Source organism: Neosynechococcus sphagnicola sy1, assembly GCF_000775285.1.
GTDB lineage: Bacteria > Cyanobacteriota > Cyanobacteriia > Neosynechococcales > Neosynechococcaceae > Neosynechococcus > Neosynechococcus sphagnicola.
In genome coordinates this window covers 1-57,671 of sequence record NZ_JJML01000033.1, presented here as the reverse complement: position 1 = coordinate 57,671, position 57,671 = coordinate 1, and the positions used below count along the sequence as shown (strand labels likewise).

The 57,671-nt window shown below is 50.8% G+C and carries 39 protein-coding genes, 1 tRNA gene and 12 pseudogenes (1 of these 52 running past the window's edge); 31 read left to right on the top strand and 21 right to left on the bottom strand.

The genetic code is table 11. The features are described 5' to 3' along the window. The 5 genes and pseudogenes from DO97_RS14015 to hypE all read left to right on the top strand — a co-directional run. Nucleotides 1-3,299 carry the 3' portion of a non-ribosomal peptide synthetase gene (locus DO97_RS14015; protein ID WP_204368638.1) on the top strand. 208 nt of this gene lie to the left of the window's left edge, so 3,299 of the gene's 3,507 nt are visible here — the last part of the coding sequence; the start codon falls outside the window, past its left edge; its stop codon occupies nucleotides 3,297-3,299. After that, nucleotides 3,283-3,537: pseudogene (locus DO97_RS29515) on the top strand (oligosaccharide flippase family protein); the annotation flags it as partial. The gene DO97_RS14015 and the pseudogene DO97_RS29515, both read left to right, overlap by 17 nt. A gap of 31 nt (nucleotides 3,538-3,568) precedes the next feature. After that, a complete protein-coding gene (locus DO97_RS14010) occupies nucleotides 3,569-4,564 on the top strand; it encodes an oligosaccharide flippase family protein (protein ID WP_338038709.1) in 996 nt (331 codons plus the stop codon). 48 nt (nucleotides 4,565-4,612) lie between these two features. Further along, nucleotides 4,613-5,011: a DUF4253 domain-containing protein gene (locus DO97_RS14005; protein WP_036534478.1), complete on the top strand. Its 399-nt coding sequence runs from the start codon at nucleotides 4,613-4,615 to the stop codon at nucleotides 5,009-5,011. 308 nt (nucleotides 5,012-5,319) lie between these two features. Beyond that, nucleotides 5,320-6,366, top strand: coding sequence for a hydrogenase expression/formation protein HypE (gene hypE, locus DO97_RS14000; protein ID WP_036534475.1), 1,047 nt, complete (start codon nucleotides 5,320-5,322; stop codon nucleotides 6,364-6,366). A gap of 10 nt (nucleotides 6,367-6,376) precedes the next feature. On the opposite strand, the gene DO97_RS13995 is transcribed toward hypE, so the two are convergent. Beyond that, nucleotides 6,377-6,450 (bottom strand) — tRNA-Val (locus tag DO97_RS13995). Between the two features lie 195 nt (nucleotides 6,451-6,645). Between DO97_RS13995 and rplU the strand changes: the two genes are divergently transcribed. The 4 genes from rplU (at nucleotide 6,646) to mgtE (ending at nucleotide 9,942) form a co-directional block, all read left to right on the top strand. Then, nucleotides 6,646-7,020, top strand: a complete 375-nt coding sequence (rplU, locus tag DO97_RS13990) for a 50S ribosomal protein L21 (protein ID WP_036534473.1) — start codon at nucleotides 6,646-6,648, stop codon at nucleotides 7,018-7,020. 54 nt (nucleotides 7,021-7,074) lie between these two features. Then, nucleotides 7,075-7,371 (top strand): 50S ribosomal protein L27, encoded by a 297-nt coding sequence (gene rpmA, locus DO97_RS13985; RefSeq protein ID WP_036534470.1) that lies wholly within the window; start codon nucleotides 7,075-7,077, stop codon nucleotides 7,369-7,371. Nucleotides 7,372-7,769: 398 nt separating this feature from the next. Further along, entirely contained in the window at nucleotides 7,770-8,384 is a 615-nt protein-coding gene (locus DO97_RS13975; RefSeq protein WP_036534467.1) for a DNA-3-methyladenine glycosylase, read from the top strand. A 202-nt stretch (nucleotides 8,385-8,586) separates the two neighbouring features. Further along, on the top strand, nucleotides 8,587-9,942 hold the full coding sequence (gene mgtE / locus DO97_RS13970) for a magnesium transporter (protein WP_036534463.1): 1,356 nt from the start codon (nucleotides 8,587-8,589) through the stop codon (nucleotides 9,940-9,942). A gap of 76 nt (nucleotides 9,943-10,018) precedes the next feature. Here the strand turns inward: mgtE and DO97_RS13965 are convergent, their stop codons facing one another. The 3 genes and pseudogenes from DO97_RS13965 to DO97_RS13955 form a co-directional block, all read right to left on the bottom strand. Beyond that, complete coding sequence (locus DO97_RS13965; RefSeq protein ID WP_162183003.1) at nucleotides 10,019-10,612, bottom strand: hypothetical protein; 594 nt, start codon at nucleotides 10,610-10,612, stop codon at nucleotides 10,019-10,021. Between the two features lie 200 nt (nucleotides 10,613-10,812). Beyond that, nucleotides 10,813-11,889 (bottom strand): annotated as a pseudogene (locus DO97_RS31305) (glucokinase). A 681-nt stretch (nucleotides 11,890-12,570) separates the two neighbouring features. After that, on the bottom strand, nucleotides 12,571-13,326 hold the full coding sequence (locus tag DO97_RS13955; protein WP_081980758.1) for a class I SAM-dependent methyltransferase: 756 nt from the start codon (nucleotides 13,324-13,326) through the stop codon (nucleotides 12,571-12,573). A gap of 152 nt (nucleotides 13,327-13,478) precedes the next feature. Between DO97_RS13955 and DO97_RS13950 the strand changes: the two genes are divergently transcribed. The 7 genes and pseudogenes from DO97_RS13950 (at nucleotide 13,479) to DO97_RS13920 (ending at nucleotide 21,603) form a co-directional block, all read left to right on the top strand. Next, nucleotides 13,479-14,720: an FAD-dependent oxidoreductase gene (locus tag DO97_RS13950; protein ID WP_036534454.1), complete on the top strand. Its 1,242-nt coding sequence runs from the start codon at nucleotides 13,479-13,481 to the stop codon at nucleotides 14,718-14,720. Between the two features lie 2 nt (nucleotides 14,721-14,722). Beyond that, a complete protein-coding gene (locus DO97_RS13945) occupies nucleotides 14,723-15,037 on the top strand; it encodes a sarcosine oxidase subunit delta (protein ID WP_072016455.1) in 315 nt (104 codons plus the stop codon). Continuing rightward, nucleotides 14,991-17,991, top strand: a pseudogene (locus DO97_RS13940) (2Fe-2S iron-sulfur cluster-binding protein). Before DO97_RS13945 ends, DO97_RS13940 begins: the two are co-directional and overlap by 47 nt. Then, on the top strand, nucleotides 17,991-18,437 hold the full coding sequence (locus DO97_RS13935; protein WP_052128745.1) for a hypothetical protein: 447 nt from the start codon (nucleotides 17,991-17,993) through the stop codon (nucleotides 18,435-18,437). Before DO97_RS13940 ends, DO97_RS13935 begins: the two are co-directional and overlap by 1 nt. Before the next feature lie 260 nt (nucleotides 18,438-18,697). Next, nucleotides 18,698-20,027, top strand: a pseudogene (gene glnT / locus DO97_RS13930) (type III glutamate--ammonia ligase). A gap of 2 nt (nucleotides 20,028-20,029) precedes the next feature. Beyond that, nucleotides 20,030-20,926 (top strand): class II glutamine amidotransferase, encoded by an 897-nt coding sequence (locus tag DO97_RS13925; protein WP_036534451.1) that lies wholly within the window; start codon nucleotides 20,030-20,032, stop codon nucleotides 20,924-20,926. Continuing rightward, nucleotides 20,914-21,603 carry a GltB/FmdC/FwdC-like GXGXG domain-containing protein gene (locus tag DO97_RS13920; RefSeq protein WP_036534449.1) on the top strand — a complete coding sequence of 230 codons (690 nt, stop codon included), beginning with the start codon at nucleotides 20,914-20,916 and terminating at the stop codon, nucleotides 21,601-21,603. Before DO97_RS13925 ends, DO97_RS13920 begins: the two co-directional genes overlap by 13 nt. A 47-nt stretch (nucleotides 21,604-21,650) precedes the next feature. On the opposite strand, the pseudogene DO97_RS13915 reads toward DO97_RS13920, so the two are convergent. From DO97_RS13915 to aat, 3 genes and pseudogenes are all read right to left on the bottom strand, one after another. Continuing rightward, nucleotides 21,651-22,216, bottom strand: a pseudogene (locus tag DO97_RS13915) (DUF2854 domain-containing protein). Nucleotides 22,217-22,284: 68 nt separating this feature from the next. Beyond that, nucleotides 22,285-24,099 carry a P-type ATPase actuator domain-containing protein gene (locus DO97_RS13910; protein ID WP_052128743.1) on the bottom strand — a complete coding sequence of 605 codons (1,815 nt, stop codon included), beginning with the start codon at nucleotides 24,097-24,099 and terminating at the stop codon, nucleotides 22,285-22,287. Nucleotides 24,100-24,127: 28 nt separating this feature from the next. After that, complete coding sequence (aat, locus tag DO97_RS13905) at nucleotides 24,128-24,718, bottom strand: leucyl/phenylalanyl-tRNA--protein transferase (RefSeq protein WP_036534446.1); 591 nt, start codon at nucleotides 24,716-24,718, stop codon at nucleotides 24,128-24,130. A 799-nt stretch (nucleotides 24,719-25,517) separates the two neighbouring features. Here aat and DO97_RS13895 point away from each other — a divergent pair. Beyond that, nucleotides 25,518-25,877 carry an ArsR/SmtB family transcription factor gene (locus tag DO97_RS13895; RefSeq protein WP_036534521.1) on the top strand — a complete coding sequence of 120 codons (360 nt, stop codon included), beginning with the start codon at nucleotides 25,518-25,520 and terminating at the stop codon, nucleotides 25,875-25,877. 160 nt (nucleotides 25,878-26,037) lie between these two features. Continuing rightward, the gene (hetL, locus tag DO97_RS13890; RefSeq protein ID WP_036534442.1) at nucleotides 26,038-26,751 is read left to right on the top strand and encodes a heterocyst differentiation pentapeptide repeat protein HetL; all 714 of its coding nucleotides are present in this window, start codon (nucleotides 26,038-26,040) and stop codon (nucleotides 26,749-26,751) included. Nucleotides 26,752-26,764: 13 nt separating this feature from the next. On the opposite strand, the gene DO97_RS13885 is transcribed toward hetL, so the two are convergent. Then, nucleotides 26,765-27,901 (bottom strand): NAD(P)H-dependent flavin oxidoreductase, encoded by a 1,137-nt coding sequence (locus DO97_RS13885; protein WP_036534439.1) that lies wholly within the window; start codon nucleotides 27,899-27,901, stop codon nucleotides 26,765-26,767. A 7-nt stretch (nucleotides 27,902-27,908) separates the two neighbouring features. Continuing rightward, a complete protein-coding gene (acsF, locus tag DO97_RS13880) occupies nucleotides 27,909-28,985 on the bottom strand; it encodes a magnesium-protoporphyrin IX monomethyl ester (oxidative) cyclase (protein WP_036534436.1) in 1,077 nt (358 codons plus the stop codon). 239 nt (nucleotides 28,986-29,224) lie between these two features. On the opposite strand from acsF, the pseudogene DO97_RS31300 reads away from it, so the two are divergent. The 11 genes and pseudogenes from DO97_RS31300 to DO97_RS13835 all read left to right on the top strand — a co-directional run bounded on the left by DO97_RS31300 (nucleotide 29,225) and on the right by DO97_RS13835 (nucleotide 42,143). After that, nucleotides 29,225-29,618, top strand: a pseudogene (locus DO97_RS31300) (winged helix-turn-helix transcriptional regulator). Next, nucleotides 29,615-29,866, top strand: coding sequence for a hypothetical protein (locus tag DO97_RS31295; RefSeq protein ID WP_162183002.1), 252 nt, complete (start codon nucleotides 29,615-29,617; stop codon nucleotides 29,864-29,866). Before DO97_RS31300 ends, DO97_RS31295 begins: the two are co-directional and overlap by 4 nt. A gap of 118 nt (nucleotides 29,867-29,984) precedes the next feature. Further along, nucleotides 29,985-33,513 (top strand): annotated as a pseudogene (locus DO97_RS13870) (DNA polymerase III subunit alpha). Between the two features lie 205 nt (nucleotides 33,514-33,718). Next, nucleotides 33,719-35,644, top strand: a complete 1,926-nt coding sequence (locus DO97_RS13865) for a response regulator (RefSeq protein WP_036534518.1) — start codon at nucleotides 33,719-33,721, stop codon at nucleotides 35,642-35,644. Nucleotides 35,645-35,658: 14 nt separating this feature from the next. Then, nucleotides 35,659-39,270, top strand: a complete 3,612-nt coding sequence (locus DO97_RS21200; RefSeq protein ID WP_052128741.1) for a GAF domain-containing protein — start codon at nucleotides 35,659-35,661, stop codon at nucleotides 39,268-39,270. Between the two features lie 28 nt (nucleotides 39,271-39,298). Then, nucleotides 39,299-39,676, top strand: a complete 378-nt coding sequence (locus tag DO97_RS13855) for a response regulator (protein ID WP_036534434.1) — start codon at nucleotides 39,299-39,301, stop codon at nucleotides 39,674-39,676. Between the two features lie 228 nt (nucleotides 39,677-39,904). Then, nucleotides 39,905-40,261: a hypothetical protein gene (locus DO97_RS13850; RefSeq protein WP_156120578.1), complete on the top strand. Its 357-nt coding sequence runs from the start codon at nucleotides 39,905-39,907 to the stop codon at nucleotides 40,259-40,261. 223 nt (nucleotides 40,262-40,484) lie between these two features. Further along, the gene (locus DO97_RS13845) at nucleotides 40,485-40,910 is read left to right on the top strand and encodes a response regulator (RefSeq protein WP_239651745.1); all 426 of its coding nucleotides are present in this window, start codon (nucleotides 40,485-40,487) and stop codon (nucleotides 40,908-40,910) included. Nucleotides 40,911-41,048: 138 nt separating this feature from the next. Continuing rightward, nucleotides 41,049-41,351 (top strand): hypothetical protein, encoded by a 303-nt coding sequence (locus DO97_RS13840; protein ID WP_036534429.1) that lies wholly within the window; start codon nucleotides 41,049-41,051, stop codon nucleotides 41,349-41,351. A gap of 130 nt (nucleotides 41,352-41,481) precedes the next feature. Further along, complete coding sequence (locus DO97_RS31290; RefSeq protein WP_072016454.1) at nucleotides 41,482-41,676, top strand: hypothetical protein; 195 nt, start codon at nucleotides 41,482-41,484, stop codon at nucleotides 41,674-41,676. A gap of 59 nt (nucleotides 41,677-41,735) precedes the next feature. After that, nucleotides 41,736-42,143 carry a hypothetical protein gene (locus tag DO97_RS13835; protein ID WP_156120577.1) on the top strand — a complete coding sequence of 136 codons (408 nt, stop codon included), beginning with the start codon at nucleotides 41,736-41,738 and terminating at the stop codon, nucleotides 42,141-42,143. Nucleotides 42,144-42,191: 48 nt separating this feature from the next. Here the strand turns inward: DO97_RS13835 and DO97_RS13830 are convergent. Together DO97_RS13830 and DO97_RS13825 are read right to left on the bottom strand one after the other, a co-directional pair. Beyond that, nucleotides 42,192-43,428 (bottom strand): annotated as a pseudogene (locus tag DO97_RS13830) (LL-diaminopimelate aminotransferase). Nucleotides 43,429-43,559: 131 nt separating this feature from the next. Further along, nucleotides 43,560-45,281 (bottom strand): alpha/beta hydrolase, encoded by a 1,722-nt coding sequence (locus tag DO97_RS13825; protein WP_072016453.1) that lies wholly within the window; start codon nucleotides 45,279-45,281, stop codon nucleotides 43,560-43,562. Between the two features lie 265 nt (nucleotides 45,282-45,546). Here DO97_RS13825 and DO97_RS13820 point away from each other — a divergent pair, with 265 nt between their 5' ends. Together DO97_RS13820 and DO97_RS13815 are read left to right on the top strand one after the other, a co-directional pair. Then, on the top strand, nucleotides 45,547-45,771 hold the full coding sequence (locus DO97_RS13820) for a hypothetical protein (protein WP_036534425.1): 225 nt from the start codon (nucleotides 45,547-45,549) through the stop codon (nucleotides 45,769-45,771). Nucleotides 45,772-45,812: 41 nt separating this feature from the next. Then, nucleotides 45,813-46,890, top strand: a pseudogene (locus DO97_RS13815) (amino acid ABC transporter substrate-binding protein). A gap of 164 nt (nucleotides 46,891-47,054) precedes the next feature. On the opposite strand, the gene DO97_RS13810 reads toward DO97_RS13815, so the two are convergent. The 10 genes and pseudogenes from DO97_RS13810 to DO97_RS23235 all read right to left on the bottom strand — a co-directional run bounded on the left by DO97_RS13810 (nucleotide 47,055) and on the right by DO97_RS23235 (nucleotide 57,666). Continuing rightward, on the bottom strand, nucleotides 47,055-47,915 hold the full coding sequence (locus DO97_RS13810; RefSeq protein WP_036534422.1) for an acyl-CoA desaturase: 861 nt from the start codon (nucleotides 47,913-47,915) through the stop codon (nucleotides 47,055-47,057). Between the two features lie 88 nt (nucleotides 47,916-48,003). Next, nucleotides 48,004-49,669, bottom strand: a pseudogene (bchE, locus tag DO97_RS13805) (magnesium-protoporphyrin IX monomethyl ester anaerobic oxidative cyclase). Nucleotides 49,670-49,702: 33 nt separating this feature from the next. Then, nucleotides 49,703-51,102: pseudogene (gene hemN, locus DO97_RS13800) on the bottom strand (oxygen-independent coproporphyrinogen III oxidase). Nucleotides 51,103-51,140: 38 nt separating this feature from the next. Further along, entirely contained in the window at nucleotides 51,141-51,893 is a 753-nt protein-coding gene (locus DO97_RS13795) for a biliverdin-producing heme oxygenase (RefSeq protein ID WP_036534421.1), read from the bottom strand. 897 nt (nucleotides 51,894-52,790) lie between these two features. After that, a complete protein-coding gene (locus tag DO97_RS13790) occupies nucleotides 52,791-54,266 on the bottom strand; it encodes an alpha-amylase (RefSeq protein ID WP_036534418.1) in 1,476 nt (491 codons plus the stop codon). 258 nt (nucleotides 54,267-54,524) lie between these two features. Next, nucleotides 54,525-54,680 (bottom strand): lmo0937 family membrane protein, encoded by a 156-nt coding sequence (locus tag DO97_RS23985; RefSeq protein WP_193365080.1) that lies wholly within the window; start codon nucleotides 54,678-54,680, stop codon nucleotides 54,525-54,527. Between the two features lie 85 nt (nucleotides 54,681-54,765). Further along, complete coding sequence (locus DO97_RS26745) at nucleotides 54,766-55,218, bottom strand: CsbD family protein (RefSeq protein WP_239651742.1); 453 nt, start codon at nucleotides 55,216-55,218, stop codon at nucleotides 54,766-54,768. Between the two features lie 373 nt (nucleotides 55,219-55,591). Further along, a complete protein-coding gene (locus DO97_RS13780; protein WP_052128740.1) occupies nucleotides 55,592-56,002 on the bottom strand; it encodes a hypothetical protein in 411 nt (136 codons plus the stop codon). Between the two features lie 316 nt (nucleotides 56,003-56,318). Further along, nucleotides 56,319-56,501, bottom strand: coding sequence for a CsbD family protein (locus DO97_RS13775; RefSeq protein ID WP_036534414.1), 183 nt, complete (start codon nucleotides 56,499-56,501; stop codon nucleotides 56,319-56,321). A 371-nt stretch (nucleotides 56,502-56,872) separates the two neighbouring features. Beyond that, a pseudogene (locus tag DO97_RS23235) lies at nucleotides 56,873-57,666 on the bottom strand (IS5 family transposase). Between the last annotated feature and the right edge of the window lie 5 nt (nucleotides 57,667-57,671).

Genomic DNA, 57,671 nt, shown 5'->3' with positions numbered 1-57,671 from the left:
GGCAAGAAGCACAATCTGCAGGAGTTAACCTCAATGTGATCCTACTGGCAGCCTTCAAGATCCTCCTGCACCGCTATACAGGCAGGGAGGAGATTCCCATTGGGGTCACCATAGCTAGAGAACTCGGTGATCAGCAAACCACAGTCCTGCAAACTCACCTCCAGGAGAACCCCAGCTTTCGAGAGTTGGTTGCACAGATAGGCAAAGCTGTTAGTCTAGCCAATGCTGATCATGAGCTGACAGTTGAGAAAAAACTGGAAGATCCGCATCCTGATTCTAATCAAAACTATAAACTGCTATTTCACGTTGGGTTCAATCTGCCCAACTTTTCTAGCATCGAAATTCCATCGTCAGCTATCTCAATTGGGAATTGTGATCTGACCCTGGAGGTAGCAGTAAAAAATCGGGCAGTTAGGCTGACATTCGTTTATAACGCCGAGTTATTTGGCGCGGAGCGGATGATCGAGATGCTCTTGACACTGCAATACTTACTAGAGCAAATTTCGCAGCATCCTCTCGGCAACCTCTCAGACTTCTCTTTAGTGACGCCTGAGGCTCAATTTCGCTTGCCCCATCCCACTGCATCTCTATCCAGTGAGTGGTTTGGCTCCCTCCAGAGTCGATTTTCCCATCAGGCTCAACGGGTTCCCCAACGGATCGCGGTTGCAGACCCATTGCAAGCCTGGAGTTACGCCGAACTTGAGGCAGCGAGTAACCAACTGGCCAATTACCTCCACACCTGTGGGATTCAATCCCAGGATGTTGTTGCCATCTACGCCCACCGAAGCGCCGAGCTAGTGTGGGCACTGCTGGGGATTCTCAAGGCGGGTGCCGCTTTTGTGATTCTGGATGCCAAGTATCCAGCCTCGCGCCTCAGCGATTGTAGCCAACTAGCCAAGCCCAAAGGCTGGCTGATGATGGCAGCAGCAGGAAAACTCCCACCGGAATTGGAAACGGCTGTGCGTAGTCAGAGATCTCTCTGTCGCCTGGAATTGCCTCAAGGGGTTGCTGCCGCTCGTAGTCTTTTGCAGGACTACTCCCCCGAACCCTTGGGGATGGCTAGCCATCCGGATCACCTAGCCTACATTGCCTTTACCTCCGGCTCCACTGGCAAGCCCAAGGGAATTTTAGGCACCCAGAAACCCCTCTCCCATTTTTTGGCATGGCATATCCATACATTTGATTTGAACGAATCAGACCGCTTTAGTATGTTGTCGGGTCTGTCCCATGATCCCCTGCTGCGGGACATCTTTACACCACTGAGCTTGGGTGCAACCGTTTACATTCCAGACCCAGACAAGATATTTGCCCCTGGATGGCTTGCAACCTGGATGCAGCGGCACAAGATTAGTGTCGCCCACCTAACCCCTGCCATGGGCCAGCTTTTGCATCCAGCAGCTGACACCGAACCATCGGTAACAATGGCTGTGAGCGACACCAATGTCCATCTTCGTTATGCCTTCTTTGGGGGAGATATTTTAAGAAGACAGGAGGTGGCGTGGATACAATCCCTGGCTCCCAACCTCACCTGTGTTAATTTCTACGGAGCTACGGAAACACCCCAGGCGATGGGATATTATGTTGTCTCCAACCCAGCAGCCCAAGAGCAGAGAAGAGAGCACCTACCGACCCAGAGCCGCATCCCCATCGGTAGAGGCATTCAAGACGTTCAACTGTTGATTTTAAATCCTGCCCATCGCCAAGCTGGGATTGGGGAACTGGGAGAGATTTATATTCGCACTCCCTACCTGACAAAAGGATATTTAGGGGATGACACCCTGACCCAGGAACGGTTTATTACCAATCCGTTTACCAAGATAACGGGCGATTGGCTTTACAAGACAGGTGATCTGGGTCGATACAACCCAGATGGCACCATTTCATTAGTCGGTCGTGCTGACAATCAGGTCAAAATCCGAGGTTTCCGAGTCGAGCTGGGAGAAATTGAGGCCGTGCTCAATGGGCACCCGACAGTACGACAAACAGTCGTCATTGTTCGAGAGGACATAGCAGATGATAAACATCTGGTAGCCTATATCGTTCCCACCAAGTCTGAGGTTGTGGTTGCTGAGCTGCGGCGTTTTCTCAGGGAAAAACTTCCCGACTATATGGTGCCCTCTGCATTTTTGATCCTCAACCAACTGCCCCTGACACCGAATGGGAAGATTGATCGTCGGGCTCTACCTGTGCCAGATTATGGACAACCGGAGTCAGGCAGTTTCAAGGCACCCCGCAATGCTGTGGAACGTCGGTTGGTGAAGATTTGGGAGCGGTTATTAGGTGTCAAGCCCATTGGCATCCAGGACAACTACTTTGATCTGGGAGGGCATTCACTGCTGGCGGTGAGATTATTTGCGGAGGTCGAGAGGGTATTCGGCAAAAAATTGCCCATCAACGTGCTGCTAGAGATTTCAACCGTTGAACAACTGGCCAGAGTTTTGGATCAACACATCCCATCAGCACACTTGTCGTGCTTGGTGCAAATTCAACCGGGGGAGGGTTCCCCACCCTTGTTCTGTGTTCACGAAGCAGATGGTCATGTCCTTTGCTACCGTGAGTTGGCGGGGTATCTGGGACAGGGACAGCCTGTATACGGCTTACAACCCCACGGCATGGATGGTCAGCATCCCCTCTATCGCCAGTTCGAGGCCATGGCAGCTCACTTTATTCGCGAAATCCGGTCTCTGCAACCGGACGGGCCTTATTTGTTATGTGGATTGTGCGTGGGAGGTGTTCTAGCCTATGAAATCGCTGTGCAGCTTCAGGCAGAAGGCCAGGAGGTGGCCTTACTGGCACTGTTTGATGCTGCCTTGGATCAGAGTCCGACTCTGCCAGTCGGAGATCGCTTCAGTCGCCACCTCCGTAAGTTTCTCTATATGAGTCTCAAGGAGAAGTTGGATTATATTTTCGCTAAAGTTAAAGGCAAAATTCAGCGAACAGCGAGACCATGCTTTGAGAAGCTTGTGCTGATGAATTATCGTTTCTATCTCAAGAGTGGAGGCTATTTACCCTTCTTGCCTGCGAAAATTCCCGTTCGAGAAATTCTCAACACCGTAGACTACCAACCTCAAGTTTACCCAGGCCGAATAACCTTGTTCCGAGCGACTGAGGGAACGTTAGAGTGGCACAATGATCCGACCTTGGGCTGGGGTGCTCTGGCAACTGGAGGAGTGGAAATCTATGATATTCCCGGTCGGCATAATGAAGTAACGGATATGTTAACAGAACCCTATGTAAGGGTTTTGGCGGAACATTTACTGGCTTGTATTCATCGGGCGGTAGGTGAGGGAGTGGATTAAGCTTTTGAACGCATTGCTCAATTTCTTCAAACAGAAGCTTGCCAACCGATTCCTGCGCAATCTGGGCTGGCTCAGTGCTGGTGAACTAGTGATCCGTGTTTTTCGCCTTGTGACCACGATTATCCTGGCTCACGCTTTGACACCCTACGATTACGGTTTAGCAGCCATTGTTTTAACAGTCTATGAATTCACCCAAGTCTTTACAATATCTGGGATTGGTGCCAAGTTAATCCAGGTTGAACCCGAAAAGGTAGCTGATTTAGCCAACACTGCTTACTGGCTCAATTGGATCGTTTGTCGGGGGTTTATTCTGCATTCAATGCCTCGTATCATTTCCGGTCGCTTGGTTCTACAAAGACCAGCAATTGATTATGCCCATTTGCATTATTGCCTTGGTTTACCTGATGATTCCGATTGGTCAGGTGCAAGCAATGTTGATCCGTCGAGAAAACCGCCTCAATATTTCGGCTCTGGCGAATACAGTACAAGTGTCAGTTGGTAACCTGATGACGGCGGTCTTTGCCCTCTTGGGGTTGGGAATGTGGGCGGTGATCTTGCCGAAGGTTTTGACTGGCCCGATTTGGGTACTGATTCAATACTATAACCATCCTTGGCGACCTCCGAAACAATTTCAACTCAAGCACTGGCAGGAGACAGTGGTATTTGGGAAAAATTTGCTGGGCGTTGAATTGCTAGAAACCCTGAGGAATAATTTAGATTACCTGATTGTGGCTCGGTTTATTAGTGTTGAATCCTTGGGGATGTACTATTTTGCATTTAATGCAGGGCTGGGAATCAGTCTGAGCTTTACCAACGCCATTAGTTCAGCGCTGTTTCCCTATCTTTGTGACATCCGCATGAATTGGGCAGAATTGCAACAGCGTTACTATAACAGCTTTAAGACAATTGCCTGGATCATTATTCCAGTTGTGTTATTGCAGGTGACGCTGGCTCCTCTTTATGTTCCCATTGTCTTTGGTCAGAAATGGGTGGGGGCGATTCCCATTCTAATGTTGATTTGTTTGTCAGCTATCCCTCGACCCTTTGCTGAAGCAGCGGGGAAGCTATTACTTGCCGTTGATCGTCCCCAATTAAATCTGATCTGGAGTATGGTATTTACGGCCATTTTCACTATCGGATTACTCATTGGCGTCCAAGGTGGAGTGATTGGGGTTGCCTGTGCAGTTCTACTAACCCATTGGTTGGTACAACCGCTATTTACGCTCTGGGTGGGTCGCTTTGTCTTCCAAGAACAGAAGGCGTAATCTGGGGGTTGAATCAGTATTGTTATTCACGTAGGCAGCGATAATTCTATGGATAAGTATCAATCTTTGCGAGAAGCGGGTACGGATGCCGCGAACTATGACCTTGAAACAGACGACATTATTGCACGACTCAAACTTTGGGACACCAGCTATGGCATCGAACTCAGTGATGTCACATTTGACGCTGTCGTCGTGACGTTCAAAAGCCTCCCAGCCGACTTGACAGCCCTCTCTGCGGAGATCTATGAATTTTGCCCCGACACCATCGATCAGCATTTTGGCTGTATAGCCGACATGATTGAGATGGCTGAGGAAGTCGGACAGGAGATTCCCGCAGATCTGCGGCAGCTGTTGGAGGGCGTTGATCTCACCGACGAGAACTATGGCTTGGAGCTGCTCCAGCGATCGCTCTGCAACAGTAAAACCGTAGCGCTATGGTGGGATTGATTATTGCTCTACTAGGCACTGGTTCGTTAAGAGGAAATGCATTGAAACCCTCTCATACAGAGGATTTCGTGGGTTGATAGGGGGCGAGAGCGGATACGATAGCCGCTGGGACACTGGCGGCGGGCCAGATAAACACCGGACGGATTAGCAACCTCTGGCTCCGTTTCAACGTTGTCTGCCGCCGGTGACACGCCCCATTAGTTGCTGGCTGCTACTGTCTGTATGTATCACTATCCATTGTGGACAGGCAATCGCAAGCACTATCCGATGGATAACATTGAGCTGTTTTCAATGGAGTGACCAGCCCCATGACCTTTGCCTGCCCCATTTCTCTGCAGCAATATCCCACCATTCTGATGGCCCATGGTGGCGGTGGACGATTAATGCACCAATTGATCGAGACGATGTTTCTCTCGGTCTTTGGCTCCCCCGATCGCGAAATCCATGATGCAGCAGTCCTTGCTATAGCAGGCGATCGCATTGCCTTTACCACGGACTCCTATGTGGTGAATCCGCTGTTTTTCCCCGGTGGGGATATTGGCTCTCTGGCTGTGAATGGCACCGTAAATGATCTGACCATGGCTGGAGCCCGTCCGCTTTACCTCAGTCTGGGCTTGATTTTAGAAGAGGGCTTGCCGATGGAAACTCTCTGGCGGCTAGTGAGATCGATCAAAGCCGCTGCCGATCACGCCCAAGTGCAAATCGTTACAGGTGACACCAAGGTGGTCGATCGCGGCAAAGGAGATGGCATCTTTATCAATACGTCTGGGGTCGGCATCCTCGAACATTCCCTGAAGATTGCCCCTAGTTCTATTCAACCTGGAGATCTAATCCTCCTTAATGGCGATTTGGGGCGGCATGGCATTGCCGTGATGGCAGCTCGGGAAGGTCTGGATTTTCAAACCACTATCATCAGTGATTCTGCGCCTTTGACTCACCTTGTGGGGGCACTCCTCCAAGCTGGGGTTAAACTTCACTGTCTGCGGGATCTCACCCGAGGTGGTTTAGCCAGTACATTGAATGAGATTATGGCGGCAACACGCCTGACCCTGGCGATAGAAGAGGCTGCCATTCCCGTATTAGAAGAAGTGCAAGGTGCCTGTGAGTTACTCGGTCTTGACCCGCTGTACATTGCCAATGAGGGACGTTTTGTGGCCTTTGTTGCCCCTCAGGACGCAGATCGTGCCTTAGATATTTTGCGATCGACTCAGGAAGCAGAGGGGGAAGCGGCGATCGCGAGCGTAATTGGTGAAGTGGTTTTATCCTCTCCTCCCGCTGTAATTCTCAACAGTAAGTTGGGTGCAGCCCGCTTTCTCGATCTGTTAAGTGGCGAGCAATTACCGAGAATTTGTTGAGTCTAATGAATGGACACAACTGGACTCGAACCAGTGACCTCATCGATGTCAACGATGCGCTCTAACCAACTGAGCTATGCGTCCAAATTCAGTTTTTTATCTTATCACAAACTTTTGAGCGGTGACAACCTGGATCTGCCAGTTTGTCCCGGATCTACCACCTTGACATCCTGCTTTGATATTGAGGATAATGATAAGCTGCTGTAAAATTTGCTCGGATCAGGTTTAAGCGTCAGCTACTCAGGCAACCACCTGTACGGCAATCCTCTAGGGAGATCTATGACTTACGCAATTATTGAAATGGGTGGCAAGCAACTGCGGGTAGAGCCGGGTCGCTTTTATGATGTCAATCGGCTGGCAGTTGAACCTGACGCTCAGCTAACCCTGGAGAATGTGCTTCTGGCTCATTTTGATGGCGCTGTATCCATTGGCCAGCCCTTTGTTTCTGGGGCAACGGTGCAGGCAACGGTGATCCAGCACCTGCGGGGGCGTAAGGTGGTTGTCTACAAGATGCAACCCAAGAAGAAAACTCGTAAGAAACAGGGGCATCGCCAAGAACTAACAAGGATTATGGTGGATGCCATTCAACTCAACGGTTCATCTGCCACGGCTACCGGGGTTGAACCTTCTCCAGTGGCTGATGCAGAGGCCTAGTTAAGGATCCCTCCCAACTTTTAGGATGATTTTCAGAACTATTTTGGGGAAATTATGGCTCACAAGAAAGGAACAGGTAGTACACGCAACGGTCGTGACTCAAACGCCCAACGCCTTGGTGTCAAGCGCTATGGTGGTCAAGCGGTGCTTGCAGGCAATATCTTAATTCGTCAGCGGGGCACCAAGGTGCATCCCGGCAATAATGTCGGGCGGGGCAGTGACGATACCCTTTTTGCCCTGATCAACGGCATTGTGAAATTCGAGCGGTTAGGTAAAAGTCGGAAAAAAATCAGCGTTTACCCAGTCAAGACGACAACTGAAACCGTTGAACCAGTGCTGGCTCTCAGCTAGTTTCCGTTTTTAGCTGCATACCTTTAAGCCCCCTGCAACTGCTAAGGATTGCAAGGGGCTTTTCGCTGCCAATGGACACCCAGATCAGGGTAGTTAATGGGCAGAGCCATTTCCGTGATAGTTATGAGAGTCGTAGAAACCGTTCTTGGTTCCGAAAAAGAGAGCAGAGATCGTAAAAACTCCTGTCAGCACAACCAAAATCAGTTTGACATCCATAGGGTTACAGCAGGGATTGAACAACTTAACAGACGAGTAGCAAACTAGAGGACTAGGTAATAATCTCCGCTATTCTAAGCTGAGATCGTCGCCACTCGCTGAAACTTCCATTTTTTTCAACGTCTAGGGGATCATCCCTTTCCCTCTCTGCTTTCGGTGGGGAGCCATTCCTCGAACCAGATATGAATTGCCCCGCCGCATCGCCCGTGATTGAGCCAGAATGGCTGAGCCGCCCCGCCCCTGAGGTGGCCCCCGATTTGGTAGGTTGCACCCTGGTACGGCAGTTTGCCGATGGTAACGTGCTCCGTGGGGTGATTGTGGAGACAGAAGCTTACGCACCAGGGGATCCGGCCTTTCATGCCTATCGGGGGCGATCGCCGCGCAACTGGATCGTTTTCGAGCAGGCAGGCCATGCCTATGTATATCTGATTTATGGGATGTACCACTGCTTCAATGTGGTGACAGATCGCACCGGCATTCCCAGTGCGGTACTGATTCGAGCCTTGCAGCTGGAAACCCCACCCCCTGGAATAGACTTACCCCCCGCTCAGCTACACCGTGTAGCCGCAGGACCTGGAAAACTCTGTCGGGTGCTTCAGATTGATTTGACCGATAATGCTCAAGTATTGCAGCCAGGTGGACGATTCTGGTTAGAGCATCGTCTTCCTGCCATGCAAGAGCTTTTGGAACAGCAACCCCTTCACCTAGTGCAAACCACGCGCATTGGTCTGACGAAAGGCGTTGATACGCCCTGGCGCTGGTATCTCAAGCAGAGTCCAGCGGTATCTAAGCCCTAAGGGTAAAATTTATGGCAACCCCTTTCCCCGTGGTCAGTTGAGCGCTAGCATAGATCTAGCGATACCCCCGAGGGGGTATCGATGCTGAATTTTATCGACTCCATGGACCGAAGTCCATTCCATCCCAACGTTGAAATGAATCTGTAGTCTCCCCTAGCCTGGTGAGTCCTTTCCCCGGCGCGAGGGGAATTGAGGAGAAAAAATGCTCACCCAAGAAGTTTGCGGGTCGCTAGGGAATTTTGCTGGCTTAAATCAGTTGAAGTTGGAGCTGAATTCCTTACCTGCTATTGATGTTGGCGACTACATCGCGGAACTTCCGCCAGAAGATCAAGCGATCACATTTCGTTTGCTCAGCAAGGATCAGGCCACCAGCGTTTTTGAATATCTCCCCCCGGAAGTGCGGGAACAGCTCCTCGGTTCCTTACACCGAGCTGAAGTCTGCCACATTATTGAGGCCATGCGCCCCGACGATCGGGCGGTGCTCTTTGAGGAATTGCCCGCTGGGGTGGTGAAACGGCTGCTCCAACAACTCAGCCCTCCCGAGCGCCAAGCCACAGCCACCATTCTTGGCTATGCCGAAGGCACCACGGGCCGTGTCATGACCACCGAGTATGTGCGGCTCCGCCAGGGGTTGTCGGTTGAGGCGGCTCTGAGCAAGATTCGACTCAGCGATCGCGACAAGGAAACGATTTACTACGCCTACGTCACCGACGACAACCGCAAGCTATTACAGGTCGTTTCCCTTCGGCAATTGTTATTTTCCATTCCAGAAGTATTGATTCGAGATATTGCCAGCGATCGGGTGATTAAAACTAGTACCGATACCCCCCAGGAAGAGACGGCGCGACTGATGAAGCGCTATGACCTCTTGGCCTTGCCAGTGGTCGATCGCGAAGATCGCCTAGTGGGAATCGTCACCATTGATGACATGGTGGACATTCTGGAAGAAGAAGCCACGGAGGATATCCAAAAGTTAGCAGGGGTTAGTGGTGGGGATGAAGCCGCTCTATCGCCCCCCTACATCACTCTGCGGAAACGTCTCCCCTGGCTCTTGGCAAATATTGTGCTTTATATCGGGGCAGCCAGTGCGATCGCCCCCTTCCAACACGTGATTTCCGTGCTCCCTGTGATCTCAGTGATCATGCCAATTATGGCTAACAGCAGTGGCAACGTAGCCTTTCAAGTCCTCTCAGTAACGGTACGGGGCTTGGGGGTCGGGGAAGTCACCCCTAAAGATACCTGGCAAGTTCTCCGCAAGGAAGTTCTGGCTGGCATGGGAACGGCGATCGCCCTCGGCATTTCCCTTTCCCTATTGTCCTTGCTATGGGCGCATCCGACGGAGCGCTGGGTAGCTCCGGTGGCGGGGTTGGTGATGGTGAGTAATGTGTTGATTGCAGCCGTAGCCGGAACCTTTCTGCCAATGGCACTCACACGACTCAAACTAGACCCCGCTCTGATTAGCGGCCCACTGATGACCACTATGTTGGATGGAGTAGGGTTTATGTTGTTCTTATCGATGATTTCCCTGGGGGTGCGGATCTCCCATTTCCATGTCTGAAACCTGAATTTGGCGATGGCCGAGGTGGCGGAGTTCCAGAGGAGCAACTTCACCCATGACCATCACCGATCCCGGATTAACGGGGCTTAATCCGAATCGGGGGTTCACCGATCGCGTCACAAATCTGACCGACGCGATCCTGAGGAAAATTGGTTTCCAGCTTGTACTGATCAGCATAATCGTACAGGCGTGTCCGGCGACGGGCGACTCCCTCATAGGTCAAGGTTAAATCTGAACAATTCACGAGTATGGCAACCTTGGTCGGATTATTCCCCAGGGTGGATGTCCCCATAATCTGGAGCATGGTGACCCCGTTGGTGTAGAACCGGGAAGTCGTCTTTGTATCGTAGAAGACCTTCTCAAAGCCGGGAAGCGGTCGCCAGAGTTCATCGAAGATCAGCTTTTGATCCCGCACCCGCCGCCCATAGATATCCACCAAATGCTTGTCATTGATGGGGGTCTCAGCAGGGGTTGGCCCCACAGAGGTTGGGTCTCGCTGCACGGCATAGAGGTAGCAAACCATGGCCATAGGTCTACCATCGGCCACAAATTGCTCCTGATAGTATTTAGCTGACTGGGGACAGTTAGCAGGTGCAGCTGTAGCCACTATCGATATCGAGGGAGAAAGCAGCAGACTGCTCGACAATAAGACCGCAGACATGACTTTCAAGGTAGCTGATCTCCTGACCAAAACGAATAGGATGCAAGCCCCGCACTTCCAGGGGGACTTTGATTCTTAATGTAATCCTTCAATATATCAAGCGGTGCTCTACCGACACACACAGCAAAATATAGCGCTAGTCAGCCAGATGAGGACAAAATCAAACTGTTAAACGCCGATTCTAAGAGACTGCCTGACCAGCACTATCCTTACAATCTCGAAGCACAGAGGGCAGCACCCAGCAACCCCACCTGGGGGTTGAGGACAACATGAACGGGAATTCTTTCCAGGAGGGGTGTCATGCGACCTTTGGCCGTGAAGGCTGGCAGAAAGCCATCCGCCTGCATCAAGGGCAAGTTTTTAGCAGCAATGCCACCGGCGATATATAGACCGCCATAGGGAAGCAGTTTTAATGCCAGATTCCCAGCTTCCGCACCATAGGCAGCCATAAAGAGCTGCATGGGTTTTTTCGGATAGGTAATCTTGCTTTTCTAAGGCTGCCATGGCGATCGCGGCGGCGGGATCGACCGGTTTTTTCGCTTTTCCCGACCTGCTTTTCCCAAGTCCGGACAATTTGACCCACAGTAGACTCATCGGCAGGTTGCTGGGCATGGGAGGTACCAAAGCAGTCGCGGAAAAACTGGTAGATGGCAACAATACCCTGACCGGAGACTACTCGCTCAACAGATACACGATGTACCCCATACTTATCCATTAGATACTTTAAAAGTTGGAATTCCAGGTCACAGCGAGGTGCAAAGTCAGCATGACCCCCCCTCGGAACTAAAGACCTGATGCCCTTCGGGGTGGGGGATTAAAAACCCTTCTCCCAATCCCGTGCCAGCTCCAATGACGGCGATTGGCGCATCGCTTCGAGGTGTGCCGGCCTGCAAGGTACATAAATCTGTCGGGGTAAGACCCAACACACCATAGCCGACGGCAGCAAAATCATTAATCAGGGATATGTGGCGGATGCCCAGTTCCCGTTCTAAACGATCTGCCTCCAAGGACCATCCGAGATTGGTCACCTTGGAAGTATTATTGACCACAGGCCCCGCGATCGCAAAACAGGCGGTTTCTGGTAGGGGTTGAGTGCCAAGGGAGGGGATGGCTGCATCTAGGAACTGTCGGACCATCGGCACTAAATCAAAAAATTCCGGGCTGGAAAACCGCTGCTCATAACGAGTCTGGATGTGAATTTGGGTAGATGCCGCTGGGAGTTGGGCCTCAACCAGACTGAGAATTGTTTTGGTGCCACCAATATCACCGGCCAGCAATAAGGTCATTGCAATTACCCACTGGAGTTCTCTGCTGTTCTCAGTTTAGTAAATAGTGGCAGAGATCAAAAAATCAAACTGCTGAGTATTTAGGTATGGTTGCACCCAACCCTTACCCATCACGGGCACAATAACGGTTTATCATGAATGATGTGAGGCCTCCCGGAGTCGCCATGGTCAGCAGCCCCACTCAACCTCTTAGCATTTCCAATTCAATCGGTGAAAAGCGCGTCACTTTCACCACCTGAACTGGCAGTCTTAGCAACAAATTCTCCAAGACCTGCCCCAGAGCCGTGCTACCCGACTAACTTACGATCGTGGAATTCTGAAATTACCATGCCCCTGGAAGACCATGAATCAACAGTAGCCCCACCTTTCCTACGGTGCCAAAGGAAATGCTTTACGGATTTCTAACCCACGCGCAACTAGATGAGGTAGAAGCAGAACAATCCTTCCGGCTCTGGGATAGAGCTACGCAGAAGACATCTTAAGATTGCTCTTATCTAGCGATTATCAGTCGTATGCAGTACATTCTGACTTCAGAATCTAGGTATCAGAATCTAGAAGGATTCTCTGGTTCTAACTACTAACTCCAGAATTCTAACCCAGGAGATGCACCTCATTCATTAGGGAATTACGATCAATGAGTTCTCAGAGAGCAACCGTAAGAATCTTGATTGCAATTTTCTGTTATCCCCTAGGTCGAGCCTTCACTATCAACCCACCCAGATTGCCTCCCCGGATGGCTTCCAATAAACCACCATACAACTCACAAACCAGATTTATCCCATCCTCACCCGCGATTTCTATAATTTCTTGGCGCTTCAAATACACTTTATTCATAAACTGAGAATACCATTCCTCATATTGCGTTGTAATATCAGTTGTACTTGTTAAAGACCAATCAGTTGACAGCAGTCTACTCTCCAAATTTTCCAAGCTGAGCGGATGGGGCAAAAATGGAGACTCCTCCTCCACCTGGGGAGATTGACCATAACCGCCCCGATCTAAATAATCAAATATCAGCAACGTTGCTGATTCCTTGGCTACTTTCCGTAAGGACTTTAAAGCGACAAGTTGATCCTCAAAAGCATAAAAGGAATTAAATAAATAAATTACATCAAACTGATGATTGATCAATTGGGGGGCATCAATAACATTGCCAATCAGAAAATCAAGCATAGGATATTGATGCTGAGCATACTTAATAGATACTTCATCAATATCTATCCCGATTACATGACCCCAGCCATGGGAATGTAAATATTTGGCAGTTCCCCCACGGCCACACCCCACATCCAACAGTAATCTTTTCCTGTCTTTGGGAATCTCCTGAAATGTTAATTCAATTGCCTCTTCTTCCCCAGGATGGGCATAATCACCATCTCGAATGATTGAGAGAATTTGCTTACCTATAAATGAATTCATCTTCATAGAAACTACCATGCTTTTCTCAGCTTACAAAAATATTTATTAATCGATTATATGGATGGGTAACCTTAGCAGTTTACACCCGCTCTTGAAGCATAACAGGAAACTTTGTTGACATACATGAATCAAGATTGCATCATATTCTCTAGTTCCCCCTGGGAAATTAGATGCCCCTTCGACTGCTGAAATTTGCCCTATCCCCAAAATACCCAGAGCCTCGGATGTTTCGCCGACCCGATCGCCTCAAGGCTTTCTACGACGTGGTGATCATTGGGGGGGGTGGGCATGGTCTGGCTGCAGCTTACTACCTAGCAAGGGATCATGGCATCACCAACGTCGCAGTTTTGGAAAAAGGCTATCTTGGCGGCGGCAATACGGGACGGAATACCACCATTATCCGCTCGAATTATCTGACACCCGAAGGGGTGAAGTTTTACGATCAATCGGTGCGGCTCTGGCAAGATTTGTCCCAGGATTTTGACCTGAATCTGTTTTATGCCAACCGCGGGCACTTTACCCTGGCCCATTCAGATTCAGCCCTGCGCACCATGCGTTGGCGAGCGGAGGTCAACAAACACTTCGGCATTGACAGTGAGTTGGTCACCCCGGAGGTGGTCCAAAAAGCCTGCCCTCAGATCGATCTGAACTGTGGGGGACATGCCCCGATCTTAGGAGCGCTTTATCATGCCCCAGGAAGTATTGCCCGTCATGATGCCGTGGCTTGGGGATATGCTCGGGGGGCTGATCAACGGGGGGTCGAAATCCATCAGCAAACAGAGGTATTAGGGATTACGGTTGAGGCGGGGCAGGTGACGGGGGTGCAAACTACTCGAGGCAATATTGCCACATCCCGTGTATTGTGCGCGGTTGCGGGATCTAGCCCTCGAATTTTACAGATGGTGGGGGTACGATCGCCCCTTTACATTCACCCCTTGCAGGCCATGGTCAGCGAGCCGATGAAGCCCTGGCTCGATCCGATTATTGTTTCCGGTAGCTTACATGTTTATGTGAGTCAGTCCGCCCGTGGGGAACTAGTCATGGGATCGGCCCTTGATCCCTATGAATTGCATTCCACCCGATCGACCTTGGAGTTTGCCGAAGGGCTGGCAGCCCACCTGCTGGATCTATTCCCCTGTTTAGCCCCCGTCAAGGTGGTACGGCAGTGGGCTGGCATGGCAGATATGACGCCAGATTTTGCCCCGATCATGGGCAAGACGGCGATCGCGGGTTTCTATCTGGATGCCGGGTGGGGAACTTGGGGCTTCAAAGCCACCCCTGTTTCTGGGAAGACCATGGCCTATACCGTGGCCTGCGATCGCAACCACTCGCTGATTCAAGATTTCTTACTGGAACGATTTACCAACTATGCGCTGGTCGGGGAAAAAGGCGCAGCTTCTGTAGGGCATTAGCAATGAAACTCATTACCTGTCCAATTCATGGTGCCAGACCGATTGCAGAATTTATCTATGGTGGGGCAATCCAGCCGATGCCAGATCCCCACACCACGGATAATGCCGCTTGGGCAGACTATGTATTTAATCGCCAGGGTGCCCCCGGCGTTCAAAGCGAGTGGTGGTGTCATACCCCCAGCAACACCTGGTTTATTGCCGATCGGGACACCCAGTCCGATATTATTCTCCGCACCTATCTGTTCACGGGGGGGATGGGACTTGAGTCAGTTGCCAAGGACACCGCGAAGTCAGCGCCTACCTCCGATCAGTGGTGAGTGGATTGATCGGAGCCAGAGCGTCAGCTTTACCTTTGAGGGACAACGGTTTAGGGGTTACATCGGTGATACCATCACCAGCGCTCTCTGGGCCGCCGGACAGCGGGTGTTAGGCCGGAGTTTTAAGTACCATCGGCCGCGTGGCATTCTCAGCCTTGCTAATCATGACATCAACGCCCTGATGCAGAATGGAGCCCAACTGAATGTTCGGGCTGATGTGACCCCGGTCGCAGATGGGATGAACCTCATCGCAGTCAATACTCTGGGAGGGGTCATGGGCGATCGCGCCAGCGTGATCAATTTGTTAGCCCCCTTGCTCCCGGTGGGTTTCTACTACAAAGCCTTTCATCACCAGCGGCTGTTTCCCGTATGGGAGCGGTTGATCCGGACTATGACCGGGCTGGGCAAGTTAGAGAGTGCTCCTCCCCATTCCCCCACCCCCAAACGCTATGACTTCTGTGATGTGCTGGTGATTGGTGGGGGTGTCTCAGGACTGGCCGCCGCGATCGCTGCCGCCGAGGCGGGTGCCGATGTGGTGATTGTAGAAGAGAATGCCAATGCTGGGGGGGCGGGTCGCTATCAACTCAGGGGGGACAGATCCCAGGCAAACAAAACCCTCGAACTCCTAGAGGCTGTAACCGAGCATCCCCGGATTCGCCTGCAAACCACCACCCAAGCCGCTGGATATTACGCGGATCATTGGGTGCCCTTAATCGATGCCCAGCGCCTGACAAAAATGCGAGCCAAAGCAGTGATTGTCGCCAGTGGAGCCTCCGAACAACCCGCCGTCTTTCGTCAGAATGATCTACCGGGGGTGATGTTAGCCTCCGCTGCCCAACGGCTGATCTATCGCTATGCCGTCAAGCCCATGGATCGTGCCGTTGTTCTCGTGGCAAATCGGGATGGCTATGGCGCTGCCTTAGACTTAGTGCACCATGGCATCAAGATCATGGCGATCGTTGATCTGCGGGAACAGCCGCCCCAAAACCCATGGATAGCCGAACTGCGATCGCAGGGGATTCCCATGTTTGTCGGTCATTGTCTCTATGAGGCCAGACCCAATCCAGCGGGGGATGGAGTGGCCAGTGCAGTGATTTGCCCCCTGGCTACCAACGGCAAGCCCCAAATTGGTTTCCAGCAGGTGATTGCCTGCGACGGGATTGTCATGAGCGTGGGTTGGGCACCAACTGCCAATCTGCTGTATCAAGCGGGTGCCAAAATGCGGTTTGATGACGCTTTACAGCAGTTTGTTCCTGAACACCTCCCCACCGGGGTGTTTGCCTGTGGCCGCGTCAATGGGGTGTTTGAGTGGGAGCAGAAATTGCTAGATGGACACCGTGCTGGCTGGGCTGCCGCTTGGGGATTGCTAGGTTCCTCGACGCATGCCAAGGCTGATTCGATCCCGTTGCCGCCGTTACCAATGGGGGCAAGTGATCCTCCCCCCGAGTCACCCTCCCATCCCTATCCCTTTGTTGAGCATCCCGCTGGCAAGAACTTTGTGGACTTCGACGAAGACCTCCAGTTGAAAGATTTCCGCCATGCCGCCCAGGAGGGATTTGACAACATTGAATTGCTTAAGCGCTACACCACAGTGGGGATGGGATCCAGTCAGGGCAAACATGCCAATATGAATGCCCTGCGAATTCTGGCTCGGATCACGGGTGAATCTCCCGGAGCCGTGGGAACCACAACAGCTCGTCCTTTTTTCCATCCCGTGCCCCTGTCCCATTTGGCGGGGCGGGGATTTACCCCCGAGCGGCGGACGCCATTGCAGGATCACCATGGTGCTTTAGGGGCTGAATTCATGCCAGCCGGAATCTGGCTGCGACCCGCTTACTACGCCCAACCGGGTCTGGGGCGAGAGGAGTGTCTTCGTAAGGAAGCAGTGGCAGTCCGTACCCAGGTGGGGATGGTGGATGTGGGCACATTAGGAAAATTGGAGGTGTATGGCCCGGATGGGGTGGAGTTACTGGAGCGTGTCTACACCGGACGTTATGCTAATTTGCCCATCGGCATGTCTCGCTATGCATTGATGCTGGATGAGACTGGCGTCGTAATGGACGATGGGGTGGTTGCTCGACGGGGCAGTCAGCATTTTTACTTCACCACCACAACGGCTGGATCTGCGAATATTTATCGAGAACTCACCCGTCTACAGACCCTGTGGCGATTGGATTGCGGCATCGTCAATCTCACGGGTGCCCACGCGGCGATCAACCTCGCAGGGCCTGCTGCCCGTGATCTCCTGGCTCAACTGACAGACCTGGATCTATCTGGCACGGCCTTTCCCTATTTGGCGGTGCGGGATGCTGTGGTGGCGGGGATTCCGGCTCTGCTGATGCGAGTGGGGTTTGTGGGGGAATGGGGATATGAGATTCACGTCGCTGCCGAGTGGGCGATCGCCCTTTGGGAGGTGCTCCTCGAAGCTGGCAAACCCTATGATCTAGCGGTATTTGGGGTGGAAGCGCAACGGTTGCTGCGCTTGGAAAAAGCTCACCTGATTATCGGTCAGGACACCGATGGTTTAACGACCCCCAGGGAAGCGGGGTTGGCCTGGGCGGTGAAGATGGATAAGCCAGTTTTTTATTGGTCAACGCAGTTTGCAGATTCTAGCCCAGCGATCGCCGAAACAACAGTTGGTTGGATTCACCCTGGAGGCAGATTTTCGGGATATGCCCCCCCAAGAGTGCCACTTAGTGATTGCAGAGGGGGCGATGGTCAAAGACCGCTCTCCGAGCATCGCCGGTCGCGTTACCAGCATTGCCTTTAGCCCCACCCTGCAACGTTACATTGGTCTCGCCTATGTCCTACCCGGAATGGCGGTGATCGGCAGCAACTTCTCCATCCGTGGCTCCGATGGCTCCTTGGTAACAGCCAGGGTCAGCCCCACCCCCTTCTATGACCCCAACAACCTGCGTCAAAAGCAGGGGAGTCGTTCGATGGAGTTAAGTTAATGAACTCTCCCCGCCGTTTCAGTCCAGTCCATGAAGCCCTGCGGCAACTTGGGGGTTCCTGGCAGGAAATCAATGGGATGCCAGCCTTGATCAGAGGTTCCCAGGATCAACAAACCGCATCCCATCTGGGGATTGCCGATCTGTCATTTCTCTGTCGCTATGGGGTCAAAGGTACCAATGCCGCCCCCTGGTTAGCCAGCCACGGCATCTCCGTTCCTGAGACTCCCAATACTTGGGGGGTTCTTCCAGGATCAGGGTTGATTGCCCGCCTCGGGATGACGGAATTTCTCCTGGAAGATGGACTGGATAGCTCCCTGACGCTCCAGATCCGTCAGGTCTGTCAGCCCCCCCCGTGCCCAGGTCTACCCGGTGCTGCGGCAGGATTTATCCCTGGCCCTTTATGGCACAGGTGTGCCGGAATTGCTGCTGCAAACCTGCAATCTTAACTTTCGGGCGTTATCGTTATCGGCCCATTCTGTTCTGCTCACCAACCTCATCGGTGTGGCGGTGACGGTGATTCCTGGTGAGCGCAACGGCCAGCCCTTTTATCGCCTCTGGTGCGATGGCACCTTTGGAGCCTATCTGTGGCGTACCCTGGTGGCGATCGCCACCGGAACTGGGGGGCGGTGCCGTCGGTGCCGCCATGGTTTTACCGGAGCTGATCCCCCCCCGAGGCTCCAGCAATTTTCTAAGAGAGAACCCACCCATGACCCCCATCGAAGCCAAGCAGTTTTTAGCCGATCACCAGGTAAAATTTATCCTGGCACAATTTGTCGATATTCATGGTACTGCCAAAACAAAGGCCGTTCCGGCCTGCCATTTTGAGGACATTCTCAATCCAGGGGCAGGGTTTGCTGGGTTTGCCGTGTGGGGGCTGGGGCAACAGCCCCATAGTCATGACTTCATGGCTGTCGGAGATCCCGCGACCCTCTCCCTGGTGCCCTGGATGCCGGGATTTGCCCGCATAGTCTGTGTCGGCCATGTGGATGGCCAGCCCTATCCCTATGATGCCCGCTTTGTGTTGATGCAGCAGTTGGCACAGCTCAAACAACGGGGCTGGACATTGAACACCGGACTTGAACCCGAATTTGTCCTGTTGCAACGAGATGCCCAAGGGCGTAGTTTTTCCTGCCGACACTACGGACACCTTAGAAAAGCCTTGTTACGACTATAAAGGACTCTCCCGCAGCCGTACCTTTATTGAAAAGCTCGTCAGCAGCTTACAAACCGTTGGGTTTGATGTCTACCAGATTGACCATGAAGATGCCAATGGTCAGTTCGAGATCAACTACACCTATACCGATGCTTTAACCTCTGCCGATCGCTATATCTTTTTCAAAATGGCAGCCTCAGAAATTGCCAAGGAGCTAGGACTGATTGCCTCCTTTATGCCCAAACCCTTTGCCAATCGCACCGGCACCGGGATGCACATGCATCTGTCAATTTCGGATGACCAGGGGAATCTGTTTGCCGATGATAGGGATCCTCGGCAGCTGGGACTTTCCCTCCTGGGGTATCACTTTCTCGGAGGCCTATTAGCCCATGCCCCAGCGTTAACGGCCATCTGTGCCCCGACGATCAACTCCTACAAGCGCTTGGTCGTGGGGCGATCGCTGAGTGGAGCCACCTGGGCACCGGCCTATATTAGCTATGGCGATAACAATCGCTCTAGCTTGGTGCGCGTCCCCGGTGGGCGGCTAGAATTACGGCTGCCCGATAGTTCCTGCAATCCCTACTTGGCGGCAGCAGCGGTGATTGCGGCTGGATTGGACGGGATTGAAAAAGCCATAGACCCCGGTGAACCGCAGAATTTTAATCTCTACGATTCCACCCCCGAAGCCCTAGCAGCCCTGGGCATCCACACCCTGCCTCAAAATTTAGAGGCGGCGATCGCGGCTTTAGCTGCTGATCCGGTGATCACCGACGCCTTGGGGGTATTAGCCGATGAATTTATCAGCCTCAAACGTATGGAGTGGGTGGAGTATATGCGCCATGTTTCGGAATGGGAAGTCCACCGCTATTTGGAATTTTTCTAATCATGTGCGGAATTGTCGGTCTCCTCATTAAACAACCGGAATTGCGCCCCTCCCTAGGGAAACTAATGGTGCCGATGCTGATCGGCATGAGCGATCGCGGCCCTGATTCGGCAGGCCTAGCGGTGTTCACGGCCCCGCTTCCCCAACCCCAACGCCAATATAGCCTCTACGCTGGGGACAAGAACTTCCCCTGGTCTAAGGTGGTGAAAGCCTTTCAAGGCAACTTTGGCAGTCGTCCTCAAATCCAGACCCACGGCAACCAAGCGGTACTGGTTACAGATTTGCCTCCAGTCAGGGTGCAGGGGTGGTTGAAGGCCGCCTACCCTCTGTTGCATCTGCTCTCTACCGGACGGGCGATCGCCCTCTACAAAGATGCGGGTCAACCGCAGGCCGTTGCGGAACGCTATGACTTCCAGTCGCTGCAAGGCTCCCATGTGGTGGCTCACACCCGCATGGCTACGGAATCAGCCGTTACCCCTGCCCATGCCCACCCCTTCACCGCTGGGGAGGATTTTTGTTTGGTGCATAACGGTTCCCTGTCCAATCCCCATCAAATCCGGCGCCAACTAGAACCCCTGGGGATTGACTTTGAAACCGATAATGACACGGAAGCCGCCTGTCGGTTTCTCGAATGGCGGATGCGGGAAGGTGATGATCTTGAAGCCTCTTTGCACCAGGGCTTTGAAGTCTTAGATGGCTTTTATACCCTGCTGATGGGGACGGTGGATAAACTGGCGCTGGTGCGGGATGCCTTTGCCTGCAAACCGGCGGTGGTGGCAGAAACTGATGCCTATGTGGCGATCGCTTCCGAGTTCCGTTCCCTTGCCCATCTCCCCGATGTCCACCAGGCTCACATTTATGAACCCGCACCGGAGGAGCTATACGTATGGAGCGTGTGACCTTCGATCTGGCTCAGGTGCCGCTGCGGCAGGTGAATCAATTTCTGCATCAAGTTTCGGGGCAGACAGCCCCGAAAACGGTGGCAATTCTCAACCCCGATGGTGCCCATAACATTGCCGTGGGGTTAGATGCCCCCATTGCGGTGGAGATTATGGGGCACACCGGCTACTATGCCGCTGCCATGAATCAACAGGCGCAAGTCACGATCACCGGTAATGCCGGGACGGGCGTGGCTGAAAACATGATGTCGGGTCAGGTAAGGGTGAAGGGCTTTGCCTCCGTAGCTGCTGGAGCCTCTGCCCACGGAGGGCTGTTGATCATTGAGGGCGATGCTAGCTTACGGTGCGGCATTTCCTTAAAGGGAGCCGATATTGTTGTGGGGGGTAATGTGGGCAGTTTCTCAGCCTTTATGGCTCAAGCTGGATGCCTGGTGATTTGTGGTGATGCGGGGGATGCCTTGGGAGATTCCCTCTATGAAGCCGTGATTTATGTCCGGGGCAGGATTAAATCCCTTGGGGCGGATGCCCGGATCGAACCCATGGCAGCAGCTGACATTGAGACCGTAGGATCACTGTTGCATCAAGCAGGGTTTGAGTATCACCCTCAAGAATTTCAACGGGTGGCATCGGCCAAGCAACTCTACCATTGGAATGCCGATGCCAACCAGGAATATTGAAGTCAGCCACTCATTGACTATCAATCATCAAAAACGGCACTCGGGTTTTAGACGGCAGCTGTTTCAGGGGTGGGGGTGGCTACCATAGACAGGTTTACCCGATTGACCTCCGGTTGGGTCAGTTCCACCTGAATGCCTGGGCCAAAAAATGCCTCAATTCGCTCCTGTTTAGTCACCCAGGTTTCAAGGGGAATGAGGGGAGAATCAAACTCTAAAATCAGGGTGTAGGCTCCTATTGTTACGTCCTCCCGCAAACCAACCAGGATCGGACACTTGTCTTTGTTAGGATTCAGTCCCAAGCTTTTCAAAGCATCATCCAAATGGGTGTCCTGACCATAGCGATAGCGGGTGACATCCTCTCGCAATTTTTTTGCGTCACCGTCGCCTGTTGTTGACGGAGGGCGATCACTTCATCTGTTGTCGGAACCGTGAAGGGAACCGGCTGGAGTTCAGAGGTTTTTAGTGCCAGTCCTCCCAACAGCAGGGGAATGCCGTAGAAGAAGCCGATCAAGTTCAACGTCGGATGATCCGTTGCATAAGCAATGAACCCGATGACCGTGAGGACGCTCCCCACGACTAACCCTAGCTTTGCCAACGAGATGCGACGCAACATAACCAGCTTCCGTCAATGCATCCGTCAATTGTACAGGGTTGCAGGATGCTCCAGTGGCTTCTCCGCCCTTAGGTGAGTTGCCAGGAATACAGAGAATTGAGAAACGGGAAGGGGGTCTCATGGTCAACAGTTGGGTTCGCTACTGCTGGGGTTGGGATATCTGGGGGCAGGCTTAGGGCGGGTTGAACCAGGGGAGGCTGCCAATTCGCAAAAGCTGCCAGCCCATTCAATTCAGCCATCAGAGCTGTACAGTTATTGGTGCAAACCGCGATGATCGGGGGGAACCCTAAGAAGACCCCTCCTAAAACCACCACTAGGTTGGGAATCACAATCGCTGCTGTATTTTGATAAACCACTGCCAGTGCCTGTTTGGCGATCGCGATCGCCAGAATCAGGTGGTGCCAGTCCTCCTCTAGCAACAGCACGTCCGCTGACTCTAAATTCAGATCCCCCGGTCGCGCCATGGCAACCGATACATCCGCGTGGGCATGGGAGGCAAATTCTGGAATCGCATCCCCAATCCAAGCAATGGTCTTGCCCTGGCGGTGTAGATCGTGAACCACCGCAGCGATTTCAGAGGGAGGTAAATGATTCAGATCCTGGACGATCATGCCCTGGGCTTCCAGATGGGCGATCGCTTCCCTAAAATCCTGCCGCTGTGTGAAGGCATCCGTGGGGTGGTAAATGACCACAGCGGAGGAGTGAGCCAAGGCTTCTAAGGCGCGGCCACTGCGAATATAAATTCCCGAACGAGCCGCATAGACTAGGGCAGAGAGGATGGCAGTGGGCATGGAAATTTGCACACCACTGCCAAAGTCCAGCTGTAGGGGCGAGATCGCTGGCCCTAGGGCTCCTGTAAAGGCAAAAAGAGTAGCACTTCCCAGGATCGTCGGTACCACGGCCCAATGGGAGAGCATCGCCTGTTGGGTGCCCACGTCGGTGCTGTAAACCGGGAGTGTTTTAATTAGATGAGCGATCCAGGCTGCCCTGGTTTGATCCCCTAGGCGTTGCACTAAAATCTCCACTTCCCCCGCCACCACACGACTGCCGGCATAGACGGCCTGCCCAACGGTGCAGTGACTCGGCAGCGTCTCTCGGGTCATCTCAGCGGCATCAATGGTCGCAGCCCCTGTAAGAATGATGCCATCGACTGGGATCAATTGATTAGTTGCCACCACTAGGCGATCGCCCACCTCCATGGCTGTGAGGGGAATCCGTTGTTGCAGCCGCCCTAACTCCATCCAGGTTAAATCCGGCGCAAAATCTAAGGGAGCCTGAGCCTGGGCAGCCCGCTCGTCACTGGTCGTGCCCCGGAAGGTGCGACGCAATCCCACCAGAGTGGTCTTGAGGGCCGGTGCTACAAATTCTCCCCGCAGCGCATGTAGGAACATCCACAGGGAGTCTAAAAGATCCACATTGGGTCGCCCATCCTGGACGATGCTGTCGGCGGCACGGGTTAACCAGGGAAGTGCAGCTCCGACAAGGGCTACTCCAAACAGCAACGGCGGCAACTCCAATGGCGCGGTCACCAGTGCCAGTCCCAAGCTCAGGAAGGGCAGGGGTAAATGCTCCCAGTCAGAGATGACGGGGCGATCCAGGAGTTGAGTTTCAGAGGGCAAAGGCTCACTATCCAGTGGCACCCTATCCGCCTGCTGGATGTAACCGCTGATCTGGTCTAGAAGAGCTGACTCTGTGAGGACGGCGGGTGAGTACTCAATGATCAGCGATCTCGCCATGCCATTGATGCGCATCTCCTCGACCCCGTCTAGCGCTGAGACCCAATCCGCAAGTTGATGGGTGAAGTCTCGATCATCCGCCAGTTGGGGAATCCGCACCCGGAGGCGACCTGCGGCAGCATGGGCAACTTCAACAGTAACGGTCATGGATTTCCAGATGCCAATGGCTGCAATCCTACTCCAGACGACAGGAGCGACGCAACGCCTGCTTTAAGAGGATTTGATAGTCCCGATCTGACACCACATAGGCACCAAATCGGGCGAGATGGGGATTCATCATTTGGGCATCAAACAGTAAAAACTGCCGCGATCGCAGCCATTGTACTAGCTTGACCAGGGCGACCTTAGAACCATCGGAGATCTGATAAAACATTGATTCTCCAATGAATAGTCCCCCCACCGCCAGCCCCAAAATCCCTCCCGCCAGTTGATCCCCCTGCCAGGTTTCAAAGCTGTAGGCCCAACCGGTTTCATATAATGCCCAGTAAATTTCTTGAAGCTCTGGGGAAATCCAGGTGGTGTCGCGGTTGGCACAGCCCCGAACCACCGCCCCAAAGTCCCGATTGACCGCCACCGTAAAGCGATTTTGATTCAATACCCGTTGCAGCGATCGCGGGTAATGGAACCGCTCATCCAGCGGAATTAACGTCCGTTGGCGACTGGAATACCACCCGAGATTTTTTCCATCCTCATCGGCCATCAGGAAATAGCCCTGTGTATATCCCTGGATGATCGCGGAGACATCAAACTTGAGAAAGCTAGACAAGGGTGCGATTAACCGTTATAGAAATCTCCTAAAATCCACCCTCTTTAGAGGTGGGATATAAGGCGTTGAGTCGAGGGGTTTCTCCTGCGGAGACGCTGGGCGAACGAAGCCGCAAAGAGAAGTAAAATTATACTGGAAATTGTAGCGTAAACAGATGCTAATTTTTAGTTCAACGCTTACGGAAAAACTACCCAGTTCAGGGCCATCAATGAGTCGCTAAGGACTGCCAAATTCATCCAGAATAAGTCCTTGCGCTACTGGATGGATAATCAAGGTGTGCCCAAATATGACGTTGCACTAGTGCGTTTCGGCACTGGTCTTCTAAAGGATGATTGCTAGAAATTGATTACAGAGATTGGATTCTAGCCTATGTATTGCCCAGCTTGTTAGAGTCACCAGATCGTGAAAAACGGCAAAATTACCCTGCATGACCACAATTGGATCCAGAAATATTTGTGCAAAGCCTGCGGCGAACAATTTAATTGCCGCCAAAGAGACGTACAAGGTTGTACTAGGAAGAGCTGGCTCTCGCCCCAACATAGCCCAGGAGGGCAAGAGCCTTGCCAATCGGGGGTTAGGGCATAGCCTTAACGCTGGCGGGTGAGATAGGGAAAGGCTATACTTTTAATCAGCAGTTAGTTATAGTACCAGTTAGTTATTGAATCCACTGTTCTAGACGACTTTTAAACCTAGAATGCCCTGATCAGGCTGGATCTGATGCTGAAAGCCTTGCAGTGATGGATGAAAAGTGTCTGGAGTCTTGGTAACAATGATTGATCTTAATCTCTCAAGTTTTTCCATGTTCAGAACTCATCTCTCTACCACTGATCCAACCGTTCTCACTGCCGTGGCTGACTACTTTAAGGTGCTTTCAGAAATTAGTCGGTTGCAAATTCTCAACTGCCTCCAGTCAGGGCCGATGAATGTTATGGAACTCTGCGAAGCCACAGGCTTGGGTCAAGCCAATCTTTCAAAGCACTTGAAAGCCCTGACCCAGGCGGGTATTTTGTCTCGACAGCCCAAGGGTACAAGCGCCTACTATGGTATTGCCGACCCAATTATTTTTGAGCTGTGTGAAATTGTATGTGGTCGCATCAGCGATCGCGTGCTTCAGCAGGCCGAAAGCTTTGCTCAACTGAAAGCCCCCCAGACCCCATGAAAATGAAAACGTCCCTGGCTCCGAGGGGATGCCATTGCACTCATCAAAGCTAGAGTACCAAAAGGTTTAGCTAGGGATTGCGGCAGCCACTAGCGCCATCGGTTGGGCGGCAGACGAGGCTAAATCCAGCGGTTCATTCACCAACCTAGAGATCGTAAACATGGACGCTGATGAGCTTCTCAGAAAATACGCCGCTGGGGAACGGGATTTTCGCAACGCCATTTTGCGGGAACTTGATCTGATCGGTGTCAGTCTCAAGAGCGCTGATTTCGGTCGGGCTGATTTGCGCCAAGCCCGGTTGGGGAAAACGGACTTCAGGCAAGCGACTTTCCGAGAGGCCGATCTGAGTGAAACCATTCTTTGGGGAGCAGATCTAAGTGATGCAGATCTCTATCGGGCGATCCTTCGGGAAGCGGATTTGAGTGGCGCTAAACTCATGCAGGCTGGCCTCAATGAAGCCAACTTCAATAAAGCCAGTTTATGTGGCGCAAATTTGACGGGTGCCAACTTGAACGCTACCCAATTGTTTGAGGCGGACTTGCGTCCCAGTTCCGATCAGCGAACTGACTTGGGATTCGCGATTTTGACCAACGCTGATTTAAGCTATGCCGAACTCAGCGCCACGCTCCTGCATCACGCCAATTTAGAGGGTGCAAAGTTATGTCGGGCAAACCTGAGTCAACGAGCCCAATGGGGAGGTGCTGCCACTGACCTCAGTGAAGCCTGTCTGCGAAGGGCAGATCTCAGTTACGCAGATCTGAGCGGAGCCATCCTCAGAAAAGCAGATCTGAGATCCGCAGATCTGACCGGAACCATTCTCACGGATGCTGACCTCCAGGGGGCAATCATGCCAGATGGAACGGTGCACGAGTAAGGTAAGAGCCAGGTTAGTTCAAGGTCAGTTCGGCCATCAACTCGGATACGGTCAGAATCCGATCCGCCTGTCCAGTGTGCGTACCGGAAAAGACGAGACCGTTTTCCACATCCCCCCCGGCAGCCCGATGGAGAGATTGGATTAAGCAGTAGGTTTCTTGCTGATCTCGATAAAGACAGGTGTGCAGACAGTTAGCAATACATCGATCCTTGGAAAACCGGGAAAGGACTGCCGTCGTCGTTAACGGTGCCAAGCTAGTGCTACGACTACTGGCGGCGATCGCCTGATCTGTAAATGAATTTCGCAGCCCCCGCGCCGGCACCCCCACCGGACTGGGGACAATCACCACATCTGCCGGTTGAGCCTGGAGATGAAATTCCTTGTAGCGTGGATCTGCGTCACACTCATGGGTGAGGATAAAACGGGTGCCAATTTGTACCCCGCTGGCACCGAATGCCAGCATCTTATCAATATCCATCCGATTCCAAACTCCGCCGGCTGCAATCACTGGAATTGGCAGCTCCACTTCGTCATGCAAGTAGTTCACGAGATCAGGGATCAACTGCTTCAAACTACAGTCATTCATCAGGGCTTCGGACTGAACCCCCACATGTCCGCCCACTGTTTCCGGACAATTGGCGACCAGCCCATCCGGTAGCCGACCATATTGACGTTGCCAATGCTCACATATCTTGCGGGCAGTTGCCACGGTAGATACCAAGGGCACCAGCGCCACATTGGGATAGTCGGCGGTGTATTCGGGTAAATCAAGAGGTAACCCTGCCCCAACCAGGATCAGATTGGCACCCTGTTCAGCAGCGGTGCGAGCCAGAACCGGATAATCCCGCATCGCCACTAGAACATTCACCCCAATCACACCGTTAGGACTGATTGCCCGAGCCTGGTGCAGTTCCTCGATCAGCGCCAAGCGATTAGCTTCAAAAAAGCGTCCCTTTTTGGACGGACTGCCCTGAGGTTCCAGGTGCGGTGAGGTTAATCCCAATCCCAGAGTGGAGATCACCCCAATCCCGCCTGCATTTGCCACTGCTCCAGCCAGTTTTGCGCCAGAGACCCGCACTGCCATCCCCCCCTGAAGAATGGGATGACGGGCAACGTGTTGACCGATTCTCAATGGAGATAGTAATTTCATTGTTGTTTTACCGGACGACTCCTCGTAACGCTTCGGCATCAATTGGTTTAATCAAATAAAGCCGCAGTAGATGTCCAAAAATTGCCAGCACCAACGGCAACTTGCGGCAGAACTTCAGAATCTGGGGCTGGTGACTACGATTAATCTCACTGATTTTTAAGTTGAGATTGGAGCACTGATGCAGGCGATCAAAAAATGCTGGATGATCCGTATCTAGCATCACTGGAAAAGCCCGTCCTGCGGTTGCATTGGTTTCGCGGATAACTTCCCGGTCAAAGGAAGTGGCTTCGAGTCCTAACATGTCGTAGAAGATTGAGCGTTCGTGGACGGTAAGGGTATGGGTGGCAAACACCGATAAGAGAAAGAACCGACTCCACAGCCGCGATTGCCAAGTGTCCCAGAGTTGAGGTTGCGATCGCAGCAGCGCTTTGAAAATATCTCCGTGGCGATTTTCATCCTGACACCAGCTCTCAAACATACGAAAAATCGGATAGAAGCGATGTTCTGGATGCTGCTCTAAATGCCGATAAATCAGGATATAGCGCCAGTAGCCAATTTTTTCTGAGAGATAGACCGTATAGATCACCCACTCGATGGGGAAAAAGGTATAGGTGCGTTGTTTGGTTAATTTGCCCAGATCGAGGGACAGCTTAAAATCTCCCATCGCCTTATTCAGAAATCCAGCATGACGGGCTTCATCCCGTGCCATCAGTTGGAAAATCTCCGCCAAAATGGGGCTGCGCCCCTTCAACTTGCGGGACAATTCCTTAAAGAGCAAAAACCCTGAAAACTCTGAGATACAGGAGCGCTCCAAGTAGTCAAGGAAGGCTTGGCGCTCTTCACCAACAATGTGATCCCAGGAGCGCTCAAATTCCTCATTGCGGACAAAATGGTTGCGATTATAGTCAGTGCGCATTTCCGTTAGCATCGCCTGCAGACCCTTTTCCTGCGCCGAGAGATCCAGATTCGCGGTCTTCTCGAAATCAGTGGTGTAAAACCGGGGAGTTAGCAGCGTTTCTTGAACGGTGCTTTTTGTTTCCGTTTGAAACACTTCAGGATTGGGCGGTTGTAGGGTCGAAACCATGGGATATTCTCCTGGGAAACCTTGCCCCTGAGGGGCACTGAACGATGGAAAAGCTGAAAGGACAGTTGTGCATTGGGGTGTGGGCACAGGTCTGACGCTGTTTGATCTCTTAGCTGATTCCTTGGCGGGTCACAAGATAGTTACCCCGTGCACCCCATAGTTACCTAAAGGAAAAGATTGGGACACATCCATGGTCTTGGGCATTTCAGTCGAGAACAGGGATTTTATGAGTTGTTACAATCAGAAAGCTAAAAGTTCATCTGGCCGCTGGCTTTATGGGTGAAATCGAACCGTGCCTGGAGTTTCAATGCCCGATTCAGTTTGTGGTGGATTTAATTGGGAATAAGTGGGCGATTCTGGTGTTGCGAGAATTGTTTGCGGGCGATCGCCGCACCCATGAACTCCTGGAAGCCTTACCGGGCATTAGCACTAAAATTTTGACCCAACGCCTCCGGGAACTGGAACGCCACGGCCTAGCAACGCGGCGCGTCTACGCGGAAGTGCCCCCCCCATGTGGAATATTCCCTCACCACCAAGGGTCGGCAGATTCAGCCCGTGATGGCAGCCCTGCATCAAGTCGGTTCCCAGTGGTTGGATCAAGGAACCTGCGTTTGTCCCTTGGAGAAGCTTTGAGCGGACTCCGTCCCACCTTACAGGGTTGCTTCTTGAGTTTTGTCCGTCAACTAACTATAGGACTCCTGCAAATGCATCGATTCTTAATCGGGACTTCCATGTTCCTTGGCTCTACCATCGGTAGCTATGTGCCCGCCCTCTGGGGGGGCAGCCTCTTTTCCCTCACCTCGATTCTGTTGGGCATGGTGGGTGGCTTTTTAGGAATTTGGCTGGGTTTCAAACTCTCAAAATATCTGGGGTTTCTATAACTCACTGGCTCGTGCCCTTGCCCTGAGAGTGCCGGGATGCTGATTTTCCGTCGTCCACCAGGGATGGGTACTGGAATCCGTTAGGCTGGTGACAATCCTTCTGAGATTCTAGGCAGCTATGTCCTTTGTTGGTCTACATATTCACAGTGATTACAGCCTGCTAGATGGTGCCAGCCAACTCCCCGAACTCGTGGATCGGGCGGTGGAACTGGGGATGCCCGCGATCGCCCTCACGGATCACGGGGTGATGTACGGCGCGGTGGAACTGATCAAGGTCTGCCGGAGCAAAAACGTCAAACCCATTGTTGGCAATGAGATGTATGTGATCAACGGGGATATTGAAAAGCAGGAACGGCGTCCCCGCTATCACCAGGTGGTGTTGGCGAAGAATACCCAGGGCTACAAAAATCTGGTGAAGCTGACCACAATCTCTAACCTCAAAGGGGTTCAGGGTAAGGGAATTTTTTCCCGCCCCTGCATTAACAAGGATCTTTTAGAGCAGTATCGAGACGGCTTAATTGTCACCTCCGCCTGCTTGGGGGGGGAAATTCCCCAGGCAATTTTACAGGGGAAACCCGAGGTGGCACGTCGAGTAGCTCAATGGTACAAAGACCGCTTTGCAGGGGACTTCTACTTAGAAATTCAAGATCACGGCTCTCAAGAAGACCGGATTGTGAATGTGGAGCTGATCCGAATTGCCCAAGAACTGGAAATTCAGTACATTGCCACCAATGATTCTCACTTCATCTCTTGCTACGATGTCGAAGCCCATGATGCCTTGCTGTGTATCCAAACGGGCAAGCTGATCTCGGAGGATAATCGCCTCCGCTACAGCGGCACGGAATACCTCAAGTCTGCGGCAGAAATGGCGCAACTGTTCCAGGATCATTTACCCGCAGCGGTGATTCAAACTGCGATCGCCAATACCCAAGCTGTGGCGGACAAAATTGAACCTTACAACATCACCGGTCGCAGTCCCCTGCCTAATTTCCCGGTGCCCCAGGGGCATACCGCCGATACCTACTTAGAACAGGTGACCTGGGAAGGTTTACTCAGCCGCTTCAACCACCCCTCGCGGTCAGAAATTGCGGCGGACTATCGCGATCGCCTGGATTATGAACTGAAGATGATCCAGAAGATGGGCTTCTCCACCTATTTTTTGGTGGTTTGGGACTTCATCAAATATGCCCGAGACATTGGGATTCCCGTGGGGCCGGGTCGAGGCTCGGCAGCCGGATCCCTGGTGGCTTACGCCTTAAGAATTACCAATATTGATCCAGTGCATCATGGGTTGCTCTTTGAGCGCTTTCTCAACCCAGAGCGGATCTCCATGCCAGATATTGATACCGACTTCTGCATTGAAAAGCGTACCCAGATGATCGAATACGTCACCGCCAAGTATGGGGACGATCGGGTGGCGCAGATTATTACCTTTAACCGCATGACCTCTAAGGCCGTTTTAAAAGATGTAGCGCGGGTGTTAGATATTCCCTATGGGGATGCCGATCGCATGGCAAAAATGATCCCGGTGGTGCGGGGCAAACCTGTGAAGCTGAAGGTCATGATCTCCGATCAAACGCCCGCACCGGAATTCAAGGAAAAGTATGACCAAGATCCCATTGTCCAGCGTTGGCTAGATATGGCAATGCGGATTGAAGGCACCAACAAAACCTATGGAGTCCATGCGGCCGGAGTGGTGATTTCCGCTGAACCCTTGGATGAAATTGTGCCCCTGCAACGCAACAATGACGGCTCTGTAATTACCCAGTACTTCATGGAAGATCTGGAAACTTTGGGACTATTGAAGATGGATTTTCTAGGTTTACGGAACCTGACCATGATTCAGAAAACCGTGGATCTGATCCAACAAACCCAGCGAATTTCCATTGATATTGATCAGATTCCCATGGATGATCTCAAGTCCTATGAGCTGTTATCCAAGGGACAATTAGAGGGAATTTTTCAGCTAGAGTCTTCGGGGATGCGGCAAATTGTCCGAGAACTCAAACCCTCCTGCCTAGAGGATATTTCTTCGATTTTAGCCCTCTATCGACCGGGGCCTTTAGATGCAGGGCTGATTCCGTTATTTATCAACCGCAAACACGGTCGAGAACGGATTGAGTATCAGCATGAATTGTTGCAACCCATTCTTGAAGAAACCTATGGGGTGCTGTGCTATCAAGAACAGATCATGAAAATGGCTCAGGATCTCGCTGGGTATTCCCTTGGGCAGGCGGATTTACTGCGGCGAGCCATGGGGAAAAAGAAAGCCTCCGAGATGCAACAACATCAGGAAATTTTCATTGATGGGGCGACCAAGAACGGCATCAAATCCAAGATTGCCGAAAATCTCTTTGATCAGATGGTCAAGTTCGCTGAGTATTGCTTTAATAAATCCCACTCCACCGCCTATGGCTATGTCACCTACCAGACGGCGTACCTAAAAGCCAATTATCCCGTGGAGTATATGGCGGCACTTTTAACCGCCAACAGTGGGGATCAGGAGAAGGTGCAGATGTATATTGGCTCCTGCGTTACCATGGGGATTCAGGTAGAGCCACCGGATATCAATCGCTCGGGGGTCGATTTCACCCCCCTGCAAGACCGCATTCTGTTTGGACTGTCAGCGGTGCGCAATGTTGGCGTCGGTGCCATTGAGTGTCTCTTGGCAGCTCGGGTTCAGGGGGGTTGATTTTCAGTCCCTCGCCGATCTGTGCGATCGCGTCGCCTGTCTCAAGGATGCTCGGATTGATCACCGCTCCGTCAACCGGCGAGCCTTGGAAGCCTTGATTCAGTGTGGAGCCTTCGATCGCCTCAACTCGAATCGGAAGCAGTTGAGCCATGATCTAGAACTGGTGCTGGACTGGGCACAATCCCGAGCCAAAGATCGCGCCATCGGTCAGGGAAATCTGTTCGATCTCCTGGCCCCACCTCCTGGGGCTACAACGCAGTCCAGCTATGAGTTAGCTCCCAAAGCACCGCAGGTCGAAGATTTTCCCCAGCAGGAAAAGTTACGCCTGGAAAAGGAATTGCTCGGCTTTTATATCTCGGATCATCCCCTGAAACCGATCCAGCAATCGGCTCAGGTACTGGCTCCCATTAGCCTCTGTAACCTGGAATCCCAACCTGAAGACATGCATGTCAGTGCCATTGTGATGGTGACGGCAGTCAAAGCTGTTACGACCAAAAAGGGCGATCGCATGGCGATTGTGCAGCTCGAAGATCTCACAGGACATGCTGAAGCCGTGGTCTTTCCCAAAAGCTATGAGCGGATTAAGGAGCAGATTCAGCCCGATCGTCGCTTAATGATTTGGGGAAAGGTCGATCGCCGCGATGAACAATGTCAGCTGATTGTGGAAGATGCCGAACCAATTGAAGATGTCCGCATGGTGATGGTTGAACTCCCGCCCCAGCAGGCAGGGGATATTGAAGTGCAGCATCGTTTGCGGGATGTGCTCAAAGGACAGCGCCTCGAAGAAGACAAGGCTAAAACCCTGGTGATCGCAATAATCGCCTCCCATGACCAACGGCAATTGGTGCGGCTAGGGGTTCAGTTCCGGGTGCAAGATGCTCAAGCCACGGTGAGTGCCTTGAAGCAAGCCAATTTTCGGGCTTGGTCTTCAACCCTTGTGGGAGAAGAACCCTAAAGCTTGGCTTGTCTGCGAGTATTGGAGTGTAGTCTAGGGCGTGTGATCCATTCTTACAGGACCCGCAGAATCATTTCAACCTGCCGCTTCCGGTTCCATTGCTCGATAGAATGACTATTGCGGTGAGTCATTGACAGCAAAACTGCTGATAATGCGATTCCTGGCAGTCGCCCCCCCATTGGTTCCCGATGACCCAGCATCAACTGTGAGAATTTTATTGGTGGAAGACGATCCAGCAACTCGTACGCTGCTGGAGAATACCTTAATTGCGCATCACTACAACGTTGAGATCGCAGTAGATGGTCAAATTGCCCTGGATTTAGCAACACAGTTTGACTATGACTTGGTACTGCTAGACATTGATATGCCGGAACTGGATGGCATTAGGGTTTGCCAACGGCTGCGTACCCAGGGTTATCAGATCCCGATTCTCTTGTTGACGGCAAAGGATCGGGCAACCGATCGCATCATGGGTCTGGATGCTGGCGCCGATGACTACATGATCAAGCCGTTCAATTTACCAGAATTGCTAGCACGGATGCGAGCCTTACTGCGCCGTGGTAGTACAACCGTCGCCTCCGTTGTCACTTGGGAAAACTTGCAGCTGGATCGCAGGGAGAATGAAATCCGTTACGGCCAGCAATTATTGCGTTTGACACCCAAAGAATTTGGCATTCTAGAATTACTGTTGTTGCACCCCCAGCGAATCTTTAGTCGCGCCGCCCTGATCGATCGCCTATGGGAACGGGATGAACCCCCGACGGAGAGCGCCATCAGCAGCCACATCAAAGCGATTCGCCAGAAACTCAGGACAGCCGGAGCCAGTCAGGATCTCATTGAGACCATGTATGGTTTTGGCTATCGCCTCCGGCCCCTAGAGACCGGCGCTCCTGCCAAAAGTCAGGCAGCGGCTGTGGGTGCAGAACCCCAGGCTGCTGCCGAAACCGCTGAGACGGTGATGTTGGGGTTATGGGAGCGGTTCAAAGAGTCCTTCACGGAACAGATTCACTTACTGAGTCAGGTGATTGTGGCGTTTCAGGAGGGTAAGTTGACACCGGATCTGCGGCAGGCCGCCCAGCAAACCGCGCATAAATTAGTGGGTTCCTTGGGGGTGTATGGTTTTCCTCAGGGTTCTACCCTGGCAAAGCAAATTGAGGATATCTTACGTCCCGATCGCTCTTTGTCCATGGCAGACAATCTCCAGATGGCGGCATGGGTTGCCGATCTGAAACAGGAACTCAACCGGGAGCCTGTCTTTAAGCAGCCCGACTCAGCGGCAATTGCCCCTTCGCCCCCCTTACCGCTGACCCCATCCCCCCTGGTGCTGGTGGTGGATGATGATGAAATCTTGGCCCAAGGATTGCAGGCTGAGGCCAGTGCCCGATCGCTCCAGATAGAAGTAGCGGCGAATCTGGCGGCAGCGGATCAGATCCTCGATCAGACCTTACCGGATGTGATTTTGTTAGATCTCACCTTTTCCCCCAGCAATGAAGATGGATTGACTTGGCTGGCAGCCCTCAAACAACAATATCCCCAGCTGCCAGTACTCGTGTTTACGGGACGAGATAGCCTCTGCGATCGCGTCGCCGCGGCCCGTCTGGGGGCAAAGGCATTTCTGCAGAAACCCATTGCTCCAGCGCAAATTTTTCAAGCCATTCAAGATTCACTGCATCAATCCAAGGCTCCGGTGCTCTACCGACCTCAATCCGTCATCGGTCAAGTCATGGTTGTCGATGACGACCCGGTGATTTTACATCGGTTATCATCCATCTTGTCCCCTTGGGGATTGCAGGTAACTCCCCTCCTCGATCCGACCCGCTTTTGGGAGGTACTGACGACCACGGTTCCCGACCTATTAATTTTAGATGTAGAAATGCCAGGTTTTAATGGGATTGAACTTTGCCAGGTGGTGCGCAACGACCCCCGGTGGGGTAACTTGCCCATTCTCTTTCTCACCGCCCATCACGATGCCGAAACCATTGTGCAGGCTTTTGCCGTTGGGGGAGATGACTATATCCGCAAGCCAGTCTTGGAACCGGAGTTAATTGCTCGGGTGCTCAATCGTCTCGAACCGGGGCAAATTCGTCGGCAGCAATTGGTGTCCGCCCTCATGAAGCCGTCGCCGCGTTGAAGGAAAGCAAAGCCATGATTCAAGCATCGCGCACCGTTCTGATGGTGGAGAACTCTCCGGAAGAGCGGCAACGGCTGCGTCACTATCTGTTGCAAGACAATCGCTACACCTATACCCTATTAGAGGCAGACACCGGGGCAGCCGGACTGGCACAATACCGGATTGCCCAACCCGATGCGATTTTGCTGAACGGTTTACTGCCCGATCTGAATGGCTTGGAGTTCCTGCAAGCCCTCCAACCTCAGATTGGCTGCCCCGATCTACCCGTGGTGATGCTGATCGAGGGAGGAAACGAGGACTGGGTGGCGCAGGCATTGCAACAGGGTGCCCACCAGTATCTCTATCATTCAACCCTGACCGCTGAGACCTTACGACTGGCACTTCACAGTGTCATTAAACAGGGAGAACTTCAGCGGCAAGTTGCAGCCCTGACCGCCAACACCGATCAGACCCTGGCCGTGCTGCGTCACCGGGAAGAACAGCTGCGGCTGGCCTTAGAATCTGCCTGGATGGGGATTTGGGACTGGGATATCGTCAATGACCATCTGGTCTGGGACGATCGCATGTATGAACTCTATGGCATTGATCCCGCAGACTTTTTAGGAGCCTATCAGGCATGGGAAGCCAGCGTCCATCCCGAGGATCAGGCCATGGCAAGGGAGGCCATTCAACAAGCGATTCGAGGTGAAAAAGACTACGATCCGGTGTTTAGAGTTGTGTGCCCCAATGGTACCCTTCGAACTCTGAAAGCCAATGCCATCGTGCAACGCAATTCCCAGGGTGAAGCCCAACGGATGATTGGGGTTAACTACGATATTAGCCTTCAGCAGGCAGCACTGCGAGAACGCCAGCAAGCCCAGGAGATGCTGCAACAGCAACTAGAACATCAACACCTGATGATGGAGATTACCCAACGGATTCGGCGATCGCTGAATTTGCAAGACACGCTCCAAACTACCGTGGATGAAGTGCGAAATTACCTGCAAACTGATCGGGTGATTATCTTCAAATTTTCCCCTACCTGGAACGGCACCGTTGTTGTGGAGTCGGTGGGAACCAATTGGACATCAATTTTAGGAACCCAGATCGAAGACCCTTGCTTTGGCCAATCCTATGTCGAACCCTTTAAACACGGGCTGGTGACAGCGAAATCTAACATCTATACGGCTGGCATCAGCCCCTGCCACCTGCAACTCCTAGTAAATTTTCAAGTGCAGGCAAATATCGTGGTGCCGATTTTGCAGGGAGATGAGCTGTGGGGGTTACTGGTTGCCCACCACTGTTTAGCCCCTCGCCAGTGGCAAACCTCAGAAACTGATTTGCTGCAACAGTTAGCTGACCAGGTTAGCATTGCGCTGCAGCAATCAACCTTATTTGAGCAGGTTCAGTCGGAACTCAAACAACGTCAGCAGGCGGAGTTAGCACTCCAAGAGCTGAATGGGGAATTAGAGCAACGAGTGGCAGAACGCACCGCCGAACTGACTCGGGTGAACAATCGCCTATTGGAAACCCTCTTAGATCAGCAACACACTCAGTTGATTCTGCACGAACAGGCACAATTGTTGGATCTCGCCCACGACACGATTCTGACCCACGATCTGAATGATGTGATCACGTTCTGGAACCAGGGTGCAGAGTTCATGTATGGCTGGACCAAAGCAGAGGCGATCGGCCAAGTGTCCCACACCCTCCTGCAAACCCAATTTCCCAGGCCGCTGGCAGAGATTCAAGCCGAGCTATTGGAGCAGGGATACTGGGAAGGGGAACTGGTTCATACCCACCGCGATGGGAGGATGCTGATTGTCGATAGTCGCTGGGTGATGCAGAAAGATCAGATCGGGAAGCCGATTAAGGTATTGGAAATCAACACCGATATCAGCGCCGCCAAGCGCGACGAAGTCGTTCGTAAACAGGCTGAAGACGTGATTCGCCAGCAGGCTGAGCGAGAATCTTTACTCTTAGAAATGAGTCAGCGAATTCGTCAATCCCTGGATCTCCAGACTATTTTCAGGACAGCTTCCGAAGAAATTCGTCAATTTATCCATGCGGATCGGGTCGGTATCTTCAAGTTCTATCCCGATGCCAACTTCGACGACGGTGAGTTTGTCTCAGAATCCGTGACGGCAGGATTTGACTCTGTTTTAGAAATTAGAATTCACGACCATTGCTTTGGAGAGCAATATGCCGTCTACTATCAACAGGGCAGAATCCAAGCCATCGATGATATCGAAACCGCTGGGCTTCTCGACTGTCATCGGGATGTTTTGGCACGGTTTCAGATCCGAGCCAATCTAATTGTGCCTTTGCTGAATGGAGACAACCTCTGGGGGTTGTTATGTATTCATCAATGCTCCGCACCTCGTCCCTGGCAAGAGGTTGAGATTGACTTGGTTAAACAAATTGCCAATCAATTGGCGATCGCCATCCAGCAATCTGAGCTATACGAAAAATTGCAACTAGAACTACAAGAACGCCAGCAATCCGCTGCGGTTTTACAAGAAGCTGAACGACGCTGGCGATCGCTGTTTGAGAGCAGTAACCTGGCAGTCTTCAACTCAGACACCAGGGGCACCATCAATGCCGCCAATCCCTGCCTGCTGAAATTAACCGGATATACAGAGCCGGAAATGATTGGTCAAAACTGGTTTGATTTATTGGTCTTACCGGATCTAGCCCAGGAGCAATTCCGGCAGTTTCAGGAAAATCTCCGGCAGGAATCTTTTCCGTCGGCGCAAACGAGGATTTTAACCAAATCTAGGGAAGAAAAAGTCATTAACTGGAGCCATACGCTGTTGCGCAACCCCACGGGCGAAGTGGTGGGGGTGATGGGCATTGGGGAAGATATCACTCAACGGCAGGCGGTTGAGAAACTCAAGGACGAATTTATTTCGATTGTCAGCCATGAATTGCGAACCCCCTTAACCTCGATCCGAGGATCACTGGGGCTGCTGGCAACCGGGGTGATGGACGATGAACCGGAGGCCATGCGGCGGATGATTGAAATTGCGGCGATCGACACCGAACGCCTCGTGCGACTGGTGAACGACATGCTCGACCTAGAAAAATTAGAAGCGGGCAAAGTTTCTCTGGTTCGAGAATGGTGTGATGCCGCAGACCTGATGCAGCGATCCATCGAAGTCATGGAAACCAGCGCCCAGGAAGCAGGTGTCATATTAGTCATCTATCCCTTGTCCATTCAGATCTGGGTAGCGCCCGATCGCATCATCCAAACCCTGACCAATCTCCTCAGCAACGCCATTAAATTTTCATCCCCTGGGGGCATCGTCTGGCTCAGGGCAGCAGTCAGGGAGGATAAGATGGTGAGTGCGAGAGATGCTGAGATTCCTTTTCCACCGCTGTCTCGTCATCCCGTGATCCCGGCATCCCGCCACATTCTCTTTTCCATTCAAGATCAGGGGCGCGGCATTCCTAGCAATAAACTAGAAAGCATATTTGGGCGCTTCCAACAGGTGGATGCCTCGGACTCCCGCGATCAGGGCGGTACAGGGTTAGGATTGGCAATCTGTCAGTCGATTGTGCAGCAACACGGTGGTCAAATCTGGGTCGAGAGCATTTGGGGTCAGGGCAGCACTTTTTTCTTTACCTTGCCGCTGCAACCCCACTAAATTTAAATCAGGGGAAGGAACTGGGGCAATGACCACGAAACGAATTTTGATCGTCGATGACGAAGAACGTATCCGAGAGGTCGTGCAAACCTGCTTGATCAAACTGGCCAAATGGGAAGCCATGGTAGCTGCCTCTGGCATAGAAGCCATCCAACAAGCGGCGGTTGCACTCCCCGATGCCATTTTGCTAGATGTCTCCATGCCAGGAATGGACGGGCTAGAAACCCTGGAACAGCTTCAAATCAACCCCGAGACAGCCTCTATTCCTGTCATCTTCCTCACGGCCAAAGTTCAACCCACCGAGCAATTGCAATATCAACGGCTCGGTGTTGCGGGACTCATTGTTAAACCCTTTGATCCAGTTCAGATCTCCCAGGAAATTAGTCGCTTGTTGGGCTGGCATTGATTAATAAAAGTATAAATATGTTTACATTTCTTGATCTGAGCGAGAAGTTTCTCCAAACTTTCTCCATCTTTTTTAGTCTACCTTTAATTTACAACTGATTCAAGGCTCAACCTAGGGATAGACGGCAGTATCCTGCCAACATCCCCTTTGCGGCGCATCACATCAGGTATGGGTCAAGCCAATGCGTCAATGCTGTTCATCATTAACGATCTTGAATTGGGGACAAAAATGGTGCACGAATCTACTAACTTGACATTGCCACGAGTCGTTCAAGCCATTGAGGATGTCTTGGATGATTATCCTGAGTACCCTTATCATTTCGTTTTTGCGATTCATGAATTTCAGCAAAAGCTGATTGCTCATATTCTCAGTCAACTCCCTCATCTTTACGGGGTTGAAGGGGACTCAGCTTCCCAAAGCAAACCTAAAAATCCCCACAATTCTCCGATAGCAGAGCGATTACGCCTGGAAGTCCTGGTTCGAGGCAGTATTCTCCATATCCTCCGAGAAAATGCGAGTCGGCTGGGTGATCAGCTTCCCCGTAAGCAAAATGCAGACCGTTCACTCAAACCTGTTTTTGGGTAATCCTTGGGATCTCACCTGATTTTTCTTCCGATCTGGATAGGGTTTGGCTGGGAATCAGTCAGCTGCTAGGAGAAAAGAGGTGTAAACAAGCGAAAGTAATTTTATCTTTTCTTAAGAAAATTGGGGGTTTCTCCAAACTTTCTCCATGTTCTTCGTCTAAGTTAGAACCGCTGCTACGTTTAGAATTTAAATCCTTAGGTATGTTAGTACAAGTGATCCGAAGATGCTTTGTACACATCAGGCTGGCCAGAACCAGACGGTGGGGGCGTTTGGTGTGACATCCAAACGAATTTTAGTCGTCGATGATGAAGAGGCGATCCGAGAAGTGGTGGCAGCCTGCTTGCAGCGTCTGGGAGGCTGGGAAGTTTTAACAGCAACCTCAGGACAGGAGGCATTGCAACAGGCCAGTACTGAAAAACCAGATGCGATCGTACTTGATGTCATGATGCCTGAGATGGATGGATTTGCCTTTCTGCAACAGCTGCGCTCCAATCCTGAAACTCAACCCATTCCGGTAGTACTTTTAACAGCGAACAGCTACCTGCCCAACCCCCAACTGTTACCAAAACTGGGGGTGGTACTGACGATCTCGAAGCCCTTTCTGCCAATAGTGCTCGTCAAGCAAATTGCTCAAGCAATGGCATGGTAAGCGAGATCCGTTGTAAAACTTCATTTAGTTAAAAAAGTGTGGCACAACTAACAAGCTGAAACCCTTTTCCTGTCTCAATCAGGTGTACTTCATGTCACAAGGGGTCACTATAACAATTTCTCATCTGCAATTTAATTCATGGAATTTAAGCATTTTCAAACACCAATTGATACCCGATTTCAAACATTGATTGAAGATAATAGTTTAGGGGTCAAAGACTCCGGTTTTTCATCCCCAGCGGTTTTGGGCGCTGGACTGATAAAGGGTGATAGATGTCAGAAAGTTTCTCCAGATGAGGTTTTCAAGAAATTCGGGATAAATCAGCTCAACGCCCTGTTAGACATGGCTCTCGGTGAATCATCACCTCTTTGGAAACCAGTGCCTAGTTTTGTTACTAATGTTGATAAATACAATGATGTTTTTGTTGGGAAACGTAATTAAAGCTCCCCAATTCTCCAAGCTTTCTCCAGAATCTCCTAATAAGCTCCAATTATTGAAAACTGCAGAACTTCATTAAACCCCTTCGTGTGAATGATGATTTTACCCCGCTGCTTTATGAAAGGAATTTACCATGAACGCTTGCCCTTGTTGCTCCAACCCCATGCTTCGCCATACCCGCCACCACGAGACCTATTGGTTTTGCCGGAGCTGCTGGCAGGAAATGCCTCTCTTCAATGAAAAATCTTGCTGGACTCCAGTCTCCCTGGAATCAGAACTCAATCTTCTCACTCGAAACCATGCCCTAGTGATTGCTCATCATTATTAATGCCCGATTGACTCGCTGACCCATAGGTTTAGATGCCTGTTGTTTCAATGATGCTAACCATGAGAATTGTGGATCAACTCTATCAATGTAATGTTCCCGGACAAGATGGTTATGTTTGGCAACTCCATTGCCATTTACGTATTTTCCAACAACATCCTGGACATAAGATTGTTATGGTGTCTGATAGGGGTTGTGAAACTGGGTGGTTTATTCCCTATAAATTAGAACAACTGGCAACTCGGATTGTGCAAGACTTTCAGCTGAATCCCGATCGCCTCACATGGATTGAGCACGACCCCAACGATGGCAGCAGACAAGACTGTATTGAGTTCAGTCAGGTTGTATTTCAGTGGCAGGACGGCAAGGCAACCGACCCTCAGTGGCGGGCGATTGATGATCAGTTAGCAGCCTTGATTATTGGTGAGATGCTACAACTCGCAACGGCTTCAGCCGTGAGGGTGGGGTGATGGATAGGATGTTGCTTTCCAGGGAGGTGGGGATTGCCCACCGCAGCTTTATCTCTTGACTTTGTCAATAATTCGTGCCATTGCCGCTTCTACATGCTCTCGGGAATTAAATGCTGAAATCCGAAAATAGCCTTCTCCAGCAGCCCCAAAGCCCGAACCAGGAGTACCGACAACGTGGCAGGTGTGCAAGAGCTGGTCAAAGAAGTCCCAGCTAGAGAGTCCATCGGGGGGTTTTGACCCAGACATAGGGGGCATTCACTCCCCCGTAAACCACAAGCCCAGCAGCAGTGAGTTGCTCACGGATCATCCGGGCATTGTCCATATAGAAACGAACAAGGGCCTGAATTTGAGTCTGCCCTGAAGAGGAATAGACCGCTTCCGCCCCTCGTTGCACAATGTAGGATACCCCATTGAACTTGGTGGACTGACGACGATTCCAGAGTTTCCAGAGTTCAACCGCAGAACCATCCGCAGCTTGGGCAGTCAGGGTTTTTGGGACAACTGTGAAGGCACAACGGGTGCCTGTAAAGCCAGCGTTTTTCGAGAAGGAACGAAACTCGATCGCGCACTCTCTAGCACTGTCGATTTCGTAGATTGAGTGGGGAATGGCCGGATCGGTAATGAAAGCTTCGTAGGCGGCATCAAAGAAAATGATCGAGCCGTGGGCGCGAGCATAGTTGACCCAAGCTTGGAGATGGTCACGGGTGGCAACAGCACCTGTGGGATTGTTAGGAAAGCAGAGATAAATCAGATCGACCTTTTGGGCAGGAATCTCAGCGGTGAAATCATTCTCGGCAACAATCGGCAGATAAACTAAGCCACCATATTCCCCTTTTTCGTTGGCATCCCCCGTATGGCCTGCCATGACGTTGGTATCAACATACACGGGATAGACCGGATCGGTGACAGCAATGGTATTGTTGTCGCCAAAAATGTCCAGGATATTGCCGCAGTCACACTTTGAGCCGTCAGAAATAAAGATTTCTGATGCATCGACCTCGCACCCCCGCAATTGAAAGTCGTGCTGGGCAATTTTTTCCCGCAACCAGGCGTAGCCCTGCTCTGGGCCATAGCCCTTGAAGGTATTGCGATCGCCCATGTCTGCCACTGCCTGGATCATGGCGGTTCGACAGGCTTCAGGGAGAGGTTCGGTGACATCGCCAATCCCCAGACGAATCATCTGGGCATCGGGATTGGCGGCGGCAAAGGCAGTGACCCGGCGGGCAATTTCGGGAAACAGATAGCCTGCTTTGAGCTTCAGGTAGTTATCGTTGATAGTTGCCATAGTGGGTCGCTACAAAGACGTTACATAATCAACGGCTTGACCAAGGAAAGGGGTCGATGGCACAGCACTGAGGGAGATCGGCGTTAAAATTCAGTTCTCGATTATAGCGGATTGCTGAGACCCCTCAATGTCTAATGGGACTTCTGGGATGGCATCAGGGAGGTCTTGATCAATTGTGTCAGTTGATCTGCACTCAGGGAGTGAATCAAACTCAGATCTAGAGGGGGAGTGCTGATCGCTCTGGCGTAATCAACACTGAGATAGGATCGATACTGGGAACGGTTGGCAACGTAGGTTTCAAAAAATGCCACACTGAATGCCCGGATGTAGCGGCGACTGGCGGAGGGATTGAAGCCAATCACCTGGGAGGGAATCGGCAGGGGTTTACTACCGGGAACTGCTTCCCCAGTGGTTGAGAAGTGAGTGCCGCCACTAATCAAGACGAGATAGCGATCCAGGCTGGTGAGCCACGTAAACGGCTGAATTTGCTCTAAGAGGGCAGGGGCAATGGTGTCCGCACTCCCCGCTACCAGCATCACGGGTACTTGAATTTGACGGAGGCTGTCAGGGCCTAAAATACCGCTGGAGATAGGGTTAAGCGCGATCGCTGCTTTGACACGGCTGTCCTGCAAACCATTGAGGGGCTGGGACAGCTGCAAGGCTCGGCACTGGAGCAGCAGGGAGAGGTTGAGGGTATCGGCCTCCCTTTGACAGGCATTTTGCAGTTGCCGCCAATCAATGGGAGCCCCGACCAGTACCAGGGCGGTATATCCCCCCAGGGAATGACCCATGATACCAACCTGTTTAAGGTTGAGTCGTCCCTGCAACCACGGTTCTGTCTGAGACAGTCGCTGGAGTTCATCGAGTAAAAACTTAATATCCAGCGGTCGGTCAATAAACTCCGAGGGTTTGACCGCTTGATTGGCCTTCCCAGTCATTAATGCCTGCATCTGCTCGGCATTACTCCCCGGATGTTCAGGTACAACCACAGCAAATCCATAGGAGGCCAAATGTCGAGCCAGATAGGCAAAGGTAGTACGGTCAGACCCCAAACCATGGGAGATCACAATCACGGGAGCCGCTAGCAACTTCGAGGATCCTGGTGTTGAACGGAGTTGTGGCAGATAGAGATCCACGGGGAAGCTCCGGTGGCGGCTGCCATCGGTGACCATTAGGGATTTCAGCCGCCAGCCAAAGGTTCCAGATTCCCGCAGGTCTGCCAAACTTGTCACATCCTGATCTTGGGTGACCACCTGGGTAATTTGAGTCAGCGCTGTCGTCACCTGGTTGGTCTGGCTCACAAGCTTTTCAACATCTCCGGCAATTTGCAGGCTTCGACCTAAATCAATCCGCAGACTGTGGGTTGGAAACTGACGCAGCACGTTCAGCAAGGTAAGCCCTGGAGGACGGGCAGCCGCTAAGACCAACGCCCCCCGGAGGGCATAAAATCCGGTTTGGGTGGCATCGGTGCGAATTACGGCTCCCAGCCGCTTGAGTAAAATTTCACCCTGGGGGGTGTCAAGAAACTTAGAAACGGCGACATGGCTCAAGTCAGCCCGTGCTAGCAAAATCTGGCGTAACTTGGGCCGCTGTTCTGGGCTCAGGAATCGAATATAGCCCGCCAGATCCTGATCAACAATGCCTGTTTGAGCATAGATTTCCAGGGAAGCCACCGGAATCGAACGCTCTAACGCCCCGTAGGATACATTAACGTACTCGGCACTTAGAGCCGGAGTCCCGATGCCAACCACTGGTAACAGACCCAACCCCCAGGCATGGACAGGCAGCCCATGGGCTAGCTGTCTGAAGAGCTGGGACAGGACAAGCTGTTGACGCGGGGCGATCGCAGACATGACAGCAACCGTGACACAATATATGCGGCAGGATGACTGTTCTAGCTTAACGTCCAGTCATGAAGGTAGGTAAACTAATAAAACTACCGAAACCTTTTGCCGCAAACACTTTGAGGATTATCTCTATGCCGACAAGTTCAAGTTATAGATCGGTTCATTAACAGATTTGTAACTCTTGTATCATCTTATGTGATCCCAGATCTGTTATTTGATTACTCAGGTATGGTGTAAAAGCGAAGAAAATCTTAAATTCTGTGGAGGTCGTATGACTCCCTCTCTCCTGCGACGATTCTGGTCGTTGATCGAAACCACCCAAAGCAGCATTCTGCTAAAGTTAGACGATGCCAGTCTGGTGCAATGGTTGCTGAAGCAGTTAAAGATGCAAACGTCCCTCAATCCTGATGAGGCCCATGTGCTCAGTGCTTACATCGACTCTCGCTTGATCCTGATTCGCGAGTTAGCGATGGAACGCCAAGCATTCTGGCAGTAAGCCCATATATATTAAGTCCAAAAAGTTGTCAGTGATTGACTATGCGTCCGTGGGCTTCCCTGTTATCTTTGTTCAGCGTCACTCTGACAATCTTCTCCCTGGTTGGCTGTGAACCAGCTCCCAACACCTCGAGTGGTTCTCCGGAAACACCCTCTGCAACTGCATCCCCGACCTATCTCAACACGGTGCTCAACCGAGGTCAGTTAATCTGTGGGGTCAGTGGAGAACTCCCTGGGTTCAGTTTTGTCGGCCAGGACGGCAGTTACGCTGGGTTAGATGTAGATGTCTGTCGGGCGATCGCCGCTGCCCTGTTTAATGATGCCAACGCTGTTGAATTCCGCAACCTCAACGCTAAAGAACGATTTACGGCGGTACAAACCGGAGAAGTTGATGTTCTCAGCCGCAACACCACCTGGACATTAAGTCGGGCAACCACCGTTGGTCTGAGCTTTGCACCTGTTGTCTTCTATGATGGCCAGGGGATCATGGTTCGCCAGAACAGTGGCATTAAGTCCCTTGCCGATCTAAAAAATCGCTCCATCTGCACCCAAACTGGAACCACCAACGAACAGAATATTACGGACCAAATGCGGCAACGGGGCATCCCTTTCCAACCCGTGGTTTTTGAGGATGTGAATACAGCCTATACCTCTTACCTGGAAGGCCGCTGCGAAGCCGTCACCTCCGATCGCTCCCAATTGATTTCTCGCCGCAGTAAATTTCCTGACCCCAAGAACCATGTAATTCTCAATGTGGTGCTGTCGAAGGAACCCTTAGCCCCGGCAGTGGCAGCAGGCAATGACAAGTGGGCAGCGGTGGTGCAGTGGGTGATCTACACGCTGATTGAAGCCGAAGAACTCGGCATCACGTCTAAAAATGTTGATCAATTTGCCCAGAGCAAAGACCCTGTTGTCCGTCGCTTCTTAGGTTTAGAAGGGGATCTGGGCCAAGGCTTAGGACTGCCTAATGATTTTGCCACCCGAATTGTTAAACAGGTGGGCAACTACGGGGAGATCTACGAGCGATCGCTGGGTGCGGGAACTCCCTTAAACCTCCCCCGGGGGGCTGAACAATCTATGGACACGAGGTGGTTTGATGTACGCCCCTCCCTTCCGCTAGACTGCCTCAGTCACTAACCAAGACGTCGCTTGAACTGGCCTCTAATTGAAAATAATCCTCGCTAAGCAGTCTCTGAATGCTCTGTTGAAGCAAATGGAGGTTTTTGGGTGAGAAAAAGCCAGGACACGACTGTATGCCCTGGCTCCCTAAAGTGTTGTGAGGTGTTAGGTGTTGAGGATAGCTTGCGCGGGTGGCAGGTTGACCTTGGTGGCTAAACCCAAGGTCTTGAGCAGTTGAATCACCCACCAAGTGGTATCGAGTTCCCACCAACGCCAGCCACATTTGGCGACCTGGGGATAGGCATGGTGGTTGTTGTGCCAGCCTTCCCCGTAGGTCAGGATCGCTGCCCACCAGAGGTTGCGAGTGGTGTCGTCTGTAGCAAAGGTGCGATAGCCACCCCAGAGATGGGTGACGGAATTAATCAGCCAGGTGGTATGCCAGAGGAGCACCGCTCTGAGAAAGACGCCGCAGACCACAAATGACCAACCGCCAATGGCATAGAGTAAAAGTCCCAAGGGGAGCTGGAGCCACAAAAAGTAGCGATCGAGCCAACGGTAAAACGGATCTCGGGCCAGATCAGGGGCAAATCGCTGGTAGTGTTCAGGATCAAAATATTCAGGGCGAGGATAGAAAATCCACAGCATGTGGCTCCACCAAAAGCCGCGTCGAGCTGAGTAGGGATCTTTATCTTCATCCTCAGTGTAGGCGTGGTGTAAACGATGTCCAGCTACCCAAAAGATTGGCCCACCCTGGATGGATAGGGCACCCAGCAGGGCGATCGCATATTCCAGGGCTTTGGGTACCTGAAAGCTCCGATGGCTCAGGAGACGGTGATACCCCAAACAAACGCCAATACTGCCAAACAGCCAGTGAAGCAACAGGGTGACTCCCAGAGCAGACCAGGAGAAAAACCAGGGACTCAGCAGAGCCAACCCGTGAACGATGGCAAAAAAACACACCGTGAGCCAATGGAGACCTGAACCTTGGGGTTTCTCAGGGGTCGTTAACAATGAATTAGATGTCATAAAGGGTCAATCTCTCCTCAACCACAAGGGATCTAACGTCAAGTTTGCAAAGGTAAAATCGGTGAGCAGCGTCGGTGTAGCGCAGCCGTTAAATTTTAATGATGGGAATTTCCTCCTTTGTCGCTGCTTCGGTGTAGTCCGGTAAATCATTGGGAGCACCACAGGCCGTGATTTCACAATTAGAATTGGGATCATTGATGGGACTCCAGGTGGGCATATTCCCCGTGAAATTCACATCGGCGGCCCGTTCAGGATGGGATTGCTTCTGCTGAGTAATTTGTTCCGGCGTCAGAATTCTCTTTGGATCAAAGCCAAAGTCAATTTCTGCTCCTAGCCCCTTACGCTTAATGCGTTTCAAGTTATAGAAGCGTTGGTTGAGGGTAGTCTGAACAAACGCTTTCAGACAACCGAGCAAGTAATTGCGCTTGAAGGCATCTTTAATGAACCAATATTCCCAGGCTTTGCGGAAATAGAAGCGGGCATAGTTCCGCAAAACGCCCTTGAGCAATTCCTCCCGGGTGATGGCATCCGGTTTCATGATCGGGGTTACAAAGTTGTAGTGGGAATAGTCTCGCACTTCTACTTTGTCGCCTAATTCTTCAAATAATTCCGCAAATGGCCAGGGAGTGTACATGTTCCAGTTGGTCATGTCTGCCTGCCAATCAATTGCCATTCGATAGGTTTCTTCGATGGTCTCTAGGGTTTCATTGGGCAGCCCCATAATGAACTGAACCTCAGCGACAATGCCGTTTTGTCGCAGTAGTTGTACGGCACGTTTGTTATCTTCAATCGTGGTTTCTTTACGGAACAGATTTAGCTTTAATTGGGCGGCTGCTTCGGTTCCCAAGGAGACATGAACCAATCCCGCTTGACGGTAGAGGGCGAGTTCATGCTCATCCCGCAAGATATCGGTCACCCTGGTATTGATCCCCCAGTGAACCCCAAGGTTGCGATCGATGAGTTGATGACAAAGGGCAACGAACTTAGCTTTGTTAATCGTCGGTTCCTCGTCGGCCAGGATAAAAAATCCGACGTTGTGATCCTTTACCAATCGTTCGATTTCATCGGCAAAATTTTGCGGTGATCGGGAACGATAGGTGCGCCAGAACTTCCACTGGGAGCAAAATCGACACCGGAAGGGACAGCCTCGTGCATAGTTGGGCACAGCAACGCGCACGTTCAAGGGAGTGTAGATGTATTTATCCCACTCCAGGAGACTCCAATCCGGGGTCAGGGTATTGAGGTCATGGATCGGCGGATGGGCAGGGGTGGCGACGACTTCGCCAGCTTCTAGGAAGGCAATTCCCAGAATGTCTTTGTGATCGCACTCATCCGTACCATTGGCGATCGCCCGCAGTAAATTAACGCTGATCTCTTCCCCTTCGCCCCGAATGATGTAATCCACCCAGGGGGCTTCACTGAGGACTTCCTGGTACATGTAGGTGGGATGCACTCCCCCCATAATGGTTGTTGCTTGGGGACAGACGTGTTTGGCAATCCTCAGTGTCTCCTGGGACTGATAGATCATCGGGGTAATGGCCGTCGCCATCACCACATCCGGTTGATAGTCCGCAATCCTCTGGGCCAAGGCCGCATCATCGACATAATTAGTCATGGCGTCCAGAAACTGAAGGTCGGTAAACCCCGCTTGCTTTAAGGCTCCACCCACATAGGGTACCCAACTGGGCGGCCAGTTTCCGGCAATTTCAGCTCCCCCCGGCATGATAGTTGGGTTGAATCATCAGAATTCGCATGGCAATCCTCCCGGTTCTGCAACTGAGGACAATTCAAACGGACTTCGAGAACCGCTCAACTTGCTGATTTCTCAGGTAGGTATCAAACACCGAAGCAATATTGCGGATCAGTAATCGACCCACCGAGGTTACTTCAAAGCCCCCAGGAAATCGTTTGATTAACCCATCGGCTTCCAGGGCCTGTAATGCAGGAATCTCCGGCCGGAAGTAGGTATCAAAGTCCAGATCAAAGCCGAGATGATACTTTTCCTCTAAGGCATGTTCCGAAAGACGAAACTGGCACATTAGTTCCATGATCACGGTGCGGCGAATGGCATCGTCCTGATGAAGGCGAACGCCTTTTTCAATCGGGAGGCAATCGGCATCGATGGCCTGATAAAACTCCGGCAGCCGCTTGCGATTCTGGACATAGACATCCTGCAACATACTGATGGAGGTAACACCAAACCCCAACAAATCCGATTCCGGTTGGGTCGTGTAGCCTTGGAAGTTGCGGTGGAGCTGTCCAGCCCGTTGGGCGATCGCCAGTTCGTCGTTAGGCTTGGCAAAGTGATCCATGCCGATAAATACGTATCCCCCTGCGGTGAGTTCGGCAATGGTCATATGTAAAATCTTGAGTTTTTCAGCCGCCTTGGGCATTGCCTCTTGGGGCATTTTCTTTTGGACAGGCTTCAGCCAAGGTACGTAGGCAAAATTGAACACCGCCACCCGATCAGGGTTCAGTTGTAGGGTCTTTCGCACCGTATCTTGAAAGGTTTCTAGGGTTTGATAGGGGAGACCGTAAATCAGATCCACGTTCACACTTTCAAATCCAGCATCGCGAATCCAGTCCATGACCTCGAATAACATGGCTTCTGGCTGCACCCGATTCACCGCTGCTTGTACCTGGGGATTAAAGTCCTGAATGCCAAAGCTAATGCGGTTGAATCCTAACTGTCTGAGGAGAACCAGATAGTTCTTGTCAATGTAGCTAGGGTTGATCTCAATGGAGATCTCGGCAGCCGAATCAAAGTTAAAGTAGCGCTGGAAAGTAGACCAGAGAAATTCAACCTGACTGCTATTGAGGTAATTGGGCGTACCACCGCCCCAATGTAATTGATTGACCTGACGCTCGGGGTGGATCAAGGCAGAAACTTGTTGAATATGGCGTGAAACATACTCCAAATAAGGATCGGCAACGTTTTTTCTGCTGGGTAATAATTGTGTTGCACCCGCAGAAGTAGCAAGGGGTTTCGCAAAACGGAATGTGACAGTAGAGCGAAAGCGGTGGTTTTTTTGAGATTACCGAGGGCGATGGCAGCTCGAAAATAGGATTCATCAAAGTCTGCCGTCAACTCCGTCGCCGGAGGATAGCTGGTATACCGGGGTAAGGGTTGGTCATACTTTTGCAGTAGATCCGTGTCAAACTGAACCGTTTGCGACAACAGTTTCATGGAGGAGCGATTCCTTTAAATACGTTTAGTGGTGTTCCTTATTCCGCCGTTGCGAGAGCCACGGTGGGATGACCGGGACGATGGGGTTCCGTGCTCCCTGGCCGATCCTGACGGGTGAGTAAATCGAAGGTATGTTCGCCAATCGCCGCTTTGACATCGGCTTCCAGGGCATGCATGACATTGCGGTTGAGCTGAAATGCCAGGTTTGCTTCATCGACAATGCGTTGAGTCGTCGTCTCATCCAGAGGTAGGGAATCCAGGGCTTGACGATAGGTTTCCTTAAAGGCGCGTCGTGCCTCTGGGGTGGGAATCTGCTCAAATTCATGCAAGGCGGTGCCTTGATCAGCAGGGAGATTAAGGGCAGAACGAATGATGTTTTTAAGGCTTTGACCGCCAGACAGATCGCCCATGTAACGAGTGTAGGCATGGGCAATTAAAAGTACAGGATCGCGCTCAGCAATGTCCTGTAGCCTTGCCACATAGGTTTTGCCAGCATCCAAGGGAGCAATCTGTTCGGTCCAGTCCTCGCCATAGTAAAAAGTCAAATCTCGCTCTAGATTGGCCTTCCGATTTAACTCTGGGAAGACAATCGGCCCAATCTGGGGATGGTTGCGGTGATCGTCTAAGGCTGCTTCCAGGGTGCTATAGACAAAATATAAATTGGCCAGCAATTTACGGAACGGTTCACGTTCAACAATGCCTTTGAGAAAGCATTTCATATAGGCAGTATTTTCAGCAGCCGTATGGGACTGTTGTGTCCCTTCTCGCAATCGAACGGATAACTGACTCATAGGAATACCTCGCAATGTTACTCGTCACTCGTCTTCTGGATAAATCTTGAAATCCTCGCTAAATTCATCCACAGAGACTCGATACGTCAGGGTTTTTGGACTCAAACGCATTAAAACTTGGGTTAAGTTACTGCCCTACTTTTCAACAAGATTGGCAGCGGCAACTCAGTACAGAAGCTTTAGCCAAAGCTCTCTAGCTTGCGGTAGAACCGAAATCGCAATTTCTCAGCGGGGTAATTCTAGACCTTGTCACATCTTTTTATAGCTCTATTACACTATAGTTATCAACTGTGCAGGTGTCAATTCGCTACAATCCTTAATATTTTCTTGGGTACCTCAGCCTTCAGAAGTCCTTCCTTTAGGTTGAGAAGCCTCAAAATCTTGGAAACCATTTTGAAGCGTTTTCTTCTGGCTGGAATATCCATAAATCTGAGATTCGCTCGGTCTACCCACGCTCTCGACTGTGGTTCATTTTGGCGATCGCGACTCTCTAGGTTACGGCCCAAAGGGTGGAGGTGGTTGCCAGAGGCAAACGCAGGTGGGTGGATACCCAGCCATATTTTGAGTCAAATTCCAGTTTCAAGCGAAGCTTGAAAAGTTTGCTGCACCACTAAAGTGAATACATTTAGACCTCTTGCGTGAATCAAGCGGGTCGGGGTAACTCTAAATTGAGGATCGCAGCAATCAAATTGAATGGTCATCCAAATCGTACTACAAAAAATTAGCCAATAGTTCGCCAAATATACAGCGGCTAGCTCAAGCACTGAACACAGAAGAGAGCCTGAAACCCTTTCTGAACAATGAATTTTGAAAATATGCTTGTGCCTAATGGACGTGCAATCCGCTGTACTATTTAGCGCCATCATGAAAAATTCATCTAACACCCTATTTCATGGGCTAATTTGGAACCCAAACCGATATTGACCCCGCCTCACATCGAAACTCTGCCCACCCTTCTTCGTTGGTTTCAATGGATTTATCACTGTGCTCGGTAATATCGATATAGGTACGGTTGGGCTGTCCGACTTCCATGTATTTACTGCCAGCATCACCATTACTGAGAACGATTGCCATTCCACCGGGTTTTTCATCATTCCCCAATCGTGTCCAGCCAATTGTATTAGGGTGATCAAAATAATTGTACTGATCACCGTAAGCAAAAGTCTTACGAGCAAATAACATCTTGTCAATCAAGAACTTAAGGCTATCTATCCAAATCTCATGCTCTTCTCCATCATTTCCTATATCCTTATAGTCAGCACCATAATAATCAGCGTAAAAGATGCATGGGTAACCATCCTTTCTCAGTAAAATTAACCCATAGGCAAGTGGTTTAAACCAAGATTCAACAACAGACTCTAGAGCTTGTAGTGGTTGAGAGTCGTGATTTTCTACAAATGTTACCGCTAGGGTAGGTTGGTGCTGCACCAGCGTATTGTCAAAGATCTGGCGCATATCATAATCGTTACCCATATTACTTGCAATGTGAAAGTTTTGGTGAAGCGGGGTGTCAAAAAGTGTGACTCTGCCGTTAGTTGTTTCGATAAAACTATTAAGAGCCTCAACATCGTATGACCAGTACTCACCCACTGCAAAAATATCCCTTTCGGCGTGTTTACTGATGTGTTCTAACCATTCTCGAAAGAAATCAGCAGAAACATGTTTTACCGCATCAAATCTAAATCCATCTACATTTGTCGTATTAATGTACCATTCACCCCAGTATTTCAGCTCTCCAACCACTTCAGGGTGACTCATGTCTAAATCGCAACCCATTAAATAATCAAAGTTTCCTTTTTCTAAATTAACGTTGCGATCAAACTCTTTACCCTTAAATAAATAGATTGCGTTCTCGTCAGCATTGTAAGAATTGTAATCAATCGCATCAAAATGCCACCAGTGCCACTTCATACTGGAGTATTTTTCACCTCGACCAGGAAAAGTAAACCCCGTCCAGGCCTTGATTGTTTGATATTCGCCTACAGTGTCATTACGATTGTCAGGATTGAAAGGTGTTGCCTCCATTTCCTCTTCTTCGTCAGCACCCAACTTGTGATTAAAAACGAGATCTGCGTAGACTCTGATCCCAAGACTTTGTGCCTTTTTAATTGCATTAATATATTCTTGCTTTGTGCCGTACTTTGTCCGAATTGAGCCTTTTTGATCAAACTCACCAAGGTCAAATAAGTCGTATACTCCATACCCTACATCGTAGCCGCCTGCGGCTCCCTTGCAAGCGGGAGGCAAGTAAAGAGAGGTAACACCAGCATTTCTTAAGTCTTCCGCTTTCTCTTCAACTTGCTTCCATAGGCTTCCATCCGAGGAGTAATACCAGTGGAAATATTGCATCATGACACCATTAAGCTCAGACATACTGCCTCCTGATTAGAGGATTTGAAGCTGCTTTTAATCCAGGAAAACTTTGACCGAAGTGAATTTTAATTTTTCTTAAAAATCACTTCAGGTAAGGTATGAAGTGATTTTTAAACTGCTTATTAGTGTTATATTTTGTGAGTTAGATGATTGGCAACTACACGACAAGTCGGAAAACTTGTGATATTAAAATTGAGTTAGATATCGTGGCTTGTTTGCAATTTAGAGTTTTTACTTGCAACCAAGCCACAACGGTTATTAGATCAATCGTCGCCCTACAAATAAGTTGTACACAATCCCAATCAGTGCCAAAACTAAGAGTAGGTGGATTAAGCTGCCGCCTATGTGAATTGAGAAACCTAGTAACCAAAGAATGACAAGTACAACAGCAACAGTCCAGATGATATTCGGCATATGTTTCTCTCCTATTCAGATAAAGGTAATCAAAACTCTGTCAGTGTAAATGTTGGTTATATCCACTAAGTCAATCCTAAGATCCTTAATTAAGGATATCTTGAACTTTATCTTTCACATCTTCTACTGTATTGATAATTTGGCTTTCGATTTTGTTAGCTTTTCCTGAGACCTGGTCTTTGCGGTTACCAGTAACCTGACCTCTTGCTTCCTTAACTGTGCCTTCAATATTTTTTGTTACCGCCTTTGTCCTCCCTCTTAAATTAATCTTTTCGTTCTTATCCTCTGTTACATTTCGAATCTGACTTTCGACTTGCTTTGCTTTTCCGATTATCTGATCTTTAGGATTACCTGTTATATTTCCGATCGCTGCTTGAGCTTTACCTTCAATATTTTTCGAGATTGCCTCAACTTGATTCATTGTTGCAATATGAGTCTGTGGTTGACTGATAAGTTGCGTGGGTAACGTTGCAGCCCAGCCTTCTAATGAACCAAAGCTAAAAGCCATAATAGTTGCGAAGGTTACAGCAAAACTCATGCTGAGAAATAGGTTGCGAAGCCGTCGAAGTAAGCTCATATTTAAACTCCAAGATGTATTTGATAGATCTAACGGCCAATGGATGATAAATTGCTGGATGTTGATATCACTTTTGAGAAACATAACCCTAGCAATTGAGATCGATAGTGAAATATGACTGAGGATAAGATATGGCGGCTATTAAGCTGGTGAAGTACAGTCGATTCTTGACTGGAAAAAGCTTCAGGAATAGGAGTATACTGCACTCCACCGAGAACCGCTATACCTGGCTTCTTTGAATAGTCACAAACTCAGTTGTATCCCGTCTATTTCAACCGCCCTGTACAAATCATTTACTGGTCTATAAAGAAGCCATGGCATGAGAAATAGGTCTTTATTTGAAAGCCTCACGAACCCCAGATTTTATATCTGCTGCTGACTCATTTGCTTGGTTTTCTGCTTTCTGGATTTTGCCTCCAGGTTGATAGTTAGGGTTCTCAATACTGTTATTGATTGCTGTTTCAGTTTTTGCTTCCAATTCTTTGCTTCCTCCCATACTCTGATCTTTAGAATCACCTCCCATCTTGTCCATAACCGCTTGTGCTTTGTCTCCAATGTTCTTCGTAATTTCTTCTGCTCGATTCATTGCGGCAATATGAGTCTGCGGTTGGCTCATCAATTTTGTGAGTGATGTTGTAGCCCAACTATTGGCAGATGCAACACTAAATGCCATGACCATTGTTAGCATTACAACTAAACCTATGTTGAGGAAAAATCTACCAACATTTTGTAGTGAAATCATCATTTACTCCTAAACGAATTTAATGGATTCAGTGATACAATCGATGATTACTAGAAGCTGTCTAGGCTCTTTTGAGAGACAAAATCTTTCTAGTACATGACGGTATAAACTTACCTAGAGATAGATCATCCGCATCTTCAATGAACTACGGATTCTGGTAGCACTGGGTTTATTTACACCGTCTTATACTAGTGATTCACTTATCTCAATAGTAACCACTTCTTGAGAAATAGTTACTCTGAAATCAGAGTCTCAGTAACATTTTTTAATGCCGTTTAACAATGGTGCAGCCTAGCTATTCTCAACAACAGACTTTAGATTAGTCAGCAATTTTTTTGACTTCATCTTTCACGTCTTCGACAGTATGGTGAACTTTTGCCTCTGCCTGTTTTGCCTTACCTTCTGCTTGTGCTTTGGGATCTCCTGTCAGATCTCCTGCTGCTTCTTGGATTTTACCTTCGATATTTTGGGCGGTTGCCTTAGCTCTATCATCTAGACCCATGATGCTCTCCTGATTTAATCTGTTGACTTTGAGAGCTGCTTACCTGAAGTCGCGTTAACAACTCTGTTTCTATTTGTAGTTTTCTAGACGGGTGTTTTATTTCGTGGGCTAATTGATTAAATACGATACAAAATTTGAGCAATCATGGGTTTTCCTATCAGTCAAACTATCGAATCTGTGCAAGTGGAACTCTAATCAAACCTATTAATTTTCCACTTAATCGATTTTGATCACTTTACTCTGGAACGGGTAAATTCCCCGCTGCTTGCAGCGTTGACAAAAAATGGGAGTGCGATCCGAAGGAAAAATTTCCTAATGCCCCTCAAGATGACTGCCTGACACATCTCAGAGGCTATTTATAAAGTAAATCTTTAGGCGGTTAATCGTCGCAGCATAATCCGCGTCATTGCCGCATAAATGGCAGTCTCACTCATTTCCGGCAACCGCTCATAATCTTTGCTCAGCCGCCGAAACCAATTGAGCCATCCAAATGTCCGCTCCACCACCCAGCGCTTGGGCAACAGCTCAAAGTGCTCGGTGAGCCTTTGCATCCCCTCCACCCGAGCTTGCAGCATCAACCCCACGACGAGGGCAAACTTATCCCCCCTATCCCCTGCATCTACCCATCATACGTCCACCTGCTCAAGCACTTCGGGATGCTCTTCCACTAACTCTATCAGGGCATACGCCCCTAAGACCCGTCCCCCCCATTCGCTTAGGCAACAACGACTTTCAACAGCAGTCCCAGACTATCCACAATCACCTGCCGCTTGCGCTCTTTCACCCCCTTACCGCCATCAAACCCTTACACCTCCCCTTTGTTTCCGCCGTTTTCACCGACTGGCTATCGGCTGCAATCGCTGTGGGTTGCGGGCATTTGTGCATCTGCTCTCGCACTTGGTCACGCAGGGTGTGGTTGAACTGCTCCCACAACCCTCGGCGTTGCCATTTGCGGTCGTAGGAATAAACGGTTGAACTCGGCGGATACTCCTTGGGTAGCATCTCCCATTGACAGCCGCTTTTCAATTGATAGTAGATGCCGTTACAAACGCCTCTCATGTCGGTTGTGCTGGGGACGTTCACCCGGTTTCCCAGGCGCAATCAGTGGGGCTAAAATTGCCCATTCTTTGTCACTTAGGTCACTGGAGTAGATGGGTTCGCTCATATCGC

Bases quoted from the DNA above. Each gene is read 5' to 3' on its own strand.
- DO97_RS14005 (WP_036534478.1), top strand. From the start codon at position 4,613: ATGGATAAGTATCAATCTTTGCGAGAAGCGGGTACGGATGCCGCGAAC.
- hypE (WP_036534475.1), top strand. From the start codon at position 5,320: ATGACCTTTGCCTGCCCCATTTCTCTGCAGCAATATCCCACCATTCTG.
- rplU (WP_036534473.1), top strand. From the start codon at position 6,646: ATGACTTACGCAATTATTGAAATGGGTGGCAAGCAACTGCGGGTAGAG.
- rpmA (WP_036534470.1), top strand. From the start codon at position 7,075: ATGGCTCACAAGAAAGGAACAGGTAGTACACGCAACGGTCGTGACTCA.
- DO97_RS13975 (WP_036534467.1), top strand. From the start codon at position 7,770: ATGAATTGCCCCGCCGCATCGCCCGTGATTGAGCCAGAATGGCTGAGC.
- mgtE (WP_036534463.1), top strand. From the start codon at position 8,587: ATGCTCACCCAAGAAGTTTGCGGGTCGCTAGGGAATTTTGCTGGCTTA.
- DO97_RS13955 (WP_081980758.1), bottom strand. From the start codon at position 13,326: ATGGTAGTTTCTATGAAGATGAATTCATTTATAGGTAAGCAAATTCTC.
- DO97_RS13950 (WP_036534454.1), top strand. From the start codon at position 13,479: ATGCCCCTTCGACTGCTGAAATTTGCCCTATCCCCAAAATACCCAGAG.
- DO97_RS13945 (WP_072016455.1), top strand. From the start codon at position 14,723: ATGAAACTCATTACCTGTCCAATTCATGGTGCCAGACCGATTGCAGAA.
- DO97_RS13935 (WP_052128745.1), top strand. From the start codon at position 17,991: ATGAACTCTCCCCGCCGTTTCAGTCCAGTCCATGAAGCCCTGCGGCAA.
- DO97_RS13925 (WP_036534451.1), top strand. From the start codon at position 20,030: ATGTGCGGAATTGTCGGTCTCCTCATTAAACAACCGGAATTGCGCCCC.
- DO97_RS13920 (WP_036534449.1), top strand. From the start codon at position 20,914: ATGGAGCGTGTGACCTTCGATCTGGCTCAGGTGCCGCTGCGGCAGGTG.
- DO97_RS13910 (WP_052128743.1), bottom strand. From the start codon at position 24,099: ATGACCGTTACTGTTGAAGTTGCCCATGCTGCCGCAGGTCGCCTCCGG.
- DO97_RS13895 (WP_036534521.1), top strand. From the start codon at position 25,518: ATGTTCAGAACTCATCTCTCTACCACTGATCCAACCGTTCTCACTGCC.
- hetL (WP_036534442.1), top strand. From the start codon at position 26,038: ATGGACGCTGATGAGCTTCTCAGAAAATACGCCGCTGGGGAACGGGAT.
- DO97_RS13885 (WP_036534439.1), bottom strand. From the start codon at position 27,901: ATGAAATTACTATCTCCATTGAGAATCGGTCAACACGTTGCCCGTCAT.
- acsF (WP_036534436.1), bottom strand. From the start codon at position 28,985: ATGGTTTCGACCCTACAACCGCCCAATCCTGAAGTGTTTCAAACGGAA.
- DO97_RS21200 (WP_052128741.1), top strand. From the start codon at position 35,659: ATGATTCAAGCATCGCGCACCGTTCTGATGGTGGAGAACTCTCCGGAA.
- DO97_RS13855 (WP_036534434.1), top strand. From the start codon at position 39,299: ATGACCACGAAACGAATTTTGATCGTCGATGACGAAGAACGTATCCGA.
- DO97_RS13850 (WP_156120578.1), top strand. From the start codon at position 39,905: ATGGTGCACGAATCTACTAACTTGACATTGCCACGAGTCGTTCAAGCC.
- DO97_RS13845 (WP_239651745.1), top strand. From the start codon at position 40,485: ATGCTTTGTACACATCAGGCTGGCCAGAACCAGACGGTGGGGGCGTTT.
- DO97_RS13840 (WP_036534429.1), top strand. From the start codon at position 41,049: ATGGAATTTAAGCATTTTCAAACACCAATTGATACCCGATTTCAAACA.
- DO97_RS31290 (WP_072016454.1), top strand. From the start codon at position 41,482: ATGAACGCTTGCCCTTGTTGCTCCAACCCCATGCTTCGCCATACCCGC.
- DO97_RS13835 (WP_156120577.1), top strand. From the start codon at position 41,736: ATGAGAATTGTGGATCAACTCTATCAATGTAATGTTCCCGGACAAGAT.
- DO97_RS13825 (WP_072016453.1), bottom strand. From the start codon at position 45,281: ATGTCTGCGATCGCCCCGCGTCAACAGCTTGTCCTGTCCCAGCTCTTC.
- DO97_RS13820 (WP_036534425.1), top strand. From the start codon at position 45,547: ATGACTCCCTCTCTCCTGCGACGATTCTGGTCGTTGATCGAAACCACC.
- DO97_RS13810 (WP_036534422.1), bottom strand. From the start codon at position 47,915: ATGACATCTAATTCATTGTTAACGACCCCTGAGAAACCCCAAGGTTCA.
- DO97_RS13795 (WP_036534421.1), bottom strand. From the start codon at position 51,893: ATGAGTCAGTTATCCGTTCGATTGCGAGAAGGGACACAACAGTCCCAT.
- DO97_RS13790 (WP_036534418.1), bottom strand. From the start codon at position 54,266: ATGTCTGAGCTTAATGGTGTCATGATGCAATATTTCCACTGGTATTAC.
- DO97_RS23985 (WP_193365080.1), bottom strand. From the start codon at position 54,680: ATGCCGAATATCATCTGGACTGTTGCTGTTGTACTTGTCATTCTTTGG.
- DO97_RS26745 (WP_239651742.1), bottom strand. From the start codon at position 55,218: ATGAGTTTTGCTGTAACCTTCGCAACTATTATGGCTTTTAGCTTTGGT.
- DO97_RS13780 (WP_052128740.1), bottom strand. From the start codon at position 56,002: ATGATGATTTCACTACAAAATGTTGGTAGATTTTTCCTCAACATAGGT.
- DO97_RS13775 (WP_036534414.1), bottom strand. From the start codon at position 56,501: ATGGGTCTAGATGATAGAGCTAAGGCAACCGCCCAAAATATCGAAGGT.